General features: G+C 71.4%; 48 protein-coding genes. 10 read left to right on the top strand and 38 right to left on the bottom strand.

The genetic code is table 11. The annotated features are described in order from the left end of the window. Window positions 1–87 precede the first annotated feature (87 nt). The gene (locus tag GAS53_RS22465; protein WP_151479464.1) at window positions 88–711 is read right to left on the bottom strand and encodes a LysM peptidoglycan-binding domain-containing protein; all 624 of its coding nucleotides are present in this window, start codon (window positions 709–711) and stop codon (window positions 88–90) included. Window positions 712–1,279: 568 nt separating this feature from the next. Between GAS53_RS22465 and GAS53_RS22460 the strand changes: the two genes are divergently transcribed. Continuing rightward, window positions 1,280–2,056 carry a hypothetical protein gene (locus GAS53_RS22460; protein ID WP_151479463.1) on the top strand — a complete coding sequence of 259 codons (777 nt, stop codon included), beginning with the start codon at window positions 1,280–1,282 and terminating at the stop codon, window positions 2,054–2,056. Between the two features lie 101 nt (window positions 2,057–2,157). Further along, entirely contained in the window at window positions 2,158–2,592 is a 435-nt protein-coding gene (locus GAS53_RS22455) for a hypothetical protein (protein WP_151479462.1), read from the top strand. Between the two features lie 112 nt (window positions 2,593–2,704). On the opposite strand, the gene der is transcribed toward GAS53_RS22455, so the two are convergent. From der to GAS53_RS22395, 12 genes are all read right to left on the bottom strand, one after another. Next, on the bottom strand, window positions 2,705–4,174 hold the full coding sequence (gene der / locus GAS53_RS22450; RefSeq protein WP_151479461.1) for a ribosome biogenesis GTPase Der: 1,470 nt from the start codon (window positions 4,172–4,174) through the stop codon (window positions 2,705–2,707). A gap of 73 nt (window positions 4,175–4,247) precedes the next feature. Further along, a complete protein-coding gene (locus tag GAS53_RS22445) occupies window positions 4,248–4,964 on the bottom strand; it encodes a lysophospholipid acyltransferase family protein (RefSeq protein ID WP_192583235.1) in 717 nt (238 codons plus the stop codon). Then, window positions 4,922–5,617, bottom strand: coding sequence for a (d)CMP kinase (cmk, locus tag GAS53_RS22440; RefSeq protein WP_151479460.1), 696 nt, complete (start codon window positions 5,615–5,617; stop codon window positions 4,922–4,924). The genes GAS53_RS22445 and cmk overlap by 43 nt, the downstream gene beginning before the upstream one ends. Before the next feature lie 112 nt (window positions 5,618–5,729). After that, window positions 5,730–6,935, bottom strand: coding sequence for a protein kinase domain-containing protein (locus tag GAS53_RS22435; protein WP_151479459.1), 1,206 nt, complete (start codon window positions 6,933–6,935; stop codon window positions 5,730–5,732). Between the two features lie 118 nt (window positions 6,936–7,053). Further along, the gene (locus GAS53_RS22430) at window positions 7,054–7,821 is read right to left on the bottom strand and encodes a PP2C family serine/threonine-protein phosphatase (protein ID WP_151479458.1); all 768 of its coding nucleotides are present in this window, start codon (window positions 7,819–7,821) and stop codon (window positions 7,054–7,056) included. 87 nt (window positions 7,822–7,908) lie between these two features. Continuing rightward, the gene (locus GAS53_RS22425) at window positions 7,909–8,673 is read right to left on the bottom strand and encodes a vWA domain-containing protein (protein WP_151479457.1); all 765 of its coding nucleotides are present in this window, start codon (window positions 8,671–8,673) and stop codon (window positions 7,909–7,911) included. Between the two features lie 32 nt (window positions 8,674–8,705). Further along, complete coding sequence (locus GAS53_RS57640; RefSeq protein WP_151479456.1) at window positions 8,706–9,617, bottom strand: hypothetical protein; 912 nt, start codon at window positions 9,615–9,617, stop codon at window positions 8,706–8,708. A 129-nt stretch (window positions 9,618–9,746) separates the two neighbouring features. Next, window positions 9,747–10,031, bottom strand: coding sequence for a hypothetical protein (locus GAS53_RS22415; protein ID WP_225859036.1), 285 nt, complete (start codon window positions 10,029–10,031; stop codon window positions 9,747–9,749). Between the two features lie 160 nt (window positions 10,032–10,191). After that, entirely contained in the window at window positions 10,192–11,184 is a 993-nt protein-coding gene (locus GAS53_RS22410) for a serine/threonine-protein kinase (RefSeq protein ID WP_225859035.1), read from the bottom strand. A 251-nt stretch (window positions 11,185–11,435) separates the two neighbouring features. Continuing rightward, window positions 11,436–12,521 (bottom strand): prephenate dehydrogenase, encoded by a 1,086-nt coding sequence (locus tag GAS53_RS22405; protein WP_151479454.1) that lies wholly within the window; start codon window positions 12,519–12,521, stop codon window positions 11,436–11,438. Then, window positions 12,518–12,880 carry a chorismate mutase gene (aroH, locus tag GAS53_RS22400; protein WP_151479453.1) on the bottom strand — a complete coding sequence of 121 codons (363 nt, stop codon included), beginning with the start codon at window positions 12,878–12,880 and terminating at the stop codon, window positions 12,518–12,520. Before aroH ends, GAS53_RS22405 begins: the two co-directional genes overlap by 4 nt. Before the next feature lie 130 nt (window positions 12,881–13,010). Next, window positions 13,011–13,481: a YidB family protein gene (locus GAS53_RS22395; RefSeq protein ID WP_404829267.1), complete on the bottom strand. Its 471-nt coding sequence runs from the start codon at window positions 13,479–13,481 to the stop codon at window positions 13,011–13,013. A gap of 179 nt (window positions 13,482–13,660) precedes the next feature. On the opposite strand from GAS53_RS22395, the gene GAS53_RS22390 reads away from it, so the two are divergent. The 3 genes from GAS53_RS22390 (at window position 13,661) to GAS53_RS22380 (ending at window position 15,453) form a co-directional block, all read left to right on the top strand. Next, window positions 13,661–14,329, top strand: a complete 669-nt coding sequence (locus tag GAS53_RS22390; protein ID WP_151479451.1) for a hypothetical protein — start codon at window positions 13,661–13,663, stop codon at window positions 14,327–14,329. Window positions 14,330–14,425: 96 nt separating this feature from the next. After that, complete coding sequence (locus GAS53_RS22385; protein WP_151479450.1) at window positions 14,426–15,010, top strand: DUF6529 family protein; 585 nt, start codon at window positions 14,426–14,428, stop codon at window positions 15,008–15,010. After that, entirely contained in the window at window positions 15,007–15,453 is a 447-nt protein-coding gene (locus GAS53_RS22380) for a Rieske (2Fe-2S) protein (protein WP_151479449.1), read from the top strand. Before GAS53_RS22385 ends, GAS53_RS22380 begins: the two co-directional genes overlap by 4 nt. 31 nt (window positions 15,454–15,484) lie before the next feature. Here the strand turns inward: GAS53_RS22380 and GAS53_RS22375 are convergent, their stop codons facing one another. The 14 genes from GAS53_RS22375 to GAS53_RS22310 all read right to left on the bottom strand — a co-directional run bounded on the left by GAS53_RS22375 (window position 15,485) and on the right by GAS53_RS22310 (window position 31,555). After that, window positions 15,485–16,504 carry an ADP-ribosylglycohydrolase family protein gene (locus GAS53_RS22375; protein WP_151479448.1) on the bottom strand — a complete coding sequence of 340 codons (1,020 nt, stop codon included), beginning with the start codon at window positions 16,502–16,504 and terminating at the stop codon, window positions 15,485–15,487. Then, window positions 16,501–17,262, bottom strand: a complete 762-nt coding sequence (locus tag GAS53_RS22370) for an NUDIX hydrolase (RefSeq protein ID WP_151479447.1) — start codon at window positions 17,260–17,262, stop codon at window positions 16,501–16,503. The genes GAS53_RS22375 and GAS53_RS22370 overlap by 4 nt, the downstream gene beginning before the upstream one ends. 61 nt (window positions 17,263–17,323) lie before the next feature. Continuing rightward, complete coding sequence (locus GAS53_RS22365) at window positions 17,324–18,751, bottom strand: MFS transporter (protein ID WP_151479446.1); 1,428 nt, start codon at window positions 18,749–18,751, stop codon at window positions 17,324–17,326. Window positions 18,752–18,775: 24 nt separating this feature from the next. Further along, the gene (locus GAS53_RS22360) at window positions 18,776–19,360 is read right to left on the bottom strand and encodes a TIGR03086 family metal-binding protein (protein WP_151479445.1); all 585 of its coding nucleotides are present in this window, start codon (window positions 19,358–19,360) and stop codon (window positions 18,776–18,778) included. Further along, window positions 19,357–20,328: a sigma-70 family RNA polymerase sigma factor gene (locus GAS53_RS22355; RefSeq protein WP_151479444.1), complete on the bottom strand. Its 972-nt coding sequence runs from the start codon at window positions 20,326–20,328 to the stop codon at window positions 19,357–19,359. The genes GAS53_RS22360 and GAS53_RS22355 overlap by 4 nt, the downstream gene beginning before the upstream one ends. Before the next feature lie 153 nt (window positions 20,329–20,481). After that, window positions 20,482–21,627, bottom strand: coding sequence for a pseudouridine synthase (locus GAS53_RS22350; protein WP_151479443.1), 1,146 nt, complete (start codon window positions 21,625–21,627; stop codon window positions 20,482–20,484). Then, window positions 21,627–22,283, bottom strand: a complete 657-nt coding sequence (scpB, locus tag GAS53_RS22345) for an SMC-Scp complex subunit ScpB (RefSeq protein ID WP_151479442.1) — start codon at window positions 22,281–22,283, stop codon at window positions 21,627–21,629. Before scpB ends, GAS53_RS22350 begins: the two co-directional genes overlap by 1 nt. Beyond that, window positions 22,280–23,452, bottom strand: a complete 1,173-nt coding sequence (locus GAS53_RS22340) for a segregation and condensation protein A (protein ID WP_151479441.1) — start codon at window positions 23,450–23,452, stop codon at window positions 22,280–22,282. Before GAS53_RS22340 ends, scpB begins: the two co-directional genes overlap by 4 nt. Window positions 23,453–23,470: 18 nt before the next feature. Beyond that, complete coding sequence (locus GAS53_RS22335; RefSeq protein ID WP_151479440.1) at window positions 23,471–24,052, bottom strand: hypothetical protein; 582 nt, start codon at window positions 24,050–24,052, stop codon at window positions 23,471–23,473. Then, complete coding sequence (locus GAS53_RS22330; protein ID WP_079053143.1) at window positions 24,037–25,164, bottom strand: ParA family protein; 1,128 nt, start codon at window positions 25,162–25,164, stop codon at window positions 24,037–24,039. The genes GAS53_RS22335 and GAS53_RS22330 overlap by 16 nt, the downstream gene beginning before the upstream one ends. Window positions 25,165–25,586: 422 nt before the next feature. Next, window positions 25,587–26,702, bottom strand: coding sequence for an alanine dehydrogenase (ald, locus tag GAS53_RS22325; RefSeq protein ID WP_151479558.1), 1,116 nt, complete (start codon window positions 26,700–26,702; stop codon window positions 25,587–25,589). 163 nt (window positions 26,703–26,865) lie between these two features. Then, on the bottom strand, window positions 26,866–28,983 hold the full coding sequence (locus GAS53_RS22320; protein ID WP_225859034.1) for a tetratricopeptide repeat protein: 2,118 nt from the start codon (window positions 28,981–28,983) through the stop codon (window positions 26,866–26,868). 194 nt (window positions 28,984–29,177) lie between these two features. Then, on the bottom strand, window positions 29,178–29,804 hold the full coding sequence (locus GAS53_RS22315) for an NUDIX domain-containing protein (protein WP_151479439.1): 627 nt from the start codon (window positions 29,802–29,804) through the stop codon (window positions 29,178–29,180). Between the two features lie 83 nt (window positions 29,805–29,887). Then, on the bottom strand, window positions 29,888–31,555 hold the full coding sequence (locus tag GAS53_RS22310) for a CTP synthase (RefSeq protein WP_151479556.1): 1,668 nt from the start codon (window positions 31,553–31,555) through the stop codon (window positions 29,888–29,890). A gap of 474 nt (window positions 31,556–32,029) precedes the next feature. On the opposite strand from GAS53_RS22310, the gene GAS53_RS22305 reads away from it, so the two are divergent. From GAS53_RS22305 to GAS53_RS22295, 3 genes are all read left to right on the top strand, one after another. After that, window positions 32,030–33,832: a glycoside hydrolase family 15 protein gene (locus GAS53_RS22305; RefSeq protein ID WP_192583242.1), complete on the top strand. Its 1,803-nt coding sequence runs from the start codon at window positions 32,030–32,032 to the stop codon at window positions 33,830–33,832. A 120-nt stretch (window positions 33,833–33,952) separates the two neighbouring features. Continuing rightward, a complete protein-coding gene (locus tag GAS53_RS22300) occupies window positions 33,953–35,335 on the top strand; it encodes an FAD-binding oxidoreductase (protein WP_151479438.1) in 1,383 nt (460 codons plus the stop codon). A gap of 53 nt (window positions 35,336–35,388) precedes the next feature. After that, entirely contained in the window at window positions 35,389–37,035 is a 1,647-nt protein-coding gene (locus GAS53_RS22295) for a PucR family transcriptional regulator (protein ID WP_192583234.1), read from the top strand. An 81-nt stretch (window positions 37,036–37,116) separates the two neighbouring features. Here the strand turns inward: GAS53_RS22295 and GAS53_RS22290 are convergent, their stop codons facing one another. The 5 genes from GAS53_RS22290 to GAS53_RS22270 all read right to left on the bottom strand — a co-directional run bounded on the left by GAS53_RS22290 (window position 37,117) and on the right by GAS53_RS22270 (window position 42,597). Next, on the bottom strand, window positions 37,117–38,256 hold the full coding sequence (locus GAS53_RS22290) for a glycosyltransferase family 4 protein (protein WP_151479437.1): 1,140 nt from the start codon (window positions 38,254–38,256) through the stop codon (window positions 37,117–37,119). 283 nt (window positions 38,257–38,539) lie between these two features. Further along, window positions 38,540–40,276, bottom strand: coding sequence for a DNA repair protein RecN (gene recN, locus GAS53_RS22285; protein WP_225859033.1), 1,737 nt, complete (start codon window positions 40,274–40,276; stop codon window positions 38,540–38,542). Window positions 40,277–40,527: 251 nt separating this feature from the next. Further along, window positions 40,528–41,433, bottom strand: a complete 906-nt coding sequence (locus GAS53_RS22280; RefSeq protein ID WP_151479436.1) for an NAD kinase — start codon at window positions 41,431–41,433, stop codon at window positions 40,528–40,530. Further along, on the bottom strand, window positions 41,430–42,245 hold the full coding sequence (locus GAS53_RS22275; protein WP_151479435.1) for a TlyA family RNA methyltransferase: 816 nt from the start codon (window positions 42,243–42,245) through the stop codon (window positions 41,430–41,432). Before GAS53_RS22275 ends, GAS53_RS22280 begins: the two co-directional genes overlap by 4 nt. A 7-nt stretch (window positions 42,246–42,252) precedes the next feature. After that, window positions 42,253–42,597, bottom strand: coding sequence for a hypothetical protein (locus GAS53_RS22270; RefSeq protein WP_151479552.1), 345 nt, complete (start codon window positions 42,595–42,597; stop codon window positions 42,253–42,255). A gap of 141 nt (window positions 42,598–42,738) precedes the next feature. Between GAS53_RS22270 and GAS53_RS22265 the strand changes: the two genes are divergently transcribed. Next, a complete protein-coding gene (locus GAS53_RS22265) occupies window positions 42,739–43,086 on the top strand; it encodes an SCP2 sterol-binding domain-containing protein (protein ID WP_151479434.1) in 348 nt (115 codons plus the stop codon). An 85-nt stretch (window positions 43,087–43,171) separates the two neighbouring features. Here GAS53_RS22265 and GAS53_RS22260 read toward each other — a convergent pair whose 3' ends face one another. The 4 genes from GAS53_RS22260 to GAS53_RS22245 form a co-directional block, all read right to left on the bottom strand. Further along, complete coding sequence (locus GAS53_RS22260) at window positions 43,172–44,017, bottom strand: ABC transporter ATP-binding protein (RefSeq protein ID WP_151479551.1); 846 nt, start codon at window positions 44,015–44,017, stop codon at window positions 43,172–43,174. Window positions 44,018–44,109: 92 nt separating this feature from the next. Beyond that, window positions 44,110–45,111 carry a FecCD family ABC transporter permease gene (locus GAS53_RS22255; RefSeq protein ID WP_151479550.1) on the bottom strand — a complete coding sequence of 334 codons (1,002 nt, stop codon included), beginning with the start codon at window positions 45,109–45,111 and terminating at the stop codon, window positions 44,110–44,112. A 137-nt stretch (window positions 45,112–45,248) separates the two neighbouring features. Beyond that, window positions 45,249–46,292 carry a FecCD family ABC transporter permease gene (locus tag GAS53_RS22250; RefSeq protein WP_151479433.1) on the bottom strand — a complete coding sequence of 348 codons (1,044 nt, stop codon included), beginning with the start codon at window positions 46,290–46,292 and terminating at the stop codon, window positions 45,249–45,251. A gap of 105 nt (window positions 46,293–46,397) precedes the next feature. Further along, entirely contained in the window at window positions 46,398–47,426 is a 1,029-nt protein-coding gene (locus GAS53_RS22245) for an HAD hydrolase-like protein (RefSeq protein ID WP_151479432.1), read from the bottom strand. Between the two features lie 72 nt (window positions 47,427–47,498). On the opposite strand from GAS53_RS22245, the gene GAS53_RS22240 reads away from it, so the two are divergent. Further along, complete coding sequence (locus tag GAS53_RS22240) at window positions 47,499–48,788, top strand: DUF1015 domain-containing protein (RefSeq protein ID WP_151479431.1); 1,290 nt, start codon at window positions 47,499–47,501, stop codon at window positions 48,786–48,788. A gap of 64 nt (window positions 48,789–48,852) precedes the next feature. Here the strand turns inward: GAS53_RS22240 and GAS53_RS22235 are convergent, their stop codons facing one another. Continuing rightward, complete coding sequence (locus tag GAS53_RS22235) at window positions 48,853–49,671, bottom strand: tetratricopeptide repeat protein (protein ID WP_151479430.1); 819 nt, start codon at window positions 49,669–49,671, stop codon at window positions 48,853–48,855. Then, window positions 49,671–50,973, bottom strand: a 1,303-nt coding sequence (locus GAS53_RS55265) for a hypothetical protein (protein WP_192583233.1), incomplete at its 5' end; no start/stop codon positions are given. The genes GAS53_RS55265 and GAS53_RS22235, both read right to left, overlap by 1 nt.

Genomic DNA, 50,973 nt, shown 5'->3' with positions numbered 1-50,973 from the left:
CCCCACCCGGTCGGAGGACCGGGTGGGGCCCCGGGCCCGAGGGCAAGGGGAGTCCGGCTCAGAGCCCGGGACTCAAGAGCCCGAGTCTCAGAGCTCCAGCCGCTGCCCAGGGACGATGACGTCGGGATCCCCGCCGATGACGGCCTTGTTGGCGGCGTAGATCCGCTGCCAGGTGGTCCCGTGCCGCGCCGCGATCCGGCTCAGTGTGTCGCCGCTGCGGACGGTGTAGTCGCCGCGGGACGAGCCGCGGCCGGTGTGGCCCGTCGAACGTTCCGGCGCCTTCGCCGGCTTGGACGGGGCTGCCTTGGTGCTGGTGTCGGCGCTGGGCGTGGACGTCGCCGGCGCGCTGCCGGACGCGCCCGCGCGTGCCGAACAGATGGGCCAGGCGCCCCAGCCCTGCCCACGCTGCACCTTGGTGGCGACAGCGATCTGCTGCGCCTTGGAGGCCTTGTCGGCCGTGGACGCGTAGGCCGAACCGCCGTACGCGCGCCAGGTGCCGGCGGAGAACTGGAGTCCTCCGTAGTAGCCGTTTCCGGTGTTGATGTGCCATTTTCCGCCGCTCTCGCACTGGGCGATACGGTCCCACACTCCGCCGTCCGCCGCTGCGGCGTTGCCGTTCGCGGCGAGCAGTCCGAGCGGGGCGAGCAGCGCCGCCCCGGCGAGGACCGCCGTCGTACGAGTCTTACGAGTGTTATCGGCACATTCGGACATGTATTTCCCTCTCGAAGGACCCGGGGTCCCCCAAAACGGTCCGGAATTCCCCGCGTTTCGACGCGATCGTTCCGTTCCGCCCCGTCCGCCGGAGGTGGTGCTGGTGATGCTGATGATGCTTGTACTGATGCTTCTTGCTGGCTTTGGTGCGGCCGGCGGACGTACCCGAGCGGTGCTCGCTGCACACGGCGGAGCAATGTAGGGAGCCGAGAGGCCCTATATCAACCAACTCCTTGTCATTCCAGGCCAGTTCGCCGTTACCGGGGGTATCGTCGAATTTGAGCTACCCACTTCATTCGCCGATTTCCGGATTTGTCGACCACCATCCCTGACGATCTGTGACCCACCTCACCCGATCAACTTCCTTGGAAATCCGAGAAGTTGGCGTGGAGTAACGGATTCCGCAGCCGGGTTCACCCTGTGCTCCGGATGGTTCGATTCCGTTCGCTCTCGGGCGTGACTCCGGCCACAGATCGTCCGTTGTCTTCTTCATGAGCCGGGAACCCGTCCGGTTCATGGGCCGGGAGCCACCCGACCACACCACGCACCGCATCCCGAGGAGCCACCCGTGCCGCGCATGCTCGACGTCAGCGACGACGTACGCGCCGAGATCGGCGACGAAGAAGCCGACCGGCTGCTCGCCGGAGAGAACGCCCCGGGCAGTTACGACTGCACGTCCTGCCGCACCCAGGGCGACTCCGAACAGGAGCGCACCAGCACCGTCCTGTTCATCGGCGACGAGACCGCCGTACTCGCCTTCGCCCACGCCACCTGCCTGCCCTCGCAGGTCGTCCAGGTGACCGAGGAGCAACTGCAGGGGGCCGTCCGTTCCATCACCGGCGACGAGCGTCCCGCCGAGGCACAGCCCGAGCAGGCCGTCCTCGGTGTCACCAGCGGACTCGTCCTGCTCGGCGGCGAGCTGCATCCCGCGCTCGTCGTCGAACCGACCGGGCGCATCGCCCGCCCGGGCGCGACGGGAGACGGCGGCGACGACTTCCTGCCGCTCCTCATCGAGCAGGGCTTCATGCCGGTGAGCCGGCTCACCGAGGTGCCGCCCGTGCTGCACGGCTGGTCCGTACTGCTCGCGATGGGCCAGCTGCACGCGGTCCTGCAGCCCGGTACCGGCGGCGGCTCACCCGTCGCCTGGTGGCAGGCCCACCAGCCGCTCCAGGTCACCGACAGCTGGCGGGCGGCCGCCAACAAGCACCAGCAGGTGCTGCTGTTCGCGGCCCCGGTCGGCTCGATCGGCCGCCAGCCCCGCGAGGACCTGCTGCGCGACGCCCTCGACAAGGCCGCGGCGGACGGCAAGCTGGTGGCGAGCGCGATGCCCCTGGCCGGTACCTGAGCGCGGGCCCGGCTCCCCGAATGCGCCGGGCACACTCCCGGTGACCTGCCCAAGCGGACCGTCGGCCGCATCCGAAGGGCGGCGGGGTCGTTGGCACATACGTGCACACCTACGACGCCCCCCGCCGCCTGCCGTACACGTCCCCGATCCCGGCCATGCGGCCGCCCCAGGACTCTGCGGGCAGCCCCTCGGCCACGCCGATCTACGACGCGCTGTGCGCGGAGTACCGCAGGTCCTTCCGGACCCTGCCGGGCGACCGGAGCGGCGAGGAGGATCTCGGCTTCACGGCCTTCGGGACCGGCCCGCACAGCTCGGGCCAGCACGGTACGGGCCTGCTCAGCACGGGCTCGTACAACTCGGGTTCGTACACGTCGACTTCGTACGGCACGCGACACGGCGCCGGTCAGCACCAGACCGGGCAGATGTCCACGCACCAGAACCAGCCCCCCGCGGCCGTCTGGCAGCCGGTGGCACGGCAGCACACCACGGGTCTGATCCCGGCGGCGCTGCCGCCCGGACCGCGCCGGGAACGCTGACGGACAGGGGAAAGGGCGACCTGCACTGTGCAGGTCGCCCTTTCCCCTGTCCGGACAAGGCACGTCCGGTGTCGGACAAGGTCCGTCCGGGGTCCGGAGGTAGGCCGTCCGGTTACTTCTTCTTGCCGCGCTTCTCGCGCACCCGCACCGAGATGTGGATCGGCGTGCCCTCGAAGCCGAACTCCTCGCGCAGCCGGCGCTCCACGAAGCGGCGGTAGCCGTGCTCGATGAAGCCCGAGGAGAAGAGCACGAACCTCGGCGGCTTCGTGCCCGCCTGTGTGCCGAAGAGGATGCGCGGCTGCTTGCCGCCGCGGATCGGGTGCGGGTGGGCGGCGACCAGCTCACCGAGGAAGGCGTTCAGCCGGCCCGTCGGAACGCGCGCCTCCCAGCCGCCCAGCGCGGTCTCGATCGCCGGGACCAGCTTCTCCATGTGCCGGCCCGTACGCGCCGAGACGTTCACCCGGGGCGCCCACGCGACCTGGCCGAGCTCGGTCTCGATCTCGCGCTCCAGGTAGTAGCGGCGCTCCTCGTCGAGGTTGTCCCACTTGTTGAAGGCGAGGACGATCGCGCGGCCCGCCTCCACGGCCATGGTCACGATGCGCTGGTCCTGGACGCTGATGGGCTCGGTGGCGTCGATCAGGATGACCGCGACCTCCGCCTTCTCGACGGCGGCGGCGGTGCGCAGCGAGGCGTAGTAGTCGGCGCCCTGCTGGAGGTGGACACGCTTGCGGATGCCCGCCGTGTCGACGAACTTCCAGGTGACACCGCCGAGTTCGATGAGCTCGTCGACCGGGTCGCGGGTGGTGCCCGCGACCTCGTTGACGACCACGCGGTCCTCGTTCGCCACCTTGTTCAGCAGTGACGACTTGCCGACGTTCGGACGGCCGATGAGGGCGATACGGCGAGGCCCGCCGACCGCCATACCGAATGTCTGGGCCGGAGCCTCGGGCAGCGCCTCCAGGACGGCGTCCAGCATGTCGCCGGTGCCGCGGCCGTGCAGCGCGGAGACGGGGTGCGGCTCGCCGAGACCGAGGGACCAGAGATACGCGGCGTCGGCCTCGCCGCTCAGTCCGTCCACCTTGTTCGCGCACAGCACGACGGGCTTGCCGGCCTTGCGCAGGAGTCGTACGACCGCCTCGTCGGTGTCCGTGGCGCCGACCTTGGCGTCCACGACGAAGACCACCGCGTCGGCCGCCTCGATCGCGAACTCGGCCTGCGCGGCGACAGAGGCGTCGATGCCGAGGACGTCCTGCTCCCAGCCGCCGGTGTCGACGAGCTTGAAGCGGCGGCCCGCCCACTCGGCCTCGTAGGTGACGCGGTCGCGGGTGACGCCCGGCTTGTCCTCGACGACGGCCTCGCGGCGGCCGATGATGCGGTTCACCAGGGTCGACTTGCCGACATTCGGGCGGCCGACGACGGCGAGGATCGGGAGCGGGCCGTGGCCTGCCGCCTCGATCGCGCCCTCGATGTCCTCGGCGTCGAAGCCCTCTACCGCGGCGAGCTCCATGAACTCCGCGTACTCGGCATCGCCAAGCGCCCCGTGCTCGTGCTCCGAGCCGTCGGGCTGGATCTGGTCGTTCATGAAGTCCGTACCTCGTTCATCGTGGTGATCGGTGGAACGCCCCGTATGGGGTGATCCACTACTCAAGTGTCTCTTAGCGCCCGGTCAGACGCCTGGCGTTTTCCAGGTGCGCCGTGAGCTGCTTCTGGATGCGTACGGTCGCCTCGTCGAGCGCCTTGCGCGTACGCCGTCCGCTGCCGTCGCCCGCCTGGAAGGGGTCGCCGAAGACGACGTCGACCCGGCTGCGCAGCGGGGGCAGCCCCTTTATCAACCGTCCGCGTCTCTCCGTGCTTCCCAGGACGGCGACCGGGACGATCGGAGCGCCGCTGCGGACGGCGAAGTAGGAGAGCCCGGCGCGCAGTGAGGCGAAGTCGCCCTCGCCCCGGGTGCCCTCGGGGAAGATCCCGAGGACGCCGCCGTTCTCCAGGACGCCCAGCGCCCGGGTGATCGCGGTGCGGTCGGCGATCGCACGGTCCACCTTCAGCTGCCCGATGCCGAGCAGGAATGGGTCGAGCGGACCGATGAACGCCTCCTTCTTGATCAGGAAGTGCGTGGGCCGGGGCGCCACGCCCATGACCATCGGGCCGTCGATGTTGTGCGAGTGGTTGACGGCGAAGATGACCGGGCCGGTCGCGGGGACCCGCCAGGCGCCCAGGACGCGCGGCTTCCACAGCCCGTACATCAGGCCGACGCCGATGCGGCGCCCGACCTCGGCACCGCGTACGGAGGGGGCCTTCGAGGCGGGAGCTTGCGCGGAGGGAGCCTGGGTCACTTCGCGGCCCGCTTCTCCTCGACGAGTGTGACGACGCACTCGATGACCTGCTGCAGCGTGAGGTCGGAGGTGTCCACCTCGACCGCGTCGTCCGCCTTCGCGAGCGGCGAGGTCGTGCGGCTGGAGTCGGCCGCGTCCCGCTTGATGAGGGCCGCGCGGGTGGCGTGGATGTCGGCGCCCTTGAGCTCGCCGCTGCGGCGGGCGGCGCGCGCCTCCGGCGACGCGGTGAGGAAGATCTTCAGGTCGGCGTCGGGCAGCACGGTCGTACCGATGTCCCGGCCCTCGACCACGATGCCGCTCTCGGCCGCCGAGGCGATCGAGCGCTGCAGCTCGGTGATCCGGGCGCGCACCTCGGGCACGGCGCTGACCGCGCTCACCTTGGAGGTGACCTCCTGGGTGCGGATCGGGCCCGCGACGTCCGTGCCGTCGACCGTGATCGTCGGCGCCGAGGGATCCGTACCGGACACGATGTCGGGCTTTCCGGCCGCGGCCGCGATCGCGGAGGGGTCGGTGACGTCGATCCCGTTGTTCACCATCCACCAGGTGATCGCCCGGTACTGGGCGCCCGTGTCCAGGTAGCTCAGGCCGAGCTGCGCGGCGACGGCCTTGGAGGTGCTCGACTTGCCCGTGCCGGAGGGACCGTCGATGGCGACAATCACGGCCGGAGCGGTCCGGGCGGCGGTGGTTTCCACGGGTGCGGGCACCTTCCTGGTACGGGGTGGCGGGCTGGTACGGGCGCGATCGCGCCCCGAACAAGGTTACTGGCTTCCCGGACCCCGTTTTACGGCCCCTTCGGCACCCCCGTCACGCCCCCTGGGCCGCCGCCACGATGATCACCAGCACCAGGATGGCCAGCACGATCGTCAGGCCGATGGCGAGGGAGCGCGCACCGCTCGGCTGCTGCGTCGGGATCATCTGCTGCGGCAGCTTCATCTGCTTCGTCCGGGGCCCGGTCGGCACGCTCGGCACGGTGTCGTTGAACACGTCGTGCCCGGTGGCCGCGGCCCGCGCGCACCAGGGGCAGGCGGTCAGATGGGAGCCGTAGCTGTGCCGCGGCCGGTCCGGGCAGACCCGGGCCAGACGGCGCTCCTCGTCCAGGGCGCGCAGCCACTCCTGCGCCTGGGGCCGGGCGGCCGGGTCCGTCACGCCGGGTCCGAACGCGCGCTGGGCGAGGGTGAGCAGCGCGGGCGGCAGGACGGTCGGGTCGATGACTCCGCGCGGGATGATCACGCAGCCGGGCTCGGCGACGTACGAGCGGCTGGCCGCGATGTTGTCCTTGACCGTCGTCTCGGACTCGCTGTCGTGCGGTACGCCGCCGAAGGGATGGTTCCCGGCGGTCAGCAGCTGGTAGATCAGCACCGCGAGCGCGAAGTCGTCGCTCTGCCGGGTGGCGGGGCCGCCCGCGAGGCGTTCCGGGGCGGCGTAGTCGGCGGTCTGCATCAGACAGGGGAACTCCTCGCGCGTCGCCGGGTCGGTGAAGGCGATGGAGTCGCAGTCGAGGAAGGTGACGAAGCCGTTGGCGTCGACCACCACGTTGTTGCTGGAGAAGTCGCCGACGATCAGGCCCTCGTGGTGCATCCGCGCGGTCATGAAGGCGAGGTTCCAGCCGACGCCGAGCATGAACCGCCAGTCGGTCTGCTCGGGGAACAGCCGCAGCCGCTGGGCACGGGTGAAGAGACCGACGAGCTGCACGTGCCCGGGCTCGCCGAACCGGCGCATCGCGTAGCCGAGGAACTCGCCCTTGGAGCCGCGGGCCACCGCGGTGGGCCAGGCCAGTTCGGGCGGCTGGCCGGGGCCGATGGGGCGGCCGCCGAGCGGGGTCATGGTCAGCATGCGTTCCAGGCGGCGCTCCTGCTCGGCGCCCGGCGGCTCGCGGTAGAGCTTGACGACGATCCGGTCGTGGCCCGCGACGGGGAAGACGGTCGCCTGACCGCCGCCTTTGATGGGCTGCGGTCCGAGCACCACGGGCCGGCCGTTGAGGAGGACTCCTGGTCCGGTCTGGTCCGTCATCCGCCGAGTCCCGTCGAGTCCGTCTTGGCCTGGCTCATGTACTGACTCATGTCCCGATCCGAGTCCCGGCTCATGTCCCGATCCGAGTCCTGGCTCATGTCCCGATCCAAGCCCCGGCTCATGTCCTGACCGCCCTCAGCAGTGTCTTGTCGTCGCCGTTGAGGGCGGTCAGCCGGTCGGAGCGGAGCAGCGCCGCCAGATCGTCCTCGTCCTCCTCGGGATCGGCGCCCGGGATGTCGAGGGACCGGAGGACCGCCGAGGTGAAGGAGGCGTTGGGCACCGGTGGCCGTCCGCCCAGCGCGGCCTGCGCGAGCCCGTCAGTGGACAGCAGCACCCCGTCGACGCCGTCGTCGAGCACGCACGCGGTGCTCACCCGGTCCTCGGCTCCCGGCGAGGTGAGGAAGACGGTCTCGTTGCTGTACTCGCTGACGGCCGCGGGCTGCGGAAGCAGATGGAACAGCCGCTCCCCGTCGCGGCCACGGCCTGCCCGGAGTACGACGAATCCGTCGCCGACCGAGAGATGGCCGAGCCAGGCCGGGGTGAGCACCACCACGGTGAGCGTGGTGGCGAAGTCGTAGGCCTCGCCGCCCGTGCGGTGGAGGAACTCCTTGCAGACCGCGCGGAAGGCGTCCGCCAGTAGGGTGCACGCGGCCTCGCCGGGCGGGCAGGGCTCGGCCGCCCGGCGAGCGAAATGCTCGGTGGCCAGGTCGACCGCGAGCCGGGACCCCTCGTCGGAGCGGCTGCGGCTGCCCGCGCCGTCCGCGACCGCGAGGACGGTGACGGCATCCGACACGGCCTGCCCCCAGGCGTCCTGGCACGGCACACCGCTCTGCCGGTGCCGATAGCCCTCGACACTCAGCCCGTGAACCCTCCAGGTCGCGCTCACCCGGCCACCCCGCTCATGCCGCTCACCCGGCCATCCCGCTCGTCCGAGGTCCGGCCATCCCGCTCGTCCAGAGCCCGGCCATCCGACTCACGCTTCCCAGGCCGGGCGCTGCGTCCTGAACCGGGCGAAGATCTTCTCGAAGACCTCGTCGCCGGCGCCCCGCTGCTCGGCGTTGGCGCTGGCCGACATCATCTGCAGCAGTTCGCGGAACGGGAAGCCGTGCAGCCGAGCGTTGAAGTTCGGCGCGAGCGCTCTGAGTACCTGCTCCCCCATGTCGGAGATGTCGCCGACCCCGATCGCGTACAGCCGGTACTTCCGGGCCTGCTGGTCGTCGGTGAGCATCGGTACGAGGCGCTGCCAGGCGTTGGTCCAGTGACCGGTGCCGTCAGTGGGCAGTCCGTCGGTCACCAGGCAGATCTGCGGGCGGTAGTACTGCAGTCCGGAGGCGCGCAGCTCGGTCTTGCGGGCGGCGACGACGCGTACGGCCAGTTCGAGGGCCTCGGTGAGCAGGGTGACGCCCGCCGCGCCGAGGACCGGGGCCTGGAAGGCGTGCGCGGGCACGAAGGGGCTCACGGGCGTCTGCGGGGGCAGCGGCTGCGCCCCTCTCCAGGCGCACACGCCGTGCCCGCCGAAGGTGACGACGGCGACCTCGACGCTGTAGCTGAGGCTGACGTCGTCGTGGAGTTCGCGGGTCCAGGCGTGCAGCGCGTCGTTCAGTGCCTGGATGGGCGCGCCGGCCATGGAGCTCGAGGTGTCGAGGCAGAGCACCAGCGGGAGGCGCTGCGCGTTGTTCTCGAATTCGATGTCCGCGTAGGACGCCGGGAGCGTCTTGGGCTGGCGTTCGTTGCGCATGGGAGTCTCCCGCAGGGCAGGTGGTTCGGGCGTCAGGCGTGGTCGTCCGCGGCTCGCCGGTGGCGGCTGCGCGGGAGGACGATCAGAACGTCCGGGTCGCCCGGCGTTCCGCCGGGGTCCGTCACGTCGACCAGGGTGCCGAGGGCCGGCGGCGGTGTGTCGGGGTCGGTCCACTCGGCGCGGTAGAGGCAATGGTCGAGTTCGACGTACCCCTGGGGGTGGAGTTCGGTGCGTACGGCGGCCGTACGTCTGGGCGTTTCGGGTTCGCGATGCCGCCGTACGGGCGGCGGGGGCCTGGGTGCGGCGCGGTGGCGGGGTCCCGGGGTGGGGCCCGGCCCGGCCACGGCCAGGGCGGGGCTGACCCGGGTGCGGCGCACGGCCAGGGTGAGGAGGGTGAGGAGGAGCAGGAGTACGGCGGCCGCGCCGAGAGTGAGCCAGAGCAAGGAGTCGTCCCCGGAACCGGTGCCGGGCTTCCCGGCATCCCTGCCGACCTCCTCGGCCAGTCCGTCGGCGAGCAGTTCCCGGCCCTCGACGTCCCGCGCCAGCAGAGAGACGGTGCTCTTGCACGGCGGGCCGCAGGCACGCGAGGCCTTCAGGGCGTCCCTGATGTCCTTGTCCAGGCGGCTCACCACGCTCTTCGGGCCCACCCTGCGCTTCTCGGCGAGGAGGAACAGCACGGTGCCGCCGGGGCCCGTGGCGGCCGAGTCGGCGACCGAGACGGTGCCGAGCTCGGCATGGCGGTCCGCCTGTTCGAGCGCGGTCCAGCCCTCCTTGCCGAAGTTCAGTTTCCGGTCGACGACCAGGTCCAGGGGCTTGCCGCCGGCCCTGGACTCCGCCCAGCAGAGCACCTGATCGCCGGAGCAGTCGGCGGCGACCGCCGTTGCGGCGGGCACCAGGTGGAACACCGTGACGAGAAAAGCGATGAGCATGATTCCGCGACCCATGACACCCCCGTTCGGGCGCAGGAAAAGCACATCGCATATTAGAGGCGAATACCGGCCCGCCGGATAGCTGTCGGGGGATTTCGTATCCGTTCGCGCAGCCGGCTGTGACCGCCTCATGAAGTCCCGCTTCTAGAGCCCGAACACCTCCTGGCACCTGGTGAACATCTGCCTCGCGCGTTCCGCCCAGTCACTGGCCAGCCGGTCGAAGTCCCGCGGTGTCATACGGCTGGTGAGCGGGAGTACGCAGACTCCGGCGAGGCAGGGATGCGGGCCGCGGACGTCCCAGACGGAGAGCATGGGGATCAGTTGTTCGGTATTCCAGGCATTCGCCGCCGCGGCGGCCAGGGCCAGTTGATCCTCCCGCAGAACATGACCGTCCGTCATGAAGGCGACAAGTAATTCTCTGGTGGTCATGAAACGGATGGTGACCACGCGTCCCGTTTCCGGCACGGCGAATTCCAGAGTGACGGAAGTGGCATCCGAGGTGGCAGCTCTGGCGCGGCTGTGGCCCGCCCAGTTCTCGACCAACTGCCGCCAGTGGGTGCCTACTTCGGGCACCGGTCCGGAAGTGGCCTCAGCGTGCGCCACGGCGCACCGCCTCCACGACCATGGAACCGGTCAGCCCGGCGTCGAGCAGCGCCTGCGCGTGCAGTTGGAGACAGGAGGGAACGCTCGGGGGCAGCCCGGGATCCGGGTCGGAGCCCGGGTCGACGCGGGTGGCGAGGTCCTTGACCCGGGCCCGGATGGCCTCGGAGACCGCGGGCGGGGGCCAGTCGGCGGCGTCCCCGACGCCCGCGAGGAACTCCCGCAGCAGCACGTCGAGTCGGGGCCGTTCCTCGGGGAGCCGGGCGAGGCAGCGGACAAGGATGCCGCGCAGCCCGTCCGGCACTCCGTCCCATACGGGGTCTCCGTGGAGGACCCGGTAGATCACACCGTCGGTGTCCCCGAAGGGCGAGTGTCCCGTCGCCGCGTAGACGAGTACCCCGGCCAGCGAGAAGACGTCGCTCGGCGGGCCGACCGGCCCGGCCGTGAGCTGCTCGGGCGACATGTAGTGGGGCGTGCCCATCGCGAAGCCGGGCCTGGTGAGCTTGGGCGCTCCGGACACCAGGGAGATACCGAAGTCGATGACACGGGGTCCGTCGGCGGCCAGCAGGACGTTGGCGGGCTTGAGATCCCGGTGCACGACCTTGCCGGCGTGGATGGCCTGGAGCGCCTCGACCAGGCCCGCACCCAGGACGCGTACCTGCGCCTCGTTGAAGGGGCCCGCCGCACGGACCGCCTCCGAGAGCGCGGGCCCGGGTACGTACACGGTCGCGAGCCAGGGCGGATCGCCCTCGGGGTCGGCATCGACGACGGCCGCGGTGAAGGCACCACCCACGGCCCGCGCGGCCGCCACCTCACGCGCGAACCGCTGCCGGAACTCCGGGTCGGCCGCGAACTCCTGCCGCACCACCTTCACCGCCACGGCCCGCCCACCGGGCGACCGGGCGAGATACACCCACCCCATGCCACCCGACCCGAGCCGCCCCACGATGCGATAGGACCCCACCCGCAGGGGATCACTCACCGGCGTCCTCACACGGCCCACCTCATTCGCACGGAGAGATGCGGAGAGATACCGAGTGTGCCCCGAACAACGTCACCAGGACGGGTCGTTCGCCCACATCTACGGCCGAATCCCACATCTCCGGGGCGCAATCCCCTGGCCGTACGCCCGCATCACACGGCCCGCCCGCCAAGTCACGCCGCCCGCCGCGGCCCGGACGCGCGGCCCTACCGCCAAAGTCACGCCGGCCGCCGCGGCCGGAACACCCGGCGCTACTGCCGGATCGCCCAGCCCCGCTCCCGCAACGCCGCCGTCAACACCGGCGCCGCCGACGGCTTCACCATCAGCTCCACCAGGCCCGCCTGCTGCCCGGTCGCATGCTCGATGCGTACGTCCTCGATGTTGACGCCCGCGCGGCCCGCGTCGGCGAAGATGCGGGCCAGTTGGCCCGGCTGGTCGTCGATCAGGACGACGACACTCTCGTACGTGGTGGGGGCGGCGCCGTGCTTGCCGGGGACGCGGACCTGGCCGGCGTTGCCACGGCGCAGCACGTCCTCGATGCCGGTGGCGCCCTCGCGGCGCTTGGCCTCGTCGGAGGACTGGAGGGCGCGCAGGGACTGCACGGTCTCGTCGAGGTCGGCGGAGACGTCGGCGAGGAGGTCGGCGACCGGGCCCGGGTTCGCGGAGAGGATGTCGATCCACATCCGCGGGTCGGACGCGGCGATCCGGGTCACGTCACGGATGCCCTGACCGCAGAGCCGTACGGCCGCTTCCTCGGCGTGCTCCAGTCGTGCGGCGACCATGCTCGACACCAGGTGCGGCATGTGCGAAACGAGGGCGACCGCGCGGTCGTGGGCGTCGGCGTCCATGACGACCGGTACGGCACGGCAGTGCGAGACCAGCTCCAGCGCGAGGTTCAGCACCTCTGTGTCGGTGTCACGGGTCGGCGTCAGCACCCAGGGGCGCCCCTCGAAGAGGTCACCGGTGGCAGCCAGGGGGCCCGACTTCTCGCGGCCCGACATGGGGTGCGAACCGATGTACGCGGACAGGTCGAGGCCCAGCGACTCCAGCTCACGACGCGGCCCGCCCTTGACGCTGGCCACGTCGAGGTAGCCGCGCGCCACCCCGCGCCGCATCGCGTCGGCGAGAGTCGCCGCCACATGCGCGGGCGGCGCCGCGATGATCGCGAGGTCGACGGGGCCCGCGGGCTCCTCGTCCGTGCCGGCGCCGAGCGCGGCCGCCGTACGGGCCTGCTCCGGGTCGTGGTCGGCGAGGTGCACGACGACGCCACGCCCGGCCAGGGCCAGCGCGGCCGACGTGCCGATGAGTCCGGTGCCGATGACGAGTGCGGTTCTCACTGGGCGATGTCCTTGCGCAGCGCGCCCGCGGCGCCCAGGTAGACGTGCGCGATGTCGGAGCGGGGCACGTCGGACTCGATGTGCGCGAGGACCCGTACGACCCGGGGCATCGCGTCCTCGATGTCCAGCTCCTGCGCGCAGATCAGCGGTACGTCGACGATGCCGAGCTTGCGCGCGGCCGCCGCCGGGAAGTCGCTGTGCAGGTCGGGCGTCGCCGTGAACCAGATACTGATCAGGTCGTCGGTGGTCAGCCCGTTCCGCTCGAGGATGGCGGTGAGCAGCTCGCTGACCTGCTCGTCCATGTGCCCGGCCTCGTCCCGCTCCAGTTGGACGGCGCCCCGGACCGCTCGTACCGCCACGGTGATGCTCCTTGCTGATGTGCGTACCGGCTCTTGGTACATCCAGCCTAGTCAGCCCTCAGGGCGCCGGTGCGCGGCGCCCGCCTGCCGAGACGGCCGCCGCATGCCTGGAAGGGCACCCCCAAGAGGCTCAGATCTGCTGCTGCTTGACGAGGTCCTCGATCGAGCCGGCCGGCAGATGTCCGTCAGGGGTCAGCCTGTCGACCACCTCGGGCAGCGTCCGGGCGATCTCCGTGGCGACCTGGTCGGTCGTGACGCCCGCCTGCTCGGCGACCTGCTTGAGGGTCTCGTCGGGCAGCGCCTGCTGGATCTGCGCGCCGGTCACGGGCCGGTTCTCGCCGGTGCCGACCCAGGAGTCCTTCTGCTCCGCGAGGCCGGACTTGGTGAGCAGGTCCATCAGGCCGCCCAGCGGATTGCCACCACTGCCGCCCTGCCCGTTCATGAGCGCCTGGAGCAGCGAGCCGAGGACGCCGGCCCCACCGGATCCGCCGGCCCCACCGGCGGTGCCGCCCTGGCCGCCTCCGTCGAGGACACTGCCGAGCAGACTGCCCAGATCGTTACCCGCCATGGTCGCGCCTTTCGTGGATGCGGCCGGGCCCATCCCCTGGGTGCCCGGCCTCAGACCCTGCCAATGTCACCCGAATCACCCCTTCCCGCCACTTGAGGGCCAGTTGCCCAAAAAGACTCCTCGAAGTCGCTCTTGTGCACCTCTGGACGCCGGGCCCGCGGGTCCGCTTGCATGGATGAGGCTGTCCGTGCCGCTCTTCGGGGGAGACAAGAATGAAGCGTTCCGGACCCCTCTTCACTCTGCTCGCGGGACTGCTGGTCGCCCTGTTCATGCTGTCGCTCAACGCGACGACGGGGACGCGCAGCACGTCGACCGGGAGCGAGTCGTCACCCGACGCGGCGTCGGTGAGCCCGACACCCACAGCTACGCCCGCACCGAGCGAACCGTCGCCGTCGCCCAGCCCGTCGAAGACCGCCGTGCCGAACGGCGACTACGCGGGCCGCACCGACGACGACTCCTCCGCGGTCGCGGTCACGCTGCGCGACGGCAAGGCGGTCGCGTACTTCTGTGACGGCCGGGACCAGGAGTCGTGGCTGAAGGGCGACGTCAAGGCCGACGGCAGCATGCGGCTCACCAGCCGGTCGGGCGGCGTACTCACCGGCGAGCTGACCGGCAAGCGGATCCGCGGCACGGTCGAGATGGGACAGCAGGACTACGGCTTCACGGCCGACAAGGCCGTCAAGCCCTCCGGGCTGTACCGCGCGACCGCGACCGTACGCGGCGCCGAGGTCGACGGCGGCTGGATCGTCCTGCCGGACGGCCGCCAGGTCGGCATCGTCAAGCGCGACGGCAAGCCCGCGGCCGCGCCCCTCATCGACCCCGAGACCGGCGCCGTGACGGTCGACGGACAGCAGCTCACCGCCCGACCCGTGACCCCTTGATCCCGTGACCCATGATCCCCACGCCCACCCTTGCCTCTGTCCTCAGCTCCGCAGCTCCGCCCCTTGCCCCATGACCGTGACCGCAGGGAGCCGACCATGACCGTGGACCCGAACGCCGCCACCCAGGGCTTCCCCTCGCCCGATCCCGCCCACCGTCGCCCGGGAGCCGCCCGCTATCTCGTACCGGCCCTGGTCGCGGGCGCGGTCGCCGTCGGCCTCGGCGTCTACGGAAAGGTGCACGACCCGGAGGGCACCGCCTTCAACCTGGCGGGCTTCAACAGCACGGGCGCGGTCAAGTCGTGGCTCGCCACGGCCGCGATGGGCTTCGCGGTCGTGCAGTTCGTGTCGGCACTCATGGTGTACGGGCGGCTGCCGGGGCCGAGCTGGTCCGGGGTGCTGCACCGCTGGTCGGGCCGGATCGCGTTCCTTGTCGCGGTACCGGTAGCCGTGCACTGTTTGTACGCATTGGGCTATCAGACATATGAACCGCGCGTCTTGTGGCACTCACTCCTGGGTTGCTTCTTTTTCGGTGCTTTCAGTGCCAAGATGCTGCTGCTCCGCTCGGAGCGTCTGCCCGGCTGGGTGCTGCCCATCGTCGGCGGACTGGTCTTCTCTGCCCTCACGGTGGTCTGGCTGACCTCCGCCCTCTGGTTCTTCCGCACGTTCGGAGTGACGACATGACCAACCCCTCGACGCGGCGCACGGTTCTCGCTGCGGGCGCGGCCGCGCTGCTCGTCGGCTGCAGCGAGTACGGGGACGAGAACGACGGGGGCGACACGGTGGAGCCCGCTTCCCCGGACGCTTCGGGGAGCCCGACCGGGGGCGAGGCGCCGGCCGGCGAGGAGCTCACCAAGACCGGCGACATCCCGGTCGGCGGCGGCAAGATCTTCAAGGACGAGAAGGTCGTCGTCACCCAGGCCGAGCAGGGCGACTTCAAGGCCTTCTCGGCGGTCTGCACCCACCAGGGCTGCACGGTCGCCAACGTCTCGGACGGCACGATCAACTGCACCTGCCACGGCAGCAAGTTCCGCGTCGCCGACGGCTCGGTGGCCGACGGCCCGGCCCAGAAGCCGCTCCCCGAGAAGCAGATCACGGTCACCGGGGACTCGATCAGCGTGGCGTGAACCGGCTCCCGGGACGGCCCGGCTCGGCCGGTCAGGCGTCCCAGAGCGCCCCCAGTGCCATCAGGTCCCCCTGGTACTCGATCCTGTCGGCCCACTCCGTAGGCCATACATCGGCACCGAGGTACGCCCCCGCGAAGGCGCCGGCGAGGCATGCGATCGAGTCCGAGTCCCCCGAGGTGCAGGCGGCCCGGCGCAGGGCCGTCACGGGCTCGTCCACGAAGAGCAGGAAGCACAGCAGGCCGGTGGCGAGGGCCTCTTCCGCGATCCATCCGGCACCGGTGGCCAGACACGGGTCCGTCTCGGGCGACGGTGACCGCAGTGCCTGCTGAAGCCGCTCCAGGGCCTCCAGGCACTCGTCCCAGCCGCGCGCGATGAAGTGCGTCGGCGTCGGGTCCTGGGCGCGGGTCCACAGATCGCCGAGCCAGCGGTCGTGGTAGCGGGTGCGGTTCTCGTACGCGTACGAGCGCAGCAGTCCGACCAGGCCCGTCGGCTCGGCGCCCTGCGCGAGCAGACGCACCGCGTGCGCGGTGAGGTCGGAGGCGGCGAGCGCCGTCGGGTGGCCGTGTGTGAGCGCGGCCTGCAACTGGGCGGCCCCCGCCCGCTGTTCGTCGCTCAGCCCCGGGACGAGGCCGAGGGGAGCGACACGCATGTTGGCACCGCAGCCCTTCGACCCCACCTGGCTGGCCTGCTGCCAGGGCAGGTCCTCGCGCTCCAGCAGCTCGCAGGCGGTCAGGCAGGTGTTGCCCGGCGCGCGGTTGTTCTCCGGCGACCGATTCCAGGCGATGAACTCCCTGCGCACCGGCTCTTCCAACTCCCGGGGCCCGAGCAGCCCCCGATCCGTCGCCGTCCGCAGCCCCCGTCCCAGCGCCAGCGTCATCTGCGTGTCGTCCGTGACGTACGCGGGATCCGGCAGCTCCATCTCGCGCCAGGGCCCGAACGTGGCGAGGATCGACGGCACGTCCTTGAACTCGGTGGGGTAGCCGAGCGCGTCCCCGAGGGCGAGCCCGACCAACGCCCCGGTGGCGGCGTGCTTCCTGACGGTCGTGGTCATGAGGGTCGTCCTTCCGTAGACGAAGACAGTGCCGATGCCGGTCGCAGCAGCGGGGGGTGCAGGGCGGTGGCGGTACCCGCGCGATACAGCGCGGCGGGTTTGCCCCGCCCGCCGGTCAGCCGTGCGGCACCGGGGATCTGCTCGACGAAACCGGGCGTGGCAAGGACCTTGCGCCGGAAGTTCGGCCGGTCGAGAACCGTGCCCCATACGGTCTCGTAGACCTGCTGGAGCTCCCCGAGGGTGAACTCCGGCGGGCAGAACGCCGTGGCGAGGCAGGTGTACTCGAGCCTGGCACCGACCCGTTCATGTGCGTCGGCGAGGATCCGGTCGTGGTCGAAGGCGAGCGGCCCGAGCCCGTCGTACGGCAGCCATCGCGCGCTCGCCGCGTCCCCGCCGCCGTGCGGTTCGGGTGGGTCGGGCAGCAGCGCGGTGTATGCCACGGAGACGACCCGCATCCGGGGATCGCGGTCCGGCTCGCTGTACGTGCGCAGCTGCTCCAGATGGAGCCCCGAGACGTCCGACAACCCGGTCTCCTCGGCGAGTTCGCGCCTGGCGGCCGTCTCGGCGGACTCCTTGGGCAGCACGAAGCCGCCGGGCAACGCCCAGCGGCCCGCGTACGGCTCCTGTCCGCGCTCGATCAGCAGCACCTGGAGTGCGCCCGCCCGGACCGTGAACACCGCGAGATCGACGGTGACGGCGAACGGCTCGAAGGCGTGCTTGTCGTAGCCCTCGGGTGCGGTGCCCTCTGCTGCGGCCACGCTGCCCACCTCCTTAATAGTCACTCAGACTATAAAGAGATGGGCGGCCGGTGGCAACCCCTCAACTCCCTTGCTTGGACGGCGCGAACGACGCCACCACCGCCCCGGCGGCCGAGGCTGCCGCCGAGACCCACAGCGCGGGGGCGCATCCGTCGATGAAGCTCTCCGCCGAGTCGTAGCCCCCGTACCGGACGAACACGGCCGCGGCCACGGCGACTCCGAAGACCCCGCCCAGCTCGCGCAGCGCGTTGTTGACGCCCGACGCGACGCCCACATCGGCGGGCGGCACCGACGAGCTCACGGCGTTCGCGACGGTGGGGAAGACCATCGAGATGCCGACTCCGGCGATGATCAGCGGCACGACCAGGCGGTCGTAGCTGACCCCGGGCTCCACCTGCCAGGCCATCAGCGCGAGTCCCACCGCCTGGAGGACGAGGCCCGTCAGCATGAAGGGCCGGTTCCCGAACCGGTCCGCGAGCGCGCCCGCGACCGGCGCGACGAGCAGCGGCGTGCCGGTCCACACCAGAATCCGCAGGCCCGCCTCCAAGGGGGTGTTGCCCAGGCCGACCTGGAAGAGCTGCGAGATCATGAACAGCGCGCCGAGCAGCGACATGAACATCAGGAAGACCGCGCCGTTGGCGGTGGAGAAGCCGCGCCGCCGGAAGTGCGCGAGCGGCAGCATCGGGTATTTCGCCCCCGACCGCTCCCAGCCGAGGAAGGCCGCCAGGAACACGACCCCGACGGCCAGGGCGACCAGCACCTCGGCACTCCCCCACCCGGCCTCCGGCGCCCGCACCGGTGCCCAGGCGAGCCCGGTCAGGCCTACGGCCGCCAACACCAGACCCACGATGTCCAGTTGAGGCCGCGGCCCGAAGCTCTCGCGCAGCTTCATCGCGGCGAGCGGAAGCATCACAAGCCCCAGGGGCACGTTCAGCCAGAAGATCCACTGCCAGGACAGGCCATCCGTGACGGCCCCGCCCAGCACCGGCCCGGCGGCCACCCCGAGCCCGCTCACCCCGCCCCAGAGGCCGATCGCCACGCCCCGCTTCTCGGCCGGGAACGCCTCGCTGATCAGGGTCAGGGTGAGGGGCAGCAGTACGGCCGCTCCGGCGCCCTGGACGGCACGTGCGGCGATGAGTTCACCGGCGCCGCCGGCCAGCGCGGCCCACGCGGAGGCCAGCGTGAAGACGGCGAGCCCGACGACGAACATCCGCCGCCGCCCGAACCGGTCGCCGAGCGCCGCGCCCGTCAGGGTCAGACAGGCGAAGACGAGGTTGTACGCGTTGATCGTCCACTCCAGGGCGGACAGGCTCGCCCCGAAGTCGGCCTGCAGCGCGGGCAGCGCGGTGGCGACGACCACCACGTCCAGCGCGCACAGGAGCGCCCCCAGCCCGGCAAGGACCACCGTCCAGACGCGCCGTGGGGGCGCGGTGGACGGTGGCTTGCGGGCGGGGGCGAGCAAGGTCTCTGCGATATCGATGTCAGCCATGAGGGATAAGCCCTTCCGTGAAAGTCACTCACGGAAGGCAGACCGGCCCCGCCCCGAAAAGGAATCGCGACCGAGGAACCCGACGAGCCGGTCGGAGGCACCGGCCCGGGGCGGCACGCCGACCGGCTCGGCGAAACGCACCCCGCGGTCCTCGTCCGCGACCACGCACCGCGCGACGGACAGCAGCTCGGCCGCGAGCGCGGACGGAATCGGCCGCGGCCGCCCGCAGGCCTGCGCCACGTCCCAGCCGTGCACGGCGATCTCGACGGCGCCGGTGGCCGCCATCACCCGGACGTCCAGCGGGCGGTCGCCCACGGTCACGGAGCGCCCCTCACCGGGCAGGGCCACCCAGGCGCCGAGCAGCGCGCAGGCCCGCCGCCGGAAGTCGCACGCGGGATCCGCGCGGCCTTCCGCCCCCGGGAAGAGACCGATCCGGCCGCCCGTCAGCCCCTCGTGCAGTGCGTCGAGCCCGTCGTCGAGATGACCGAGCAACTCCCCCAGGTCCCACCGCGCGCACGGGGTGGCCCGCCCCAGGCTCCCAGGGGCCACGGCGGCGACGCTTCCCAGGGCGTACGCGAGCGAACGTTCCAGCAGCTCCCCGGAGTTCACGACAGCACCTCCGGCATCCCGAAGCGCCCGGTCGGCCCCGGTTCCAGGAAGACGGTGATCCGCGTGATCTCCCGGTCCTCGACAGGTCCCTCGACGGTGAGCACCTGCACGGAGTGCGCCCGGTACGCCCCGTCCGCACCGCGCTTGTACGCCACCACGGCCGGCTGCCCGTTCGCCCGCGTGGGGAGCATCCGCATATATCCCTTCTTGTGGTCGAGCCCCTCCAGGAACCGCAGTACGTCCTTCCTCCCGCTGAACCACTCCAAGTAGGGCGGCATCTCCAGCTCGACGCCTTCCTGGAGCAGCCCGAGCAGCGCGTCCATGTCGGCGTGCTCGAAGGCTGCCACGTAGCGGTCGAGCACCGCACGGTCCCCCGCGTCCTCGGGCTCGACCACGAGGTCCTCGTCCGGAGCGACCTCGTCGAGCCGGGCACGCGCGCGTTGGAGGGTGCTTTTGACCGCCGCCGTCGAGGTCCCGAGCAACGCGGCGACCTCGGACGCCCGCCAGGCCAGTACGTCCCGCAGGAGGAGCACGGCCCGCTGCCGCGCGGGCAGGTGCTGCAGCGCGGCGACGAGCGCGAGCCGCAGACTCCCCCGCGCGGCCACCACGGACGCCGGGTCGACCAGCGCGTCGGGCAGCGGCTGCAGCCAGGGGACATCCGTGGCAGGCACCCTCACCGGCTCCTCAGGCGTCTGAGAGGGCGCGCCGAGCCCCGAGGGCAGCGGACGGCGCACACGGCTCTCCAGCGCCGTGAGACACGTGTTGGTGGCGATCCGGTGGAGCCACGTGCGCAGCGAGGCACGGCCCTCGTACCCGTCGTACGACCGCCAGGCCCGCAGATACGTCTCCTGCACCAGATCCTCGGCCTCGTCGACCGACCCCAGCATCCGGTAGCAGTGCGCAAGCAGCTCCCGTCGGTACGGATCCGTCAGCCGTACGAACTCGTCGCGGTCGGACGTCGTACTCATCGCCGTATCCCTTCGCTCGCCCACCGGTACAGACCGGCGGGCGGACGAAAACGCATCGGCCGGCGCCGAGAAATCCCGGAACCGGCCGACGCCGTGCGAAAAAACTCCCCCAAAGCCTCCTGAAAGCCTCCCGGAGGCCCCACCTGACGACTTCTAGAGGCCGACTTCCTTCATCAGCATCCCGACCTCGGTGTTCGACAGCCGCCGCAGCCACCCCGACTTCTGGTCGCCGAGGGTGATCGGCCCGAAGGACACGCGCACGAGCTTGTCGACCGGGAAACCGGCCTCGGCGAGCATGCGCCGCACGATGTGCTTGCGGCCCTCGTGCAGGGTCACCTCTACGAGGTAGTTCTTGCCGGTCTGCTCGACGACCCTGAAGTGGTCCGCCTTCGCGTACCCGTCCTCCAGCTGGATGCCGTCCTTGAGCTGCTTGCCCAGGTCGCGCGGGATCGGGCCCACGATGTGCGCGAGGTAGACCTTCTTCACGCCGTACTTGGGGTGGGTCAGGCGGTGCGCCAGCTCTCCGTGGTTGGTGAGCAGGATGACGCCCTCCGTCTCGGTGTCGAGCCGCCCGACGTGGAAGAGCCGCGTCTCGCGGTTCGTCACGTAGTCACCGAGGCACTGCCGGCCCTCCGTGTCCTCCATGGTCGACACGACGCCGGCGGGCTTGTTCAGCGAGAAGAACTGGTACGACTGCGTGGCGACGGTCAGCCCGTCGACCTTGATCTCGTCGTGCTCCGGGTCGACGCGCAGACCCTGCTCCATGACGATCTCGCCGTTGACCTCGACCCTGGCCTGCTCGACCAGCTCCTCGCAGGCACGCCGCGAACCGTAGCCCGCGCGCGCGAGCACCTTCTGCAGGCGCTCGCCCTCCTGCTCGGCGCCCGGGAAGGTCTTGGGCGGCTTGACGTCCGGCTTGCCCGCGTACCGGTCACGGTTGCGCTCCTCGGCGCGCGTCTCGTACTCACGGGAGCGCGCGGGCTCCGTACGGCCACCGCGCTGCTGTCCCTGCTTGGGACCGCCCTTGGCGCCGCCGCGTGCCGCGTTGCCGCGCCCCGACTTCGGGCCCTCGTGGGTGGCGCTGGGGCCCACGTCGTAGCGGCGCTCCTCGGGACGGGGCTTTCCAGCGCGCTTCGGCCTGTCGTCGCGCGCTCCCCCGCTCTTCGGCTGGGAGCCGCTCCCCCCGGTGCCGCGGGGCTTGCCGCCCCCACTGGTCCCCCGGGGCTTGCCGCCCCCACCGGTCCCCCGGGGGTTGCCGCGCCCGGTGTTCCTGCCACTGCCGCTGCCACTGCTTCGCATCAAAGTTCCGTCGTCGTCGTGTCGTCTGCATCTGCATCCGGTGCATCCGGATCGAACGACGGGACCCCTTCCAGCGTCTCGGCCTCGATCGCGTCCGCCTCGGGGAGGAAGGGCGCGAGCTCCGGGAGCTCGTCCAGGCCGCGCAGGCCCATTCGCTCCAGGAAGTAGTTCGTCGTCCTGTACAGGATCGCACCTGTTTCGGGTTCCGCGCCCGCCTCCTCGACCAGACCCCGCTGCAGGAGGGTCCGCATCACGCCGTCGCAGTTCACTCCACGGACCGCCGAGACCCGGGAACGGCTGACCGGCTGCCGGTACGCGACCACGGCCAGGGTCTCCAGCGCCGCCTGGGTGAGCCGGGCCTGCTGCCCGTCCAGCACGAAGCGCTCGACCGCCGCCGCGTACTCGGGCCGGGTGTAGAAACGCCAGCCACCGGCGACGAGCCGCAGCTCGAAGCCGCGCCCCTGGACGGTGTACTCGTCGGCCAGCGCGCGCAGCGCGTCCGCGATCTGCCGTTTCGGCCGCTCCAGGATCTTCGCGAGGTGCTCCACGGTCGCGGGCTCGTCCACGACCATGAGCACGGCCTCCAGGGCGGGCCGGAGGTCGAGGTCCGCGACGGTACGCGGTCCTGCCGGGGCCTCGATGGTGTCCTCGCTCACGTCTTCTCCTCCTTGACCGGCTCCGGCGGCCTGTCGAACTCGTCCGTCACCGTCGGCTGCGCATCCCCCTCCCCGCCCGTCCAGCGCACCATCAGCTCCCCCAGAGCCTCTTCCTGGTCCAGGGAGACCGCCTTCTCGCGATAGAGCTCCAGAAGGGCCAGGAAACGCGCCACGACGGTAAGGGTGTCGTCGGTGTCCTCGACGAGCGAGCGGAAACTGGCCTCCCCGAGCTCCCGCAGCCGCTCCACCACGATCGCGGCCTGCTCCTGCACGCTGACGAGCGGGGCGTGGATGTGGTCGACGTACACCTGGGGCTTCGGCTTCGGCTGCATCGCCTTCACGGCGAGCTTGGCGAATCCTTCCGCCCCGATGCTGATGACGACTTCGGGCAGCAGCTCGGCGTGGTGCGCCTCAAGACCGACGGTACGGGGGTAGCGCCGGGCCTCCTCCTCGAGGCGGCGGTTGAAGATGTCGGCGATCTGCTTGTAAGCGCGGTACTGCAGCAGCCGCGCGAAGAGCAGGTCCCGCGCTTCGAGCAGGGCCAGGTCGGCTTCGTCCTCGACCTCGGCGGAGGGCAGCAACCGAGCGGCCTTCAGGTCGAGCAGCGTGGCCGCGACGACAAGAAACTCGGTGGTCTGGTCGAGGTCCCAGTCCGGTCCCATGGCCCGGATGTGCGCCATGAACTCGTCGGTGACCTTGGAGAGCGCGACTTCGGTGACGTCCAGCTTGTGCTTGGAGATCAGCTGAAGCAGCAGATCGAAGGGCCCCTCGAAGTTGGCAAGCCGAACCTTGAAGACCCCGTCGTCGGGCTCTTCGGGTGCGGCGGGCTCAGGCTCGCTTTCCAGCTCGCCGGCGTTGTGGGCAGGCGTCTCGCCGGGCGATGGGGGTCCCCCCGCTCGAGCGGAGCCGAGAGTGGGGGAGGGTGGGCGCGACGCCCCACGGTCCGCAGCCTCAGAATCCGCCGGGCCCAGAACCTCGCTCTCCGCCGCAGGCGGCTCGGCTTCCGCAGAAGGTTCGGGCACCGGCTCGGGCGCGGGCTCCGCAGGCGGCAGGACCTCGGCCGGAGGCTCAGCCGGGGGCGCAGCCCCGGGCCCCCGTCCCAGCGCACGCCGACGGCCACCGGAACCGGCGGAGCCATCGGCGGGGACAGGGACGTCGTTCGAGGTCATAGCCGTCGCAGGCTACCGCTACCGCCCACGCAACCGTCGTACGAGAATGCTCGCGTCCCCACGAGACTCAAGATCCGCGAGCACCACGGCGACAGCCTCACGCACGATCCGCCCGCGATCGACGGCGAGCCCGTGCTCCCCACGGAGCACCAGCCGTGCGTGCTCAAGATCCATGAGCTCCTCGGCGGACACGTACACCGTGATCTTCTCGTCGTGCCGCTCACGCCCGCTGGGCCGCCGCCCGGACCCACGCCCGCGCTTCCGCGGCTGCGCGTTGGCGGAAGCCGCGGCAGAACCTTCCTGCGCCCCCTGCCGCCGCCCGGAACGCTCCGCGGTGGCGGCGCCCCGGCTGCGGGACTCCCCGTCGGAGGACTCGGCGTCGGCCGCGACATGTTCGTCGCCCTCACCGTCGCCGCCCTGTACGGGCACCGACTGCGGCGCGTCCTCCCCGGTGGCGGCAGCGGCGTCGCTCTCGCCCGCCGGAGCCGGCACCCGGGCCTCGCCGTTGGCCTGACGTCTGGGGCTGGACGCCTGGAGCGCCATCCCCCCGGTCGTACGGAACAGTTCGTCGGCCCCCGGCAGACTCACTCGGCGTGACACCGGGCGAGCACCTCCCTGGCGAGCTGGCGATAGGCGGCGGCCCCGACGGAGTTGGAGGCGTACGTCGTGATCGGCTCACCGGCGACCGTGGTCTCCGGGAAGCGGACGGTCCGGCCGATCACCGTGTGGTAGACGTGATCGTCGAACGCCTCGACCACCCTCGCGAGCACCTCACGGCTGTGCACGGTCCGCGAGTCGTACATCGTGGCGAGGATGCCGTCGAGCTCCAGCTCGGGGTTGAGCCGCTCCTGGACCTTCTCGATGGTCTCGGTGAGCAGCGCGACACCACGGAGGGCGAAGAACTCGCACTCGAGCGGCACGATCACCTTGTGCGCCGCCGTCAGGGCGTTGACGGTGAGCAGACCGAGCGAGGGCTGACAGTCGATCACGATGTAGTCGTAGTCGGCCATCAGCGGCTTCAGGGCCCGCTGCAGCGTGGACTCGCGCGCGACCTCGGACACCAGCTGAACCTCGGCGGCCGACAGGTCGATGTTGCTGGGCAGCAGGTCCATGTTCGGAACCGCCGTCTTCAGGAGCACCTCGTCGGCCGCCATGCCCCGCTCCATGAGCAGGTTGTAAACCGTGAGGTCGAGCTCCATCGGGTTGACACCGAGGCCCACGGACAGCGCGCCCTGCGGGTCGAAGTCGACGAGCAGGACCCGGCGTCCGTACTCCGCGAGCGCGGCGCCCAGATTGATGGTCGACGTCGTCTTGCCGACGCCGCCCTTCTGGTTGCACATCGCGATGATCTTCGCGGGGCCGTGGTCGGTCAGCGGGCCCGGGATCGGGAAGTACGGCAGCGGACGTCCGGTCGGGCCGATGCGCTCACGGCGCTGACGGGCCGCGTCGGGCGCGAGCGTGGCCGCGTACTCCGGATCGGGCTCGTACTCGGCGTCGGGGTCGTAGAAGTGCCCCTCGGGCAGGTCGTCGTAGTCGGCGAAGTGGGTGCGGTTCTCGCCACTTCCGTTGCCGGCCATGGCGTTCACGTGATGGCCATCCATGCTCTGGTGTGCTGTCTGAGTCATCTTCGGACTCTGGTGGGCTGCGAAGGTGCGCACAGCAACGGAGCCGACAGCCTCGAGCCCCGTGGGCCTTGAGCCCTGCGCAGGCATTCCTGGTTGACCACCCCCGGGAGTAAATGTCGACTCATTCACAAGTCGTCTTACCTCCTTGGTGACCAGGAAACTTCTAGATAGGTCAGCGTGGCACCATGCCGACGGTTGGCGACTCTATGGCGTGTCACCGGTCCGCAGCAACACAATCCGCCGGACCCGGCCCGATGTGTCGGCAACGGAACACCCCTCTGTCAAGGGCGTAAGGGCGTCGCACGGCAGGTTTCACGGGTGTGCGAAACGGTTCAAGGGTTACGTTCGAGGCGAGTTGAACGAGTCTCGCAAAGTGACTCGACACACATTCGGCCGGACCCTGCGCGGCAAGGTCCGGCCGGACGCGCGATGTTGACGACCTGTGTTGACGTATCGCCTTTTATCGGTGGAGAGATCGGCCGACGGGCCGGGACGAATCGGTCGGACCGTCAGCCGAGCAGGGTCTCCAACTCGATGTGCTCGAGCCCGTGCGCCTCCGCGACCTCGCGGTAAACCACCTTGCCGTCATGGGTGTTGAGGCCCTTGGCGAGCGCCGGGTCACGGCGCAGCGCCTCGACCCAGCCGCGGTTCGCGAGTTCCACGATGTACGGGAGCGTGGCGTTCGTCAGCGCGTACGTCGACGTGTTGGGCACCGCGCCGGGCATGTTGGCGACGCAGTAGAAGACCGACTTGTGGACAGGGAAGGTCGGCTCGGCGTGCGTCGTCGGACGCGAGTCCTCGAAGCAACCGCCTTGATCAATCGCGATGTCGACAAGAACACTTCCGGGCTTCATCCGCGACACGAGCTCGTTGGTGACCAGCTTCGGGGCCTTGGCGCCCGGGATGAGCACGGCGCCGATGACGAGGTCGGCCTCGAGGCAGGCCTTCTCGAGCTCGAAGGCGTTGGAGACGACGGTCTGGATCTTCGTGCCGAAGATCCTGTCCGCCTCCTTGAGCTTGTTGATGTCGCGGTCGAGCAGGGTCACGTGGAAGCCCATGCCGATGGCGATCTGCGCGGCGTTCCAGCCGGAGACACCGCCGCCGATGACGACGGCCCGGCCGGCCAGCACGCCGGGGACACCACCGGGCAGCACGCCGCGGCCGCCGTTGGCGCGCATCAGGTGGTAGGCGCCGACCTGCGGGGCGAGGCGGCCCGCGACCTCGGACATCGGGGCGAGCAGCGGCAGTGCGCGACTGGGCAGCTCGACCGTTTCGTACGCGATCGCGGTGGTGCCGGACTCCAGGAGCGCGTCCGTGCACTCCTTGGACGCGGCCAGGTGCAGGTACGTGAAGAGCGTCTGGTCCTTGCGGAGGCGGTGGTACTCCTCGGCGATGGGCTCCTTGACCTTCAGCAGCAGGTCGGCGGTGGCCCAGACCTCGTCGGCGGTGCCGATGATCTGCGCGCCCGCGGCGACGAACTCGTCGTCCGTGATCGAGGAGCCGACGCCGGCGTTCTGCTCGATGAGGACCTGGTGGCCGTGGCGCACCAGCTCGTGCACGCCGGCGGGGGTGATGGCCACCCGGAACTCGTTGTTCTTGACCTCGCGGGGGATGCCGACCTTCACGTCGATCACGGTCCTTGGCTCAGAAGGGGTGTGGGGTTACGCAACGCGGCCAGGACAAGTCCTGGCAAACCGGCACGCACGGGAGCACACCGGGAGACACCACGAAAGGACGCGGCGGAGCCAGTCTAATGAAGGGATTCCCTCTGTCTAGCCTTTCAATGCATCAATCTTCTTCGGATGTACTACGGATTTCGCAGGCGTTAGCGTCTTGTTCCCTGGCTGAGGCGTCCTCGGGGAGCTCATCACCCAGCATGCGCTCGGCCGTGCCGCGGTGCAGCCGGGCGGCCGCGGGGTCTCCCAGCCGGTCCAGCGTGTCGGCGAGCCGGAGCTGCAGCGCGGCCTGCAGCCGTACGTCCTCGGCGCGGCGCGCCCACTCGACCGCCTCGTGGCAGGTGGCGAGGGACTCCTCGGGCCGGCCCGCGTACTCCTGCACCCGCGCCATCTCGCTCAACGCCCTTGCCTGGCCAGGCACATCACCCGTCCTGCGGTGCCCCGTGACCGCCGAGCGCCAGTTGAGCAACGCCTCGCCGTATCGGCCCGCGTAGGTGTGCACGGTGGCGATGCGGCCGTGCAGCCGGGCCGCGTCCACGCGCTCGTCGCGCGCGAGCCGCTGGGCGAGCGCGCGCCCGTACCAGTCGGCGGCCCGGTCGTAGTCCCCGAGCTCCTGATAGGCACCGCCTACGGATTCCATCGCGCGGCCGGTCGCATACGGGTCGTTCGCCTCGCGTCCGGCGTCGAGGGCGGCCCGGTAGCGGGCCAGGGCTTCCGTCGTACGGCCGGTCTGGGCGTCCAGATCGGCGAGGTTCAGCAGTGCGGCGGCCTTCTCGCGGGGCAGGTTCCGGCGCTCGGCGACGTCCAGGACGAGCCGGTGGATGCCGTACAGCTCGGGCGCCGCGGCCTGCGTACCGAAATGGGCGACCATCGCCCTCACCAGCGCGGCCATGAGACGGCGGGCCAGGGTGTCCAGCTCCCCGTCGGCGACCGCGAGCCGGGCGGCGGCCAGCAGCGCGGGCTGCCGGATGCGCAGCCAGTCGGCGGCCGCTCGGGGGTTCGGGAAGCGCAGCGCGCGGGGCATCCCGGCGAGCTTCTCGCGGGCGGGTGAGCTGTCGGTCTCGGTGATCGCACGGCAGGACACCAGCAGCCGTACGGTCCGCTCCAGCATCCGGGCGCGGGCCAGCTGGAGTTCGGCCGGTCGGTCCTGGGTCTCGGCGAGCGAGCGCAGCAGCGGCAGCAGACAGCCGGGCACCTCGTACTGCGGCAGCGGCGACTCGACGGGCCGGACGAGGCCGAGCTCGGTGAAGTCGTCCAGGGTGGTGCGGGCGGCGCCGACCGAGCAGCCGGCGAGCGCGGACGCGGTGTGCGGGTCGACGAGGCCCACGGGGGCGAGCGAGAGGAGTCGCAGTATCCGCGCGGCGGCCGCGGGCAGGGCCGTGTACGAGAGGCGGAAGACGCGGTCGAGGACCGAGCCCCCGTCACCCTCGGTGCGCAGCTGTTTGGCCAGGTCGGATACGGCCGCCTTGGGCCGGTGGGCGAGCCAGGCGCCGGCGAGGACAAGCGCGGCGGGCTGGGCCGCGCAGATCTCCACGAGTCCCTCGGCGGCGCGCGGGTCGACGGTGATGCGTACCGAGCCGGTGTACCGGCCGAGGAGATCGAGGGCGGACTTGGTGTCCAGGCCGCCGAGGGTGCAGGGGCGGACGTCGGGGATCCCGGTCAGGGGCCCGCCGGAAACGGCGACGACGAGGCAGTCGGGGGTCTCCGGAAGGAGCGCGTCGACCTGCTCGGCGTCGGCCGCGTCGTCGAGCAGGAGCAGGGTGCGGCGGGTGGCGAGCGCCTCGCGCACTCGCTCGGACAGGTCGTCCTCGTCGGCTCCCGCCGGGGCGGCCAGTTCGAGTGCGGTGAGCAGGTCACGGGCGGTTCGTTCGGTCGGTACGGGCGTGCCGTCGGGCTCGGTGAGCCTGGCCCGCAGGACGCCGTCCGGGTAACTGTCCGCGACCTGCCGTACGAGCTCCTCGGCGAGCGCGGTACGGCCGGAACCGGGCTTGCCCGCGATGAGCAGCACGCGCGCGCGTGGCGCTTTCCGGCCCGCGAGGGTGTCCAGTCCTGCCCGCTCGATGTCTGCCCGGAGTTCCTTCAACTCTCTTGTGCGGCCGAGGAACTGACTCTCCGTGGATGGGGGTCCCCCCGCTCGAGCGAAGTCGAGAGTGGGGGAGGATTGGACAGCCGGGCGCTGCCCCTTTTCCGACACCATCGCGTCGTCGGTGCCCACCGCCTGATCCGCCACGGGCCACACTCCCGTCCCACTGCACGCGCAAGCCCGCCGGGACTCCGGTCGGGGCGTTTCCAGAGCCTAGTTCACGCTCTGCGACGATCCGTGCCGAGCGCGGCGGGTACGTCCCCCGATCGGATCAGGCGATCGTCATACCGATGGGCCTCATGCGTGCGCCGGACTGGCTACCGGGGTGGAACCGGAGTGGATCACGCCTCGAAGGGGCGTGCGGGCCACGGCGCCTCGGCCGGGCGCAGTGCGTCCAGGCCGTCGCCGTGCCGGGCGGCGATCAGGGAAAGGACGCCCACGACGAGGCAGTTGTTGTGCAGCTCACCGGCGAGGACACCGCGTACGAGCTCGTCGACCGGAACGCGGGAGAGCTCCATGTCGGCCTCCTCGTCCTCGACCTCGAAGCGCCGGCCCTCGGCCTCGGAGAGATCGCGGGCGAGGAAGATGCGTACGGCCTCGTCGCAGCCGCCGGGCGTGGTGAACACGTCGGTCAGTACGCGCCAGTCCTCGGCCTTGACGTGGGCCTCTTCGTAGAGCTCGCGCTGGGCGGCGTGCAGCGGGTTCTCGCCGGGGACGTCGAGCAGGCCCGCGGGGATCTCCCAGAGCTTGTGGCGCACGGGGTGCCGGTACTGGCGGATGACCAGGACACGGCCCTGGTCGTCGAGGGCGAGCACGGCCACCGAGCCGGGGTGGACCTGGTAGTCGCGGCGGGCGACCGATCCATCGGGCATGACCACGTCGTCGGTGCGCACGGAGGTCTTGTTGCCCACGAACGGGGTCTCGGTCGCCCTGACCTCCCACTCCTCGGCGGTGTCCTTGATGGTCATGTCGACTTGTCCTCCCACGTACACAGAAAACCGGGGCACGCGTCGCAAAGGACCCGCACCCCGGCAACCGTACAACCCGTGTGTTACTTGCCCGTCTTGCGCTCCACCGCGGCCCTGACCAGGCCCGCGAAGAGCGGGTGCGGCCGGGTCGGGCGGGAGCGCAGCTCGGGGTGGGCCTGGGTCGCGACCAGGTAAGGGTGAACGTCGCGCGGGTACTCCAGGTACTCCACGAGCTTGCCGTCCGGGGACGTGCCGGAGAAATGCAGACCCGCCTTCTTCTCCAGCTCGGCGCGGTAGGCGTTGTTCACCTCGTAGCGGTGGCGGTGGCGCTCCTCGACGTACTCCTTGCCGTCGTACACCTCGCGCACGATCGAGCCCTCGGCGAGCTTGGCGGGGTACATGCCCAGGCGCATCGTTCCGCCCATGTCGCCTTCGCCCGCGACGATGTCGAGCTGCTCGGCCATGGTGGAGATGACCGGGTGGGCGGTGGCGGAGTCGAACTCGGTGGAGTTGGCGTCCGCGATGTCGGCGAGATTGCGCGCGGCCTCGATCACGATGCACTGCAGGCCCAGGCACAGGCCGAGCAGCGGGATCTTGTTCTCGCGGGCGTACTGGATGGCGCCGACCTTGCCGGACACGCCGCGGTCGCCGAAGCCGCCGGGGATGCAGATCGCGTCCACGTCGGCCAGCTGCTTGGCCGCGCCCGCCGGGGTCTTGCAGTCGTCCGAGGTGACCCACTTGATCTTCACGCGGGCCTTGTTGGCGAAGCCGCCCGCGCGCAGGGCCTCGGTGACCGAGAGGTAGGCGTCGGGCAGGTCGATGTACTTGCCGACGAGCGCGAGGTTGATCTCGTGCTGGGGGTTGTGGACGCGGTCGAGCAGGTCGTCCCAGACCGTCCAGTCCACGTCGCGGAACGGGAGGTCCAGCTTGCGGACGACGTACGCGTCGAGACCCTCGGTGTGCAGGACCTTCGGGATGTCGTAGATCGACTTGGCGTCGATGGCCGCGACCACGGCCGCCTCGTCGACGTCGCACATCAGCGAGATCTTGCGCTTGATCGCGGTGGGCACATCGCGGTCGGCGCGCAGCACGATCGCGTCTGGCTGGATACCGATGCTGCGCAGAGCCGCAACCGAATGCTGGGTCGGCTTCGTCTTCAACTCCCCGGAGGGGCCGATGTACGGAAGGAGCGAGATGTGGACGACGAACACATTGTCTCGACCGACCTCGTGACGGACCTGACGGACGGTCTCCAGGAACGGCTGCGACTCGATGTCGCCGACCGTGCCGCCGACCTCGGTGATGACGACGTCGACGTCGTCGGTGGCCATGCGCCGGATGCGGTGCTTGATCTCGTTGGTGATGTGCGGGATGACCTGCACGGTGTCGCCGAGGTACTCGCCGCGCCGCTCCTTGGCGATGACCGTCGAGTAGACCTGCCCGGTGGTGACGTTGGCGGAGCCGTCCAGATCCACGTCGAGGAAGCGCTCGTAGTGACCGATGTCCAGGTCGGTCTCGGCGCCGTCGTTGGTGACGAACACCTCACCGTGCTGGAACGGGTTCATGGTGCCCGGGTCGACGTTCAGATACGGGTCGAGCTTCTGCATGGTGACCCGCAGACCCCGCGCCTTGAGCAGCGCGCCCAGGCTGGAGGCGGTCAGACCCTTGCCGAGGGAGGAGGCGACACCCCCGGTGACGAAGATGTGCTTGGTCGTCGTGGCTGTGCTGCTTCGAAAAGCAGCGGGCGGCATGGCCAAGAGGGGGCTCCCGTGGTCGCGGTCTGGAGTGCGGTACGGCTGCCCGGCCCGGAGGTTTCCGGAGGTGCCGTCGCTGCGGTTCGGGGGTCCCTTTTCCTGCCGGGGCGCCCACCGGTCCACGGGCTACCAGGGTATCAGCGCCAGGGCGAGGCCGCTTCCGGCCACGCTCTGCACACGGGCCGACACGGACCACAGTCGTGCTCACTCGTTCGGCTCTGTCCGGTTGTCGGGAGGGGCGCGCGGATCATCAGCGTGCGTCGTATCCTGCTCGGACGATCGCTGCCGAGCCCGGCCGGCAAACGGCACCACCCACGCCCGTCTCCCGGAACTACGAGAGCTCGTCAGGTCGTTTCGCTACGACATCACTACGACAATTGACGTCGCGCGACGACGATTTACAAACGTTCCCTTGACCGCAAGAGCGACCGCCCCTCGGGGGGCGACGTGGCCGTTCGACTGGAGATGCACGTGGCCGGGCGCATCGAAGACTACGCACTCATCGGAGACATGCAGACAGCTGCGCTGGTCTGCCGGGACGGCACGGTGGACTGGCTGTGCCTGCCCCGTTTCGACTCCCACGCCGTCTTCGCCGGACTGCTCGGTACGGAGGAACACGGATTCTGGCGGCTCGGTCCCGCGCACGCGGCCGGCGGCGAACCGCCGACTGCGGCCCGCCGCCGCTACCGCGGCGACTCGCTGATCCTCGAATCCGAGTGGGATACCTCACGCGGCACGGTCCGCGTGACGGATTTCATGCCCCCGCGTGACGGCGCACCGCAGCTGATCAGGATCGTCGAGGGCGTCACGGGCCGGGTGCCGATGCGCTCCGCGCTGCGGATGCGTTTCTCGTACGGGCGGGTCGTTCCCTGGGTGCACAAGCACGAGGGGCGGACCGTGGCCGTCGCCGGGCCCGACTCCGTGTGGTTCGACACGGCGTGCGAGACCTACGGCAAGGCGCTCACGACGTACTCGGACTTCACGGTCGCGCCGGGTGACCGGATCGCGTTCACGATCTCCTGGGAGCCCTCGCACAAGCAGCCGCCCGCTCTGCCGGAGCCTGAGGGCGCGCTGGAGGCCACCGAGGACTTCTGGCGCGAGTGGGTGGAGCAGTGCACGTATCACGGGCCCTACCGCGAGGCCGTGGTCCGCTCGCTGATCACGCTGAAGGCGCTGACGTACGGACCGACGGGCGGCATCGTCGCCGCCCCGACGACGTCCCTGCCGGAGGAGATCGGCGGCGTCCGCAATTGGGACTACCGCTACACGTGGCTGCGTGACGCGGCGATCACGCTGTCGTCGCTGCTGCGCACGGGCTACCGCGAGGAGGCGCGCGCCTGGCGCGAGTGGCTGCTGCGCGCGGTCGCGGGCGACCCCGAGAACCTGCAGATCATGTACGGCATCGCGGGCGAGCGGGAGTTGGGCGAGGCGGAGCTCGACTGGCTTCCCGGATACGAGAACTCAGGGCCCGTACGCGTCGGGAACGGCGCCGCGCACCAGCTCCAGCTGGATGTGTACGGCGAGGTGACGGAGGCCCTGCACCTGGCCCATATGACGGGTCTGGCCCGTAACGACTACGCCTCGCTCCTCCAGCTGAAGCTGATCCGCTACCTGGAGGACCACTGGGACGAGCCGGACGAGGGCATCTGGGAGGTGCGCGGCCCGCGCCGCCACTTCGTGCACTCCAAGGTGATGGCCTGGGTCGCGGTGGACCGCACCATAAAGCTCATCGAGTCCGGCGACGCGGACGGCCCGCTGGAGAAGTGGCGCGAGCTGCGCGACGACATCCACCGGGACGTGTGCGAGCGGGGCTACGACAAGGAGCGCAACACGTTCACGCAGTCGTACGGCTCCAAGGAACTGGACGCCTCGCTGCTCCTCATCCCGCAGATGGGCTTCCTGCCGCCGGACGACAAGCGTGTGATCGGCACGATCGAGGCGATCCAGCGCGAGCTGTCGACCACGGACGGCTTCATCCTGCGCTACCCGACCGCCGGTGAGGACGCGGGCGTGGACGGCCTCGAGGGCGACGAGGGCGCGTTCCTGGCCTGCTCGTTCTGGATGGCGGACGACCTCGCGATGATCGGCCGCGTGGACGAGGCCCGCAAGCTCTTCGAAAAGCTGCTGGCCCTGCGCAACGACCTCGGTCTCCTCGCGGAGGAGTGGGACCCGCGCCTCCAGCGCCAGGTCGGCAACTTCCCGCAGGCTTTCAGCCACGTGCCCCTGATCGACACGGCACTGCGGCTGACCGCGTCCGGGGCGTACGGCGGCTGAGCCGAGCGTGTACGGCGGCTGACACGAGTAGGGCGGTCGGCCCGCGCACTCGGCGCGACCGATCCGCCGTGCCCGCCTAGGCTGGAAGCCATCAATGCCCCTGTTCGGAAGGGGGCGGCCATGGCTTCCCTCTCGAAGGCGGGCGCGGCACTCGCCGCGCTGCGCGAGGATCTCGTCGGCGATGTCTTCGCCCCTGAAGATCCGGGGTACGACGCGGCCCGGACGGTCTTCAACGCGATGATCGACCGGCGGCCGGCCGTGATCGCGCAGTGTGCGAACGAGGCCGATGTCAGCCGGTCGGTGCGGTTCGCCCGGGACCTGGACCTGAAGATCGCGGTCCGCGGCGGCGGTCACAGCGTGGCGGGCATGGCCCTCAACGACGCCGGTCTGGTCGTCGACCTGCGCCGGATGCACGCCGTGACGGTCCACCCCGGGGCCGCGGCGGTACGCGTCGAGGGCGGCGCCACGATGAGCCATCTGGACCGCGCCACCGAGCCGTACCACCTGGCGACCACCGGCGGACGGGCCTCGACCACCGGCGTCGGCGGCTTCGTGCTGGGCGGCGGCAGCGGCTGGCTGGAGCGGAAGTTCGGCCTCGCGATCGACAATCTGCTCGGGGTGGAGCTGGTGACCGCCGACGGCACGACGGTGCACGCGAGCGCCGAGGAGAACCCGGAGCTGTTCTGGGCCCTGCACGGCGGCGGCGGCAACTTCGGCGTCGCGACCGCGCTGACCCTGAAACTGCACGAGCTGCCTGAGTTCGCCATCGCCCTGCTGCTCTATCGGCCGGAGTCCGGACCGGAAGTGATCCGCGTCTACCGCCAGATCATCGAGACCGGCCCGCTGGAGGCGAGCGGCGCCGTCCTCTACATCACAGGCCCGCCCGAGGAGTTCGTCCCCCAGCACCTGCTCGGCAGGCTGGTGTGCGGGGTCCTCCTGGCGTACGCCGGCAGTGAGGACGACATGCGCAAGACCGCCCAGCCCCTGCTGGCGCTGCCGCACGAGGCCGAGGTCGTCACCGCGATGCCGTACGCGGACGTGCAGTGCATGATCGACGATCCGCCCGGGATGCGAAACTACTGGTCGGCGGAGTATCTGACCGGCCTGCCCGACGAGCTCGTGGACGTCTTCTGCGCCCGCGCGGACACGATGCCCGTGCCCACGGGAACCCAGCACGTGCTGTTCCCGCTGGGCGGCGCGGTCGCCGACGGCCCCCGCGAGTTCCCGGTGCCGTACCGGGACGCGCCCTGGGCCGTGCACCCCTTCGGCATCTGGGAGGACCCGGCGGACGACGCGCGGTCCATCCAGTGGGTGCGGGACGTGCGCGCCGACGTCCGGCCGTGGCGCACCGGCGCGATCTACCTCAACTTCATCGGGAACGAGGGCGAGGACCGGGTCGAGGCCGGTCTGGGCCCTGAGAACACCCGGCGACTGGCCGAGGTGAAGGCCCGGTACGACCCGGACAACGTGTTCCGCTTCAACCACAACATCGCGCCCTTGTAGGGCCCCTCCGGCGGATCGTGGGATCAGGCCGAGGACCGGGTAGCGTCCGCGTCATGGACAGCCTGGACAGCCGTATCGACACGCCGGACGCGCAGGGTGGCGGGATCACCGTGCGGCGGGCCCTGGAGCTGCCCGGACTGCGTGGCGGGCTGCCGGAGATCCTGGCGGGCGCCGACGGGCTGGGCCGTATCGTGCGCTGGGTGCACGCGGGCGAGGTGCCGCACATCGCCTCGCTGCTGAAGGGCGGCGAGCTGCTCCTGACCACGGGGTACGGGCTCGGCACCCGCCCCGCCGACCAGCGCGCCTTCGTCCGCACCCTCGCCGAGCGCGGCATCGCGGCCCTCGTCGTGGAGCTGGGGCCGCGCTTCACCCGGCTGCCCGCGGCCCTCGTGGAGACGGCACGCACGGCCGGTCTGCCGCTGGTCCAGCTGCACCGCGAGGTGCCGTTCGTGACGGTCACCGAGGAGATCCACACCGAGATCGTCAACGGCCACTACGCGCTGCTCCAGCGCGCCGAGGAGGTGCACCGGCGCTGCACGGAGGCGCTGCTCGGCGGGGGCGGCATCCCGCAGGTCCTCGGCATCCTGGCCGACTTCAGCGGCAACCCGGTCTTCCTGGAGACACCGGACGGACAGCTCCTGTACGCCGCCGGGGCCGGCCCCGCGAACGCCGATCCGCTCCAGGTGTGGGAGGGGCTGCGCGGCCAGCACAAGGACGACCCGCCCGCCGGGTCGGCCCTCGTGGACGTGCCCGGCGGCGGGCCCGGCACCGGCTCGGTCCGCGCCCGGCTCGTCCTCCTGCCCGTGAACGCCCCGCTCGCGCCCGTGCACCGGATGGCGGCGGAGCGGGCCGCGGGCATCCTCGCCGTGGTCCTGATGCAGGCCCGCCAGGAGGAGGAGCTGGCGGCGCGCGGCCGCGGCGACTTCCTCACCGACCTCGCCGAGGGCCGCATAGCGGCCGAGGACGCGCCCGCACAGGCCCGCGTCCTCGGCTTCAAGCCGGGTCCGGGTCCGCTGCTGCCGGTGGTGATGCGGCTCGCCGACGGGCTGTCCCCCGGTGGCGGCTGGGCGGTGCTGGCGCGTGCGGTCGCCGAGGAGCTGGCCTCGGTGGGCGTGCCGGTCCTGCTGGGCGTACGCCCCGTGGAGGGCCGCGTACCGCTGCTGCTCGGCCTGCGTTCGGAGTCGGAGCGGTCGGCGGTCGCGGACCGGGTCGCGGCGGCGCTGCGGGCCGGTGTGGAGCGGGCGGGCATGCAGCGGCCGGGGGCGCAGCCGCCGGTCGTGGTGGTCGGCGTGGCGGGCGGCTGGGCGGCAGCGTCGGCGGGCCTGCGGCACGCGGCCGAGACGGCCACGGCGGCCCAGGGGCTGTCCGACCGCCCCTGGTACGACGCCCGGCGGCTGGACATCGACCTGCTGCTGTGGCGCCTGCGGGACCACCCGGACCTGGCTGCCTTCGTGGATCGCGCGATCGGCCCCGTCCGCGACCACGACAACCGCTCCAAACCGCCGCTGCTGCCCACCCTGGAGACGTACTTGGCGCACGCGGGCCGCAAGGCGGAGACCGCGCGCGAGCTCCACCTCAACCGGCAGACGCTGTACAACCGGCTCGCGAGGATCGGGGAGTTGCTCGGCACGGACCTCGACGACCCGCAGACGGTGCTGGCGCTGAGCCTCGCGCTACGGGCACGCAGGCTTGTCCCTTGATCACTGCCTCTGGTATCGAGCCGCTGTCGCCGGCTTGTACCGCTGGCTCTGGGATCGAGCCGCTGTCTCTGGGCTTGCGGCTCACGAAAGCGGCAGGGGCTTGGTCAGCTCGTCGTACACGCTGAGGACTTGGGCCACCGTCTCGTCCTCGGTCGGCCAAGTGGCCGCCTGGAGCGTGCCCTTGTCCTTGAGGACCTCACGCCGGTCCGGGTCGGCCAGCAGCCTCGCGACGGCCTCGGCGAGCGCTTCCGAGTCTCCGTGCGGGACGAGTTCGGCCGCGTCGCCGACGAGTTCGGGGATGCCGCCGGCGGCGGCCGCGACGAGCGGCACGCGCGCGTGGAGGGCCTCCTGGGCGAGCACGGAGCGTGATTCCGGGCTGCTTGGCAGCAGGGCGAGATCGGCGGCCGCGAGCAGTTCCCCGATGTCGTCGCGCCGGCCGACGAGACGTACCGGCAGCCCTTCGCCCTCGATACGCCGCTGGAGTTCGCCGCGCAACGGCCCCTCCCCGGCGATCACGAGCAGCGGCACGGGCTCGAGCCGCCGCCACGCGCGCGTGGCGTCCAGCAGCGTGTCGTACCCCCGGTGCCGGTCGAGGGAACCGACGGCCATCAGCAACGGCCGGTCGGTCGCGCCGAGTTCGGCACGCGCCTTGGGCCGCAGCCGGTCGCCGTCCTCGTTCCCGGCGAGGGGCCTGCGCGGGGCCGGCAGCGCGACCGCGGCAAGCCGGGCATCCCGCGCTCCCCTGCTGCGGGCCCGGTCCACGAGGTCGGACGACGACCCGAGCACCACGGACGCGGCCCTGGCCACGCGCCGCTCCAGAAGACGCAGCAGATGCGCCCGCGCACCCTCGGCGTGCGGGCGGGAGTGCAGCGTGACGACGAGCGGGACGCGCCGCCCGCTGAGCGCGAGTGCGGCCCGCAGCGCAGCGTGCAGACCGTGCGCGTGCACCAGGTCGGCGTCCACGCAGGCCGCCCGCAGCACGGCCACGGAGGACGGGTCGTTGCGCCTCGGCACGTGCACATGGTCGGCGCCGACGCCGCTGAAGTCGTACGCGTGGTCGGCCGCGGCCGGGGCGCACACGGTGACCCGCACGCCCCGCGCGACGAGCCCCGACGTCAGCGACCGCACATGGGCACTGCTGCCCGCGCTGCCGCCGCCGAGCACTTGGACAGTGCGCAGCGGCGCCTGTCCGTGCGGTGAGTGGCTGCTCACGTGGCTCACGTGGCCGGGGCTCCTGGTTCGGCGTCGGGCGGTCACGAAGAAAGTACAGAAGGAACGCGCGATGGGGGTGTACCGCTCGTTGTCCTTCTCAAGGATGCCAGGGCGCGCGGGGGTTGCCGACCACTGAGGGGGCGCGGCGGTGGTGGGTGAGGGGGATGGGGCGGGACGGTCACTCACATGAGTGAGAGGCGGGTGGTGTGCGAAGGCAGGCCGAGGCGGGCGTCATCCCCTGCGAGCCCCCGTTCACTCCCCCGGCGGCACCCACCCCTTCGTACGCGAACGCCTACCCGTCCGCCCGAGCCGTCGCCAGCAGCTCCTCCGCATGCGCCCGGGCCGTCTCCGAGTCCTCCTGACCGGCCAGCATCCGGGACAGCTCACGGATCCGCTCCTCGCCCTCCAGGATCTTCACGCCGGACCGGGTGACCGACCCGTCGTTGGTCTTCTCGACCAGTAGCTGCCGGTCGGCGAAGGCGGCCACCTGCGGCAGATGGGTGACGACGACGACCTGCGCACTCTTGGCGAGACGCGCGAGACGACGGCCGATCTCGACCGCGGCCTTGCCACCGACACCGGCGTCCACCTCGTCGAAAAGGTACGTCGGCACGGGATCCGTACCCGCGAAGACAACCTCGACCGCGAGCATCACGCGCGACAGCTCACCACCGGACGCGCCCTTGGCGATGGGCCGCGGCGGAGCCCCCGGGTGCGGGGCGAGGAGCAGTTCGACCTCGTCGGCACCGGCGGGCCCGTACGCGACCGGGCGCCCACCGACCTCCACGCCCTCCGGGTCCTCGGTCTGCCGGATCTCGAACGACACGCGCGCGTGCGGCATGGCAAGCGAGGCCAGCTCGGCGGTCACGGCGGCGGCGAAGCGCTCGGCGGCCTCCGTACGGGCGTCCGTCAACGCCTGTGCCAGCCCGCCCAGTTCGGCCCGCAGCGCGTCCCGCTCGGCGGTCAGCTCGCCGATCCGGTCGTCGTCGCTGTCCAGCTCCAGGAGCCGCGCGGTTCCCTGCTCGGCCCAGGCCAGTACGGCGCTCACGTCCTCGCCGTACTTCCGGGTCAGCGCGGTGAGCGCGGCGCGCCGCTCCTCGACCGCCGCGAGCCGCAGCGGATCGGCGTCGAGGTCGTCGGCGTACCCCGCCAGCTCCCCCGCCACATCGCCCAGCAGGATCCCGATCTCCCCGATCCGGGCGGCGAGCGCGCCGAGGGCCGCGTCGTGGGACCGTACGGCCTCCAGGGCCCGGTGCGCGCCCGCGACGAGCGTCGTGGCGTCGATGCCCTCCGGGTCCTCGGGGTTGCCCGCGAGGGCGGCGTGCGCGGCCGTGGCGGCGGACGCGAGCGCCTCCGCGTGCCCGAGCCGCTCGGCCTCGGCCGCCAGCTCGACGTCCTCGCCCGCCCGGGGCTCCACCGCCGCGATCTCGTCGAGCCCGAAGCGCAGCATGTCGGCTTCCTGGGCCCGTTCACGAGCGCGCGTGGTGATCTCGTCCAGCTCGGCGGAGATGCCACGCAGCCGCCGGTACGCGCCCGCGTACTTGGCGAGCGGCACGGCGACCGCGTCGCCCGCGTACCGGTCGAGGGCCTGCCGCTGCCGGGACAGCTTGAGCAGCCCCTGCTGGTCCGTCTGGCCGTGCACGGCCACGAGCTCGTCCGCGAGCTCGGCGAGCAGCCCCACGGGCACGGAACGCCCGCCCAGGTGTGCGCGCGAGCGTCCCTCGGCGGAAACGGTACGGCTGATCAGCAGCGTCCCGTCGTCGAGCTCGGCCCCGGCCTCCTCGGCCCGTACGACGGCCGAGGAGCCGTCGGGTACGGCTATCCGCCCCTCCACGACCGCGTTCTTGGCCCCGATCCGCACGAGGGCCGCGTCGGCGCGGCCGCCCAGCAGCAGGCCCAGGCTGGTGACCACCATCGTCTTGCCCGCGCCGGTCTCGCCGGTCACGGCGGTGAAGCCGGGTGACAGCTCGACGACCGCGTCGTCGATGACTCCGAGCGACCGTATCCGCATCTCCTCCAACACGGACATGACCTTACGAGGTTTGGCCCGCCCGGCGCGACGCCGCCCCTAGTCCCTGCGCAAACACCCTGGTGTGGGGCGCCGGGGCTCACCCCCAGGGACCACACCGGTTGACTGGAATGCCTGTCCCTCGACTGCGGGTCGTCTTTGGGGGCGGTAGCCCCTGCTTTTGAGGGGCGCGGGGAACTGCGCGACCAGCCCCCGCCCACCCGCACGAGACCAACGACATCTACCCGGCGCCCCCGCTCCCTGCGGAGCACTCAGTGCGGAGCGCCCCGCCAACCCGCCACCGGCAGCGCGAACTTGGCGACGAGCCGGTCGGTGAACGACGCGTGGTGCAGCCGGGCCAGCCGCACCGGCACGGCCCCGCGGCGGACCTCCACGCGCGCGCCGGGTGGCAGTTCGATCGTGCGGCGGCCGTCGCACCACAGGACCCCGGGCGGGATGTGCGGCAGGATCTCCACGGCCAGCACCGAGTTCGGCGAGGTCACCAGCGGCTTGGCGAACAGGGCGTGCGCGCTGATCGGCACCATGAGCAGGGCCTCGACCTCCGGCCACACCACGGGACCGCCCGCGGAGAAGGCATACGCCGTGGACCCGGTCGGCGTCGACAGGACGATCCCGTCGCACCCGAACCCGGTCACCGGCCGCCCGTCGATCTCCAGCACGACCTCGAGGAGCTTCTCGGCCCCCGCCTTCTGCACGGCGGCCTCGTTCAGCGCCCAGTCCGTGTGCACGACATCGCCGTTGCTGTGCACGACGACGTCGACGGTCATGCGCTCCTCGACCTCGTACGCCCTCGTCACCACCCGGTCGACGACCTTGTCGAGGTCGTCGCGCTCGGCCTCCGCGAGGAAGCCGACACGACCGAGGTTGACGCCGAGCATCGGCACCCCGGAGGCGCGGGCGAACTCGGCGCCGCGCAGCAGCGTCCCGTCACCGCCGAGGACGATCAGCAGCTCGCACCCGTCGAGGCACTCGGGAGTCGCCTCCTTGACGAGTTCCACCGTCGGCGGCAGCGGCAGGTCGGCCGCCTCCGCCTCCAGGACCCGTACGCCGAGGCCGGAGCGCAGGAGCCCCTGGACGACGAGCTCGGCACTGCGGATGGCCGCGGGCCGTCCGGTGTGGGCGAGCAGGAAAACAGTACGAGCTCGGGTCTGTGTCAACGCGGCCCCTCCGCCACTGCACGGTCAACGTCGGCCGGGTCCAGTGCGGGTGCCCCGGCACGCAGCCACAGAAAGTACTCGACATTCCCGGAGGGTCCGGGCAGCGGGCTGGCCGTCACGCCCTTCACCCCGAGTCCCAGTTCCCCCGCCTGCCGGGCCACACCGCGCACGGCGTCCGCCCGCAGCTCGGGGCTGCGGACGACTCCGCCGCTCCCGAGCCGTTCCCTGCCCACCTCGAACTGCGGCTTGACCATCATCACCAGGTCGGCTCCGGGCGCCGCGCACCGCACAAGGGCGGGCAGCACCAGGCCGAGCGGAATGAAGGACAAGTCACCGACAATAAGGTCCACCGGCTCCCCATCGATCGCCTCCAACGTCAACTCGCGTACGTTCGTACGGTCTTTGACGGTCACGCGTTCATCACTCTGGAGAGACCACGCCAACTGCCCGTAGCCGACGTCCACGGCGACGACATGGGCGACGCCCGCGCGCAGCAGTACATCGGTGAAACCGCCGGTCGAGGCGCCGGCGTCCAGGGCCCGCCGCCCTTCGACCTCGAGGCCGAGCGGAACGAATGCCTCCAGTGCCCCGGCGAGCTTGTGGCCGCCGCGCGAGACGTAGTCGGGATCGTTGTCGTCCTGGGCGACCACGATGGCGGCCGCGGTCTCCACCTGGGTGGCGGGCTTGGTCGCGAGGGTCTTGCCGACGGAGACCCGCCCGGCGGCGATCAGCTGTCCGGCGTGCTCGCGCGAGCGGGCGAGCTTGCGTCGGACCAACTCGGCGTCGAGGCGGCGTCGTGCCACTCCTGCCACGTTCGGTTCAGCTCCTGTGTGCGTACGAGGTAGAGGTAGGGGGCGCCGGAGGTCCCGGGCGGGCGTCGAGCGCGGTGAGCGCGTCGCGCAGCCCCCGGTGTACATCCTCGTACACCTCCACGTGCCCGTCCGTGGCGAGGTGGTCCGCGTCGGCCAGCCGGTCGAGCTGGGCGTCGACCTCGGCGTTGCCCGTGGGCGTGCGTGGCACGTTCAGCGGGGCGGGGTCGGCGGGGGCGAACTCGGGCCCGGTCTCGGGTTCACCCTCGGGCTCGGATCCGACTTCGGGTCCGGTCTCGACTTCGGGTCCGGCTTCGGCTTCGGCTTCGAGTCCGGCTTCGGCTTCGGCGGACAGCACCGGCTCCGCTCCGACCTCGACCGGAACGTCTGCCTCCGTACCGAAGGGGCCCGTGCCGAAAGGCTCGGCCTCCGGGCCGGTCATGGAGTCGCTCATGCCCCGACGCTACCGCGAAGCGCTGGGGTACCGTCGATCGCGATGGCGACGATTGAGGAGTGCCGGAGCGCACTCGACAAGCTCTCGGACAACATGGCGGGCGCGGAGGGCGACGTGCGCAGCGCAGCCGCGTTGGACCGCTCGCTGAGCTGCCGTATCACCGACCTCGACATCACCTTCGTCGGCCGTCTCAAGGGCGGCCGGATAGAGGTGCTCGACACGGTCCAGGGCCCTCCGCCCGAGAAGGCCCAGATCCGGCTCACAATGGCCGGCGACGACCTGGTCGCGATGGTCAACGGCGAACTTAACTTCGCGAAGGCCTGGGGTTCGGGCCGGGTCAGACTCGAAGCGGGCCTGCTCGACCTGCTCCGCCTCAGAAAGCTGCTCTGACCCAGATGCTCTGCCCCCGAGGCTCCGCCCCCGATCCGGATGGGCCCGGAGCGCTGCTCCGACGCCGTTCGGCTAGCCCGTTCGGCTAGCCCTTCGTGACGCCGGCGGCGGGTGCGGCGGTCGTACGTGCCTTCCGCCCCGCCGGCACCACCAGCGGCGTGCCCGTCTCCGGGTCGTCGATGACCTGGCAGCGCAGCCCGAAGACCTCCTCGACCAGCTCGGCCGTGACGATGTCCGACGGCCTACCCTCGGCGATGACCGAGCCGTCGCGCAGGGCGATCAGGTGAGTGGCGTACCGGGCGGCGTGGTTGAGGTCGTGCAGCACGGCGACCAGGGTGCGGCCCTGCTCCTCGTGGAGTTCCGCGCACAGGTCGAGCACGTCGATCTGGTGCTGGATGTCGAGATAGGTGGTCGGCTCGTCGAGCAGCAGCAGCGGGGTCTGCTGGGCGAGCGCCATGGCGATCCACACGCGCTGGCGCTGGCCTCCGGAGAGCTCATCGACATAACGGTCGGCCAGCTCGGCGACCCCGGTCGAGGTCATCGACTCGCGTACGACCCGCTCGTCCTCGGTCGACCACTGGCGCAGCAGCCCCTGGTGCGGATAGCGGCCACGCCCCACAAGGTCGCCGACCGTGATCCCGTCGGGCGCGATCGACGACTGGGGCAGCAGCCCGAGCGTCCTGGCCACCTTCTTCGCGGGCATCGACTGGATGACCTGCCCGTCAAGGAGCACCCGGCCCTGGTTGGGCTTCAGCATGCGGGAGAGCGCGCGCAGCAGCGTGGACTTGCCGCAGGCGTTCGGGCCGACGATCACGGTGAAGGAGTTGTCCGGTATCTCGACCGACAGCTGCTCCGCGATGACGCGCTGGTCGTAGGCGAGGGTGACGCTCTCGGCGGACAGGCGGTTCACAGTGCTCCCTTGGTCGTTCATGTGCGGCCCGCCATCGGCGCCCGTACGCGTCGTGCCACTCGATTTGCCACTCGTCGTGCCGCTCGACTTGCCACTCATCTTGCCGTCGGCTCTCATATCCGGCCCGCCTTCCGCTCGGTGGCCAGGAGCCACAGCAGATAGACACCGCCGAGTACTCCGGTCACCACGCCGACAGGCAGCTGGTCGGCGCCGAAGGCCCGCTGCGAGGCCCAGTCCGCGACGACCAGCAGGGTGGCGCCCATGCACATCGCGGGCACCAGATTGGGTCCGGGTGAGCGAGTGAGGCGCCGCGCGAGCTGCGGCGCGGTGAGCGCGACGAAGCCGACCGGGCCCGCGGCGGCGGTGGCGGCCGCGGTGAGCAGCACGGCGGCCACCAACAGCAGCAGCCGCGTCCGCTCGACCCGCACCCCGAGCGCGTACGCCACGTCGTCGCCCATCTCCAGCATCCGCAGCCCGCGCGCGTTGCCGAGGACCAGCGGTACGAGGACGGCGCACAGGATGAGCAGCGGCCAGACCTGGGCCCAGTCACGGCCGTTGAGCGAGCCGGTCATCCACACGACCGCGCGGGCCGCGTCGACGAGGTCGGCCTTGGTGATCAGATAGCCGTTGACGGCCGTGAGGATCGCGGCGACACCGATACCGACCAGGACCAGTCGATATCCGTGCACTCCCTGCTTCCACGCGAGCACATAGATGGCGAATCCGGTCGCCAGACCGCCGATCAGCGCTCCGAGGGCGACCTGGGTGGCGCTCCCCGAGAACAGCACGATCATCACGAGCGCGCCGGCCGTCGAGCCCTGCCCGAGACCGAGCACGTCCGGACTGCCCAGCGGATTGCGGGAGATGGCCTGGAAGAGCGCACCGCCGAGCCCGAGCGAGGCCCCCACCAGGAGCCCGACCAGGACCCGCGGCAGCCGCAGTTCGTTGACGATGAACTCCTGGCCCGCGTCGCCGTTGCCGAGCAGTGTCTTGAGGACGTCGGTGGCGGGGATCGGGAAGTCGCCGGTGCCGATGAGGACGACGCTCGCGGTGAGCGCGGCCACCAGCAGCAGGGCAACAACCGTGAACGCCCGGATGTCGACACGGACCGACAGCCCGCCACCGGCACGGACCGTCCGGCCGCGGAAGGCCCGGGCGGGGACCGCCTGATCGCGCTCGGCCTGATCGCGCTCGACACGTTCGGCCTGTGTGCGCTCGAGATGGTGGTGTCCGGCCTGGTTGCGTGGGGCCTTCACAGCTGCGCCGTCCTCCGCCGTCGTACGAGAAAGATGAAGACCGGGCCGCCGAGGATCGCGGTGACGATGCCGACCTGGAGTTCCGCGGGCCGCGCTACCAGCCGGCCGATGACGTCGGCGCCTAGCAGCAGCACCGGCGAGAGCACGGTGGCGTACGGCAGGATCCAGCGCATGTCGGGCCCGGTGAAGGACCGTACGAGGTGCGGGATCATCAGCCCGACGAACATGATCGGCCCGCAGGCGGCCGTCGCCGCCCCGCACAACAGGGTCGCGGCCGCCATGGACAACGCGCGAGTGCGGCCCAGATGCGCGCCGAGCGCGCGGGCGGTGTCGTCGCCCATGGCCATGGCGTTCAGCGGGCGGGCGAGGACCAGTGCCAGGACCGTACCGATCGCGAGGAACGGCAGCACCTGCCCGATGGTCGAGTCGGTGGCCGAGGACAGCGAACCGACCGTCCAGAAGCGCATCTTGCCGAGCGCCGCCTCGTCCATGATCATCACGGCCTGCAGATAGCCGTAGAGCGCGGCGCTGATCGCGGTGCCGGCGAGCGCGAGCCGCACCGGCGTCGAACCCCGGCTGCCGCCGAGGAAGTACACCAGCGCCCCGACGACGGCCGCGCCCGCGAAGGCGAACCACACATAGCCGCTCAGCGAGGTGACGCCGAAGAAGGTGATGGCCGTGACGACCGCGGCGGACGCGCCCGCGTTGATGCCGAGCAGTCCGGGATCGGCGAGCGGGTTGCGGGTGAGCGCCTGGAGCACAGCTCCGGAGAGGCCGAGCGCGGCGCCGACGAGCAGCCCGAGGACCGTACGCGACAGCCGCTCGCTCACCACGACGTCGCCGTACGTCCCCGAGTCCTCGAACAGACCGTGCCAGACCTGCTCCAGGGACAGCTCTTTTGCGCCGATCGCGATGCTCGCCAAAGCGACGAGCACCAGCACGGCGACGGACACGAAGAGCCCAGCGGCCCGTATCGCCCGGCGGGTCGGGGGCGCGGGGGCGGTCTCCGCGCTCGGTTCGGGGGGACTGTCGACCAACACGCAGTTAGGTTAGCCTACCCTCGCTACGAGCTCGATCCGCGTACGCGGTGACCTGCGCAACCTCCCCCTTCGAGCTGGTAAGGCCCCGTGCCGAAGGGCCCGCGCTCACAATCCCAGCCGCGCCAGCGCCTTGCCCCCGTCCAGCTCGCACGCCCCGTCCCCGGCAGCCGTCCAGGCGGCGGCACACAGCGCCCGCAGCCCGTCCATCGCCTCGCCCTCACCCTCCAGTTCCAGGCGCTCGCTCCCAGCCGTCGCCGTCCAGCCGCCGCAGCGGAACCCGTCGGCCGCCTCGACGACCTCGGGCTGCCCGGTCAACAGCCCCCGCAGATCGGCGTCGACATACGTCGGCCGGTGTTCCGGCGGCGCGGCGAGGAGCTGCGCCCCGTCCGCCACTCCGGTGAGCACCAGGAGCGAGTCCACCGCACCGTTGAACGCGCCCTCGATGTCCGTGTCGAGCCGGTCCCCCACCACCAGCGGCCGCGCCGCGCCTGTCCGCAGGATCGTCTCGCGGTGCATCGGCGGCAGCGGCTTGCCCGCCACCTGCGGCTCGGCGCCCGTGGCGATGCGTACGACCTCCACGGCCGCCCCGTTGCCCGGGGCGATCCCGCGCGCACTGGGGATCGTCAGGTCGGTGTTGGAGGCAAACCACGGCACCCCGCGCGCGATGGCGTAGCAGGCCTCGGCGAAGCGCCCCCACGGCAGATCCGGCCCGCCGTACCCCTGGACGACCGCCACCGGATCGTCCTCGGCCGACTCGACCGGCTCCAGCCCGCGCTCGCGCAGCGCGACCCGCAGACCGTCACCGCCGATCACCAGCACGCGCGCGCCCGCGGGAACCTGCTCACTGATCAGCCGGGCCACGGCCTGCGCCGACGTGATGACGTCCGACTCCTCGGTCGGTATCCCCAGCTCCGTGAGGTGCGCGGCGACGGTGTCGGGCGTCCGCAGCGCGTTGTTCGTGACATACGCGAGACGCATCCCGCCCGCACGGGCCGTGCCGAGCGAGTCGACCGCGTACGCGATCGCGTTCCCTCCCGCGTACACCACCCCGTCCAGGTCGAGCAGCGCCGTGTCGTACGCCTCGCTCAGGGCCCGGTCACTGCCCTCGGGGCTCGTCCGCACGGTCTGGCTCATTACGCATCGCTCCTCGTTCGATCCCTTTCCCCCGATCATCGCGCATGGCACTGACACACTTACGATGCATCAATGAACACTGCAGGTCCCGGGGACGTACCGGCACGTATGGGCCTTGATCTGACCCCGTTCCGGGGCCTGCGCTACGACCCCGACCGGGTCGGCAGCCTCTCCGCCGTCACTTCCCCGCCGTACGACGTGGTCGTGCGCCCCGACGGCCTGCACCACCTCGAATCGGCGGACCCGCACAACATCGTCCGGCTGATCCTGCCGCAGGCTCCCACGCCCAGCGTCCGCAACGAGCAGGCGGCGGACACCCTGCACCGCTGGCTGTCCGAGGGCGTCCTGACCACGGACTCCGAGCCCGGCCTGTACGTCTACGAGCAGCGCGACGGCGACGGCATGCTGCAGCGGGGCGTCATCGGCGCCCTGCGCCTGTCGGAGCCGTCGGACGGCGTGGTCCTGCCGCACGAGGACGTCATGCCGCACGTCGTCGCGGACCGCGCCGCGCTGATGCGCGCCACCTCCGCGAATCTCGAACCCCTGCTGCTGACCTACCGCGGCAATGGCGCCGCCGCCGGCACGACAGCCGTCATCGAGCACACCGCCGAGCGTCCTCCCCTGCTGTCCACCACCACGGAGGACGGCTTCAGCCACCGTCTGTGGTCGGTGACCGACCCGGCCGACCAGGCCGAGATCCAGACAGATCTGGCCCGCCGTCAGGCCCTCATCGCCGACGGACACCACCGCTGGGCCACGTATCTGCGTCTACGCGCGGAGCATCCCTCCCCCAGCCCCTGGGACTTCGGCCTGGTACTCCTGGTCGACACCGCGCGCTATCCGCTCCGCGTCCGCGCCATCCACCGCCTCCTGCACCGCCTCCCGGTGCCCGACGCCCTCGCCGCCCTGGGCGACTCCTTCCGCGTACGCCAGGTCGAGGGCCCCCTGTCCGCAGCGCTGGATGCCCTCTCCGAAGCGGCCGCCGAAGGAAATGCCTTCCTCCTTGCGGGCGACGGCACCTTCCACCTCGTCGACCGTCCGTCCCCGGACCTCCTCGCCCGTACGATCCCGGCCGACCGCCCAGAGGCCTGGCGCACCCTCGACGCGACGGTCCTGCACGCCACGCTCCTCGACCATGTCTGGCGGATCCCCGATGTCCCGGAGCACATCGCGTACATCCACGACACGTCGGCCACGGTCGCCAAGGCCGAGCGCGACGGCGGAACGGCCGTCCTGATGCACCCGGTCCGCGAGGAGGTCGTACGCGACCTGGCGAGCCAGGGCGTCACGATGCCCCGCAAGTCGACGTCGTTCGGCCCGAAGCCGGCGTCCGGGCTGGTGCTGCGCACGCTGGGCCTCTGAAACACGCGTGGGCGGGACCCCCTGAAGGATCCCGCCCACGTGCTCGTACGACTCCTGCGGGGCGTCAGCCCTCCAGGTCGTCCTTGTTGCCGCCTTCGGCCTCTTCGGCATCTTCGGACTCTTCGGCCTCTGCGCCGTCGACCTCGGCATCCTTGTCGACCTCGGCAGCATCCTTGTCGACCTCGGCCGACTCCGGTGCCTGAGCCTCGGAGGTCACGACCTCGACCTCACTGTCACGCTCGCCCTCTCCGTCGCTCTCGTCCTCGCCGAGGGCGTCGACGAACTCCACGCCGTCCAGCTCGGCGAGCCGGTCCGAGGCGTCCGTGCTGCCCTCCTTGTCGGACTCGACGGCCTTGGCGAACCACTCACGCGCCTCGTCCTCACGACCGGCCGCGAGCAGCGCATCGGCGTACGCGTAGCGCAGTCGCGCGGTCCAGGGCTGTACGGAGTTGGAGGCCAGCTCGGGGCTCTGCAGCGTGACGATGGCCGCGTCGAGCTGGTCCATGTCCCGCCGCGCACCGGCCGCCACGAGCCGCATCTCGACCTGGCCGGCCTTGTCGAGCTTCTGCACCTCGGGCGCCCCGGCCATGTCGAGCGCCTTCTCGGGCCGCCCGAGACCACGCTCGCAGTCCGCCATGACAGGCCACAGGTCCACGTTGCCGGTCATGCGCCGGGCAGCCCGGAACTCGGCGAGCGCCTCGCTGTACTTCTGGTTCGCGTACGCGGCGAAGCCGGCCGCTTCCCGCACAGCGGCGACACGCGACGCCAGCCGCAGGGCGACCCTGGAGTAGCCGTACGCGCCCTCGGGGTCCTCGTCGATGAGCCTGGCCACCATCACCAGGTTCCTGGAGACGTCATCGGCGAGCCCCTTCGGCAGGCTCATCAGCTCCTGCCGTACGTCCTTGTCGATCTCCTCGCCCGTGACGTCGTCCGGGATCGGCAGCCGCTTGATCGGCTCGCGGTCGCGGTCACGCTCGTCACGGAAGCGGCCACCTCCACGGCGGTCGTCGCCCCGGCGGTCGTCACGTCGGTCGTCGCGTCCCCGGAAGCCGCCACCGGGGCGGCCACGGCTGTCATCGCGACGCGGTCCGCCACGGCCGCGGTCGTCCCGTCGGTCATCGCGTCCACGGTCGTCGCGTCCGCGGTCATCGCGTCCACGGAATCCGCTGCCGGCGCCACGGCTGTCGTCCCGACGGAACCCACCACGGTCACCGCCACCACCACGGCTCTCACCACGGCTGTCATCACGACGATCGTCACGGCGATCGTCCCGACGGACAAAGCCGGCACGGTCACCGTCGCGGCGGTCATCACGCCGGTCATCACGCCGGTCGTCCCTGCGCTCGTCACGGCGGTCGTCCCGACGGAAGCCACCACGATCGCCGCCACCACCACGGCTGTCATCGCGACGGAAGCCACCACGGTCATCGCTGCGGCGATCGTCACGACGGCCATAGCTGCCACGGTCACGGTCGTCACGGCTCGGCCCACTGGGACGGTCGTCCCGACGGAACCCACCGCGGTCGCCGCCCCCACCACGGCTGTCATCGCGCCGGTCGTCGCGGCGGAACGCCGGACGGTCGCCGTCACGCCGGAAGCCGCCACGGTCACGGTCATCACCACGACGGTCATCACGACGGAAGGGCGCACGGTCCCCGCCACCCCGCGGACCACCACTGCGATCGTCGTCACGGCGGAACCCACCACGGTCACCGCCACCACCACGGCTGTCATCACGACGGAAGCCACCACGGTCGTCACCTCGACGATCATCGCGACGGAAGCCGCCACGATCGCCGCCACCACCGCGGTTGTCGTCACGGCGGGGGCCACCCCGCTCGTCGTCACGGCGGACGGGCGGGCGGTCGCTGTCACGCCGGAAGCCGCCGCGGTCCCGGTCGTCACGACTCGGGCCACCGGGACGGTCGTCGCGCCGGAATGGCGGCCGGCCTCCACGGTCCCGGTCGTCGCGCCCTCGGAACCCGCCGCCACCGCCGCCACGGTTGTCGTCCCGGCGGAAGCCACCACGGTCGCCGCCGCCACGGTTGTCATCGCGGCGAGGACCGCCTCGCTCGTCGTCACGACGGAAAGGCGGACGGTCTCCGTCACGCCGCGGACCACCACTGCGACCGTCGTCACGACGGAACCCACCACGGTCACCGCCACCACCACGGCTGTCATCACG

The sequence above is a fragment of the Streptomyces albicerus genome (genome assembly GCF_008905045.1).
GTDB lineage: Bacteria > Actinomycetota > Actinomycetes > Streptomycetales > Streptomycetaceae > Streptomyces > Streptomyces albicerus.
Note: the sequence above shows the minus strand (reverse complement) of the source record. Positions and strands in the feature narration are given on the sequence as shown.

What these genes read in the sequence shown, in the direction of transcription:
- GAS53_RS57640 (WP_151479456.1), bottom strand. Translation starts at nt 9,617, where the DNA reads ATGGGTCGCGGAATCATGCTCATCGCTTTTCTCGTCACGGTGTTCCAC.
- GAS53_RS22425 (WP_151479457.1), bottom strand. Translation starts at nt 8,673, where the DNA reads ATGCGCAACGAACGCCAGCCCAAGACGCTCCCGGCGTCCTACGCGGAC.
- GAS53_RS22340 (WP_151479441.1), bottom strand. Translation starts at nt 23,452, where the DNA reads ATGACCTCGAACGACGTCCCTGTCCCCGCCGATGGCTCCGCCGGTTCC.
- GAS53_RS22415 (WP_225859036.1), bottom strand. Translation starts at nt 10,031, where the DNA reads ATGACCACCAGAGAATTACTTGTCGCCTTCATGACGGACGGTCATGTT.
- recN (WP_225859033.1), bottom strand. Translation starts at nt 40,276, where the DNA reads ATGTCCGTGTTGGAGGAGATGCGGATACGGTCGCTCGGAGTCATCGAC.
- GAS53_RS22350 (WP_151479443.1), bottom strand. Translation starts at nt 21,627, where the DNA reads ATGCGAAGCAGTGGCAGCGGCAGTGGCAGGAACACCGGGCGCGGCAAC.
- GAS53_RS22240 (WP_151479431.1), top strand. Translation starts at nt 47,499, where the DNA reads ATGAACACTGCAGGTCCCGGGGACGTACCGGCACGTATGGGCCTTGAT.
- GAS53_RS22265 (WP_151479434.1), top strand. Translation starts at nt 42,739, where the DNA reads ATGGCGACGATTGAGGAGTGCCGGAGCGCACTCGACAAGCTCTCGGAC.
- GAS53_RS22385 (WP_151479450.1), top strand. Translation starts at nt 14,426, where the DNA reads ATGACCGTGGACCCGAACGCCGCCACCCAGGGCTTCCCCTCGCCCGAT.
- GAS53_RS22295 (WP_192583234.1), top strand. Translation starts at nt 35,389, where the DNA reads ATGGACAGCCTGGACAGCCGTATCGACACGCCGGACGCGCAGGGTGGC.
- GAS53_RS22355 (WP_151479444.1), bottom strand. Translation starts at nt 20,328, where the DNA reads ATGAGTACGACGTCCGACCGCGACGAGTTCGTACGGCTGACGGATCCG.
- GAS53_RS22365 (WP_151479446.1), bottom strand. Translation starts at nt 18,751, where the DNA reads ATGGCTGACATCGATATCGCAGAGACCTTGCTCGCCCCCGCCCGCAAG.
- GAS53_RS22260 (WP_151479551.1), bottom strand. Translation starts at nt 44,017, where the DNA reads ATGAACGACCAAGGGAGCACTGTGAACCGCCTGTCCGCCGAGAGCGTC.
- GAS53_RS22395 (WP_404829267.1), bottom strand. Translation starts at nt 13,481, where the DNA reads ATGGGCCCGGCCGCATCCACGAAAGGCGCGACCATGGCGGGTAACGAT.
- GAS53_RS22245 (WP_151479432.1), bottom strand. Translation starts at nt 47,426, where the DNA reads ATGAGCCAGACCGTGCGGACGAGCCCCGAGGGCAGTGACCGGGCCCTG.
- GAS53_RS22310 (WP_151479556.1), bottom strand. Translation starts at nt 31,555, where the DNA reads ATGCCGCCCGCTGCTTTTCGAAGCAGCACAGCCACGACGACCAAGCAC.
- der (WP_151479461.1), bottom strand. Translation starts at nt 4,174, where the DNA reads ATGAACGACCAGATCCAGCCCGACGGCTCGGAGCACGAGCACGGGGCG.
- GAS53_RS22375 (WP_151479448.1), bottom strand. Translation starts at nt 16,504, where the DNA reads ATGACCACGACCGTCAGGAAGCACGCCGCCACCGGGGCGTTGGTCGGG.
- GAS53_RS22390 (WP_151479451.1), top strand. Translation starts at nt 13,661, where the DNA reads ATGAAGCGTTCCGGACCCCTCTTCACTCTGCTCGCGGGACTGCTGGTC.
- GAS53_RS22435 (WP_151479459.1), bottom strand. Translation starts at nt 6,935, where the DNA reads ATGACGGACCAGACCGGACCAGGAGTCCTCCTCAACGGCCGGCCCGTG.
- GAS53_RS22300 (WP_151479438.1), top strand. Translation starts at nt 33,953, where the DNA reads ATGGCTTCCCTCTCGAAGGCGGGCGCGGCACTCGCCGCGCTGCGCGAG.
- GAS53_RS22315 (WP_151479439.1), bottom strand. Translation starts at nt 29,804, where the DNA reads ATGACCATCAAGGACACCGCCGAGGAGTGGGAGGTCAGGGCGACCGAG.
- GAS53_RS22380 (WP_151479449.1), top strand. Translation starts at nt 15,007, where the DNA reads ATGACCAACCCCTCGACGCGGCGCACGGTTCTCGCTGCGGGCGCGGCC.
- GAS53_RS22330 (WP_079053143.1), bottom strand. Translation starts at nt 25,164, where the DNA reads ATGCCTGCGCAGGGCTCAAGGCCCACGGGGCTCGAGGCTGTCGGCTCC.
- GAS53_RS22235 (WP_151479430.1), bottom strand. Translation starts at nt 49,671, where the DNA reads ATGAGCCTGCCGAAGGGGCTCGCCGATGACGTCTCCAGGAACCTGGTG.
- GAS53_RS22465 (WP_151479464.1), bottom strand. Translation starts at nt 711, where the DNA reads ATGTCCGAATGTGCCGATAACACTCGTAAGACTCGTACGACGGCGGTC.